Origin of the sequence: Mucilaginibacter pankratovii, assembly GCF_014773265.1 — a bacterium.
Classification (GTDB): domain Bacteria; phylum Bacteroidota; class Bacteroidia; order Sphingobacteriales; family Sphingobacteriaceae; genus Mucilaginibacter; species Mucilaginibacter pankratovii.
The window spans coordinates 115,344-173,014 of record NZ_JACWMY010000010.1 but is presented as its reverse complement, the minus strand read 5'-3'; the positions used below and the strand labels follow the sequence as shown (position 1 = coordinate 173,014).

General features: G+C 45.1%; 56 protein-coding genes and 2 riboswitches (2 of these 58 cut by a window edge). Of the genes, 24 read left to right on the top strand and 32 right to left on the bottom strand.

What is annotated here, in order from left to right; translation table 11 throughout:
• Positions 1-667, top strand: partial view of a cysteine desulfurase family protein gene (locus IDJ77_RS19300; protein ID WP_191190628.1) — the 3' portion only. 470 nt of this gene lie to the left of the window's left edge; only the last 667 of its 1,137 coding nucleotides appear in the window; its start codon lies beyond the left edge, outside the window; the stop codon is at positions 665-667.
• A 26-nt stretch (positions 668-693) separates the two neighbouring features.
• On the opposite strand, the gene IDJ77_RS19295 is transcribed toward IDJ77_RS19300, so the two are convergent.
• From IDJ77_RS19295 to IDJ77_RS19285, 3 genes are all read right to left on the bottom strand, one after another.
• Entirely contained in the window at positions 694-2,091 is a 1,398-nt protein-coding gene (locus IDJ77_RS19295) for an MBL fold metallo-hydrolase (protein WP_191190627.1), read from the bottom strand.
• A gap of 180 nt (positions 2,092-2,271) precedes the next feature.
• Positions 2,272-4,098 (bottom strand): ABC transporter ATP-binding protein, encoded by a 1,827-nt coding sequence (locus IDJ77_RS19290; protein WP_191190626.1) that lies wholly within the window; start codon positions 4,096-4,098, stop codon positions 2,272-2,274.
• Between the two features lie 117 nt (positions 4,099-4,215).
• Positions 4,216-4,992 carry an SAM hydrolase/SAM-dependent halogenase family protein gene (locus tag IDJ77_RS19285; RefSeq protein WP_191190625.1) on the bottom strand — a complete coding sequence of 259 codons (777 nt, stop codon included), beginning with the start codon at positions 4,990-4,992 and terminating at the stop codon, positions 4,216-4,218.
• Positions 4,993-5,093: 101 nt separating this feature from the next.
• Here IDJ77_RS19285 and IDJ77_RS19280 point away from each other — a divergent pair, with 101 nt between their 5' ends.
• The 4 genes from IDJ77_RS19280 to IDJ77_RS19265 all read left to right on the top strand — a co-directional run bounded on the left by IDJ77_RS19280 (position 5,094) and on the right by IDJ77_RS19265 (position 8,505).
• On the top strand, positions 5,094-6,059 hold the full coding sequence (locus tag IDJ77_RS19280; protein ID WP_191190624.1) for a PhoH family protein: 966 nt from the start codon (positions 5,094-5,096) through the stop codon (positions 6,057-6,059).
• Positions 6,060-6,194: 135 nt separating this feature from the next.
• Positions 6,195-7,139: a phosphoribosylaminoimidazolesuccinocarboxamide synthase gene (locus tag IDJ77_RS19275; RefSeq protein WP_191190623.1), complete on the top strand. Its 945-nt coding sequence runs from the start codon at positions 6,195-6,197 to the stop codon at positions 7,137-7,139.
• 54 nt (positions 7,140-7,193) lie between these two features.
• A complete protein-coding gene (locus IDJ77_RS19270; RefSeq protein WP_191190622.1) occupies positions 7,194-7,571 on the top strand; it encodes an STAS domain-containing protein in 378 nt (125 codons plus the stop codon).
• A 16-nt stretch (positions 7,572-7,587) separates the two neighbouring features.
• Complete coding sequence (locus IDJ77_RS19265) at positions 7,588-8,505, top strand: ribonuclease Z (RefSeq protein ID WP_191190621.1); 918 nt, start codon at positions 7,588-7,590, stop codon at positions 8,503-8,505.
• Between the two features lie 67 nt (positions 8,506-8,572).
• On the opposite strand, the gene IDJ77_RS19260 is transcribed toward IDJ77_RS19265, so the two are convergent.
• Together IDJ77_RS19260 and IDJ77_RS19255 are read right to left on the bottom strand one after the other, a co-directional pair.
• Positions 8,573-9,517 carry an MlaD family protein gene (locus IDJ77_RS19260; RefSeq protein WP_191190620.1) on the bottom strand — a complete coding sequence of 315 codons (945 nt, stop codon included), beginning with the start codon at positions 9,515-9,517 and terminating at the stop codon, positions 8,573-8,575.
• A gap of 30 nt (positions 9,518-9,547) precedes the next feature.
• A complete protein-coding gene (locus tag IDJ77_RS19255) occupies positions 9,548-10,468 on the bottom strand; it encodes an N-acetylmuramoyl-L-alanine amidase family protein (RefSeq protein ID WP_191190619.1) in 921 nt (306 codons plus the stop codon).
• 52 nt (positions 10,469-10,520) lie between these two features.
• On the opposite strand from IDJ77_RS19255, the gene IDJ77_RS19250 reads away from it, so the two are divergent.
• Genes IDJ77_RS19250 through IDJ77_RS19240 form a run of 3 tightly spaced genes read left to right on the top strand, consistent with a single transcriptional unit; the run spans position 10,521 to position 16,135 of the window.
• Positions 10,521-13,247 carry a putative LPS assembly protein LptD gene (locus tag IDJ77_RS19250; RefSeq protein ID WP_191190618.1) on the top strand — a complete coding sequence of 909 codons (2,727 nt, stop codon included), beginning with the start codon at positions 10,521-10,523 and terminating at the stop codon, positions 13,245-13,247.
• A gap of 1 nt (position 13,248) precedes the next feature.
• The gene (locus IDJ77_RS19245) at positions 13,249-14,496 is read left to right on the top strand and encodes a competence/damage-inducible protein A (RefSeq protein WP_191190617.1); all 1,248 of its coding nucleotides are present in this window, start codon (positions 13,249-13,251) and stop codon (positions 14,494-14,496) included.
• Between the two features lie 43 nt (positions 14,497-14,539).
• Entirely contained in the window at positions 14,540-16,135 is a 1,596-nt protein-coding gene (locus tag IDJ77_RS19240; RefSeq protein WP_191190616.1) for a dihydrolipoamide acetyltransferase family protein, read from the top strand.
• Positions 16,136-16,215: 80 nt separating this feature from the next.
• On the opposite strand, the gene IDJ77_RS19235 is transcribed toward IDJ77_RS19240, so the two are convergent.
• The 5 genes from IDJ77_RS19235 to IDJ77_RS19215 form a co-directional block, all read right to left on the bottom strand.
• Positions 16,216-17,442, bottom strand: a complete 1,227-nt coding sequence (locus IDJ77_RS19235) for a homoserine dehydrogenase (protein WP_191190615.1) — start codon at positions 17,440-17,442, stop codon at positions 16,216-16,218.
• Positions 17,442-18,497, bottom strand: a complete 1,056-nt coding sequence (locus tag IDJ77_RS19230) for a homoserine O-acetyltransferase family protein (RefSeq protein ID WP_191190614.1) — start codon at positions 18,495-18,497, stop codon at positions 17,442-17,444. The genes IDJ77_RS19235 and IDJ77_RS19230 overlap by 1 nt, the downstream gene beginning before the upstream one ends.
• A gap of 81 nt (positions 18,498-18,578) precedes the next feature.
• Positions 18,579-19,892 (bottom strand): O-acetylhomoserine aminocarboxypropyltransferase/cysteine synthase family protein, encoded by a 1,314-nt coding sequence (locus tag IDJ77_RS19225; RefSeq protein ID WP_191190613.1) that lies wholly within the window; start codon positions 19,890-19,892, stop codon positions 18,579-18,581.
• Positions 19,893-20,126: 234 nt separating this feature from the next.
• Positions 20,127-20,238, bottom strand: a riboswitch (SAM riboswitch).
• Positions 20,239-20,631: 393 nt separating this feature from the next.
• The gene (gene tnpA / locus IDJ77_RS19220) at positions 20,632-21,093 is read right to left on the bottom strand and encodes an IS200/IS605 family transposase (RefSeq protein ID WP_191190612.1); all 462 of its coding nucleotides are present in this window, start codon (positions 21,091-21,093) and stop codon (positions 20,632-20,634) included.
• Positions 21,094-21,236: 143 nt separating this feature from the next.
• Positions 21,237-21,464 (bottom strand): hypothetical protein, encoded by a 228-nt coding sequence (locus tag IDJ77_RS19215; RefSeq protein WP_191190611.1) that lies wholly within the window; start codon positions 21,462-21,464, stop codon positions 21,237-21,239.
• A 319-nt stretch (positions 21,465-21,783) separates the two neighbouring features.
• Positions 21,784-21,981, top strand: a riboswitch (cobalamin riboswitch).
• Between the two features lie 102 nt (positions 21,982-22,083).
• Here IDJ77_RS19215 and IDJ77_RS19210 point away from each other — a divergent pair.
• From IDJ77_RS19210 to IDJ77_RS19195, 4 genes are all read left to right on the top strand, one after another.
• Positions 22,084-24,042: a TonB-dependent receptor plug domain-containing protein gene (locus tag IDJ77_RS19210; protein ID WP_191190610.1), complete on the top strand. Its 1,959-nt coding sequence runs from the start codon at positions 22,084-22,086 to the stop codon at positions 24,040-24,042.
• A gap of 50 nt (positions 24,043-24,092) precedes the next feature.
• The gene (locus IDJ77_RS19205) at positions 24,093-24,659 is read left to right on the top strand and encodes a DUF6580 family putative transport protein (RefSeq protein WP_191190609.1); all 567 of its coding nucleotides are present in this window, start codon (positions 24,093-24,095) and stop codon (positions 24,657-24,659) included.
• A gap of 142 nt (positions 24,660-24,801) precedes the next feature.
• Positions 24,802-25,488 carry an SIR2 family NAD-dependent protein deacylase gene (locus IDJ77_RS19200; RefSeq protein WP_191190608.1) on the top strand — a complete coding sequence of 229 codons (687 nt, stop codon included), beginning with the start codon at positions 24,802-24,804 and terminating at the stop codon, positions 25,486-25,488.
• 49 nt (positions 25,489-25,537) lie between these two features.
• On the top strand, positions 25,538-26,251 hold the full coding sequence (locus IDJ77_RS19195) for a Dph6-related ATP pyrophosphatase (protein ID WP_191190607.1): 714 nt from the start codon (positions 25,538-25,540) through the stop codon (positions 26,249-26,251).
• Positions 26,252-26,469: 218 nt separating this feature from the next.
• Here IDJ77_RS19195 and IDJ77_RS19190 read toward each other — a convergent pair whose 3' ends face one another.
• Both IDJ77_RS19190 and IDJ77_RS19185 read right to left on the bottom strand, forming a co-directional pair.
• Positions 26,470-26,718: a hypothetical protein gene (locus tag IDJ77_RS19190; protein ID WP_191190606.1), complete on the bottom strand. Its 249-nt coding sequence runs from the start codon at positions 26,716-26,718 to the stop codon at positions 26,470-26,472.
• 101 nt (positions 26,719-26,819) lie between these two features.
• Positions 26,820-27,524 (bottom strand): DUF3291 domain-containing protein, encoded by a 705-nt coding sequence (locus IDJ77_RS19185; RefSeq protein WP_191190605.1) that lies wholly within the window; start codon positions 27,522-27,524, stop codon positions 26,820-26,822.
• A gap of 73 nt (positions 27,525-27,597) precedes the next feature.
• On the opposite strand from IDJ77_RS19185, the gene IDJ77_RS19180 reads away from it, so the two are divergent.
• The 7 genes from IDJ77_RS19180 to IDJ77_RS19150 all read left to right on the top strand — a co-directional run bounded on the left by IDJ77_RS19180 (position 27,598) and on the right by IDJ77_RS19150 (position 33,175).
• On the top strand, positions 27,598-28,074 hold the full coding sequence (locus IDJ77_RS19180) for a GAF domain-containing protein (RefSeq protein WP_191190604.1): 477 nt from the start codon (positions 27,598-27,600) through the stop codon (positions 28,072-28,074).
• A complete protein-coding gene (locus IDJ77_RS19175) occupies positions 28,074-28,730 on the top strand; it encodes an alpha/beta fold hydrolase (protein ID WP_191190603.1) in 657 nt (218 codons plus the stop codon). The genes IDJ77_RS19180 and IDJ77_RS19175 overlap by 1 nt, the downstream gene beginning before the upstream one ends.
• Positions 28,727-29,329 (top strand): DNA-3-methyladenine glycosylase, encoded by a 603-nt coding sequence (locus IDJ77_RS19170; protein WP_191190602.1) that lies wholly within the window; start codon positions 28,727-28,729, stop codon positions 29,327-29,329. Before IDJ77_RS19175 ends, IDJ77_RS19170 begins: the two co-directional genes overlap by 4 nt.
• A gap of 41 nt (positions 29,330-29,370) precedes the next feature.
• The gene (locus IDJ77_RS19165) at positions 29,371-29,868 is read left to right on the top strand and encodes a pyridoxamine 5'-phosphate oxidase family protein (RefSeq protein WP_191190601.1); all 498 of its coding nucleotides are present in this window, start codon (positions 29,371-29,373) and stop codon (positions 29,866-29,868) included.
• A gap of 246 nt (positions 29,869-30,114) precedes the next feature.
• The gene (gene kynU, locus IDJ77_RS19160; protein WP_191190600.1) at positions 30,115-31,401 is read left to right on the top strand and encodes a kynureninase; all 1,287 of its coding nucleotides are present in this window, start codon (positions 30,115-30,117) and stop codon (positions 31,399-31,401) included.
• A gap of 6 nt (positions 31,402-31,407) precedes the next feature.
• A complete protein-coding gene (locus IDJ77_RS19155) occupies positions 31,408-32,265 on the top strand; it encodes a bestrophin family protein (RefSeq protein WP_191190599.1) in 858 nt (285 codons plus the stop codon).
• Positions 32,266-32,272: 7 nt separating this feature from the next.
• Positions 32,273-33,175, top strand: a complete 903-nt coding sequence (locus tag IDJ77_RS19150) for a histone deacetylase family protein (protein WP_191190598.1) — start codon at positions 32,273-32,275, stop codon at positions 33,173-33,175.
• Here the strand turns inward: IDJ77_RS19150 and IDJ77_RS19145 are convergent.
• From IDJ77_RS19145 to IDJ77_RS19130, 4 genes are all read right to left on the bottom strand, one after another.
• Entirely contained in the window at positions 33,172-34,539 is a 1,368-nt protein-coding gene (locus tag IDJ77_RS19145) for an MATE family efflux transporter (protein ID WP_191190597.1), read from the bottom strand. The two genes, IDJ77_RS19150 and IDJ77_RS19145, sit on opposite strands and share 4 nt — an antisense overlap.
• Positions 34,540-34,659: 120 nt before the next feature.
• The gene (locus IDJ77_RS19140; protein WP_191190596.1) at positions 34,660-35,283 is read right to left on the bottom strand and encodes an AlbA family DNA-binding domain-containing protein; all 624 of its coding nucleotides are present in this window, start codon (positions 35,281-35,283) and stop codon (positions 34,660-34,662) included.
• A 10-nt stretch (positions 35,284-35,293) separates the two neighbouring features.
• Entirely contained in the window at positions 35,294-35,746 is a 453-nt protein-coding gene (locus IDJ77_RS19135) for a GNAT family N-acetyltransferase (protein ID WP_191190595.1), read from the bottom strand.
• A 4-nt stretch (positions 35,747-35,750) separates the two neighbouring features.
• The gene (locus IDJ77_RS19130) at positions 35,751-36,230 is read right to left on the bottom strand and encodes a PaaI family thioesterase (protein WP_191190594.1); all 480 of its coding nucleotides are present in this window, start codon (positions 36,228-36,230) and stop codon (positions 35,751-35,753) included.
• Between the two features lie 172 nt (positions 36,231-36,402).
• On the opposite strand from IDJ77_RS19130, the gene IDJ77_RS19125 reads away from it, so the two are divergent.
• Entirely contained in the window at positions 36,403-36,609 is a 207-nt protein-coding gene (locus tag IDJ77_RS19125; protein ID WP_191190593.1) for a coproporphyrinogen III oxidase, read from the top strand.
• 148 nt (positions 36,610-36,757) lie between these two features.
• Here the strand turns inward: IDJ77_RS19125 and IDJ77_RS19120 are convergent, their stop codons facing one another.
• From IDJ77_RS19120 to IDJ77_RS19050, 15 genes are all read right to left on the bottom strand, one after another.
• Complete coding sequence (locus IDJ77_RS19120) at positions 36,758-37,312, bottom strand: inclusion body family protein (RefSeq protein WP_191190592.1); 555 nt, start codon at positions 37,310-37,312, stop codon at positions 36,758-36,760.
• 540 nt (positions 37,313-37,852) lie between these two features.
• A complete protein-coding gene (locus IDJ77_RS19115; protein ID WP_191190591.1) occupies positions 37,853-38,647 on the bottom strand; it encodes an SDR family NAD(P)-dependent oxidoreductase in 795 nt (264 codons plus the stop codon).
• 235 nt (positions 38,648-38,882) lie between these two features.
• Positions 38,883-40,133, bottom strand: a complete 1,251-nt coding sequence (locus IDJ77_RS19110) for a tetratricopeptide repeat protein (protein ID WP_191190590.1) — start codon at positions 40,131-40,133, stop codon at positions 38,883-38,885.
• A gap of 61 nt (positions 40,134-40,194) precedes the next feature.
• The gene (locus tag IDJ77_RS19105; protein ID WP_191190589.1) at positions 40,195-41,304 is read right to left on the bottom strand and encodes a tetratricopeptide repeat protein; all 1,110 of its coding nucleotides are present in this window, start codon (positions 41,302-41,304) and stop codon (positions 40,195-40,197) included.
• 5 nt (positions 41,305-41,309) lie between these two features.
• Positions 41,310-43,937, bottom strand: a complete 2,628-nt coding sequence (gene gyrA / locus IDJ77_RS19100; RefSeq protein WP_191190588.1) for a DNA gyrase subunit A — start codon at positions 43,935-43,937, stop codon at positions 41,310-41,312.
• 173 nt (positions 43,938-44,110) lie between these two features.
• Positions 44,111-44,515 carry a hypothetical protein gene (locus IDJ77_RS19095; RefSeq protein ID WP_191190587.1) on the bottom strand — a complete coding sequence of 135 codons (405 nt, stop codon included), beginning with the start codon at positions 44,513-44,515 and terminating at the stop codon, positions 44,111-44,113.
• A gap of 274 nt (positions 44,516-44,789) precedes the next feature.
• A complete protein-coding gene (hemF, locus tag IDJ77_RS19090; protein WP_191190586.1) occupies positions 44,790-45,698 on the bottom strand; it encodes an oxygen-dependent coproporphyrinogen oxidase in 909 nt (302 codons plus the stop codon).
• 98 nt (positions 45,699-45,796) lie between these two features.
• Entirely contained in the window at positions 45,797-47,041 is a 1,245-nt protein-coding gene (locus IDJ77_RS19085; RefSeq protein ID WP_191190585.1) for an MFS transporter, read from the bottom strand.
• 119 nt (positions 47,042-47,160) lie between these two features.
• Positions 47,161-47,358, bottom strand: a complete 198-nt coding sequence (locus IDJ77_RS19080) for a cold-shock protein (protein WP_128533758.1) — start codon at positions 47,356-47,358, stop codon at positions 47,161-47,163.
• 244 nt (positions 47,359-47,602) lie between these two features.
• Complete coding sequence (locus tag IDJ77_RS19075; protein WP_191190584.1) at positions 47,603-48,079, bottom strand: hypothetical protein; 477 nt, start codon at positions 48,077-48,079, stop codon at positions 47,603-47,605.
• Between the two features lie 283 nt (positions 48,080-48,362).
• Positions 48,363-49,172, bottom strand: a complete 810-nt coding sequence (locus tag IDJ77_RS19070) for an SDR family oxidoreductase (RefSeq protein WP_191190583.1) — start codon at positions 49,170-49,172, stop codon at positions 48,363-48,365.
• 315 nt (positions 49,173-49,487) lie between these two features.
• Entirely contained in the window at positions 49,488-50,231 is a 744-nt protein-coding gene (locus IDJ77_RS19065; RefSeq protein WP_191190582.1) for a menaquinone biosynthetic enzyme MqnA/MqnD family protein, read from the bottom strand.
• Entirely contained in the window at positions 50,203-50,865 is a 663-nt protein-coding gene (locus IDJ77_RS19060; protein WP_191190581.1) for a histidine phosphatase family protein, read from the bottom strand. Before IDJ77_RS19060 ends, IDJ77_RS19065 begins: the two co-directional genes overlap by 29 nt.
• A 90-nt stretch (positions 50,866-50,955) precedes the next feature.
• Positions 50,956-52,149, bottom strand: coding sequence for an aminofutalosine synthase MqnE (mqnE, locus tag IDJ77_RS19055; protein WP_191190580.1), 1,194 nt, complete (start codon positions 52,147-52,149; stop codon positions 50,956-50,958).
• 126 nt (positions 52,150-52,275) lie between these two features.
• Entirely contained in the window at positions 52,276-52,800 is a 525-nt protein-coding gene (locus IDJ77_RS19050; RefSeq protein WP_191190579.1) for a hypothetical protein, read from the bottom strand.
• Between the two features lie 104 nt (positions 52,801-52,904).
• Here IDJ77_RS19050 and IDJ77_RS19045 point away from each other — a divergent pair, with 104 nt between their 5' ends.
• The 4 genes from IDJ77_RS19045 to IDJ77_RS19030 all read left to right on the top strand — a co-directional run bounded on the left by IDJ77_RS19045 (position 52,905) and on the right by IDJ77_RS19030 (position 57,156).
• Positions 52,905-54,020: a trans-sulfuration enzyme family protein gene (locus tag IDJ77_RS19045; RefSeq protein WP_191190578.1), complete on the top strand. Its 1,116-nt coding sequence runs from the start codon at positions 52,905-52,907 to the stop codon at positions 54,018-54,020.
• Between the two features lie 424 nt (positions 54,021-54,444).
• Positions 54,445-54,876 (top strand): DUF1801 domain-containing protein, encoded by a 432-nt coding sequence (locus IDJ77_RS19040; RefSeq protein WP_191190577.1) that lies wholly within the window; start codon positions 54,445-54,447, stop codon positions 54,874-54,876.
• A gap of 32 nt (positions 54,877-54,908) precedes the next feature.
• Positions 54,909-56,192, top strand: coding sequence for a serine hydrolase (locus tag IDJ77_RS19035; protein ID WP_191190576.1), 1,284 nt, complete (start codon positions 54,909-54,911; stop codon positions 56,190-56,192).
• Positions 56,193-56,262: 70 nt separating this feature from the next.
• Positions 56,263-57,156 (top strand): SRPBCC family protein, encoded by an 894-nt coding sequence (locus IDJ77_RS19030; protein ID WP_191190575.1) that lies wholly within the window; start codon positions 56,263-56,265, stop codon positions 57,154-57,156.
• 205 nt (positions 57,157-57,361) lie between these two features.
• Here the strand turns inward: IDJ77_RS19030 and IDJ77_RS19025 are convergent, their stop codons facing one another.
• Positions 57,362-57,671 carry the 3' portion of a cellulase family glycosylhydrolase gene (locus IDJ77_RS19025; RefSeq protein WP_191190574.1) on the bottom strand. Its footprint extends 734 nt past the window's final position, so the window shows 310 of its 1,044 coding nt (coding positions 735-1,044); the start codon falls outside the window, past its right edge — the gene reads right to left on this strand; the stop codon is at positions 57,362-57,364.

Sequence of the window (57,671 nt, the reverse complement as noted above, 5' to 3'; positions counted from 1 at the left end):
CATTGAACTGATAGGCGAGATCTGTAAAAGCAGGGGCGCACTTTTCCACTCAGACACCGTACAGACCATGGGCCATTACCGGCACGATCTGTCGAAACTAAAAACACATTTTATAGCAGCATCTGCACATAAATTTCATGGGCCAAAAGGCGTGGGCTTTTTATACTGCCGCGATGGCGTACAGTTATCACAATTATTGCACGGCGGGGCGCAGGAACGAAAACTACGCGCTGGTACCGAAAACATCCACGGCATCATTGGCCTGGCAAAGGCGCTGGAAGTAGCCTATAGCGATATCGACGGGCACCGGGTTTATATCCAAAGCTTAAAAAACAGGATGATAGCTAAATTGCAGGAGCAAATAGGAGATGTGCAGTTTAACGGTAACTCGGCCATTGCCGATAAGAGCCTGTACACCGTGCTAAATGCAAGCCTGCCCGTTAGTTATGCAACCGGAGATTTGCTTACTTACCTCGATCAGCATAACATCTCCGTGTCCGGCGGCAGTGCCTGCTCAACCGGTTCGGTATCACATGTGTTGAAAGCTATCGGCGCAGATACCTCCCGAAACAATATCCGTTTCTCGTTCAGTAAATTTAATACTGCTGAAGAAATTGATTATACCGTAGAAAGATTATCGGCTTTATACAAAGCTGTAGCTGCATAAGAATATTGCAATAAGTATAAGTTGCGCTACAACTCGTAAACCACACCCTTCTCGGGTATTGTTACCTGATAACCTTCGGGCCCCAAAGCATCGGCTAATGCCTGCATACTCACGGCTTCGCCATGCACCAGGAACACGCCTTTCAGCTTGTTTACATCTTGCTGCATGATATTATTCAGCAAGTCCTCATGGTCGCCGTGGGCGCTTAATACGTCCGTTTTTTTGATGGTGGCGTAAACGGCCAGGTCGCGGTCTTTAATGTGGACGATAGGGTCGCCACGCAGCAGGCGGTACCCTAAAGTACCTTTGGCGCAGTAACCGATGAAAAGAATGGTACAGTAATAATTCTGGATATTATAAAAAAGGTGATCTTGTATCCGCCCGCCCTCCAGCATCCCCGCCGAAGAGATGATGATACAGGGCTCGTAATAGTTAGAAACCTGGCGGCTGTCTTTCAGCGTTTCTACATACGTAAGGTTATCAAATTCAAATTCATCGCCCTGGCGGTTATAAAACTCCTGCGCCTCGGGGTTTACCAGGCTATGGTGCTTGCGGAAGATGTCGGTAGCGCGTGTTGCCATCGGGCTATCTACAAATATGGCCACCGGCGGCAACAGACCGGTGCTGAAGATCTTGTTTAAAGCGAATACCAGCGACTGCGTGCGCCCGATGCTAAATGCCGGGATAATGAGCCGGCCCTGCTCTTTGATGCAAACCTTTTCGATAGTTTCCACCAGCGTTTCTTCTACCGATTTACCTTTTGTGTGCGTACGGCCACCGTAGGTAGCCTCGCTCACTATGTAATCTACCTGCGGCAGGGGCTCCGGGTCGTTCAATACCGGGTAGTTTTTACGGCCGATATCGCCGGTAAATGCAATTGATTTCTCTACGCCGTCTTCCACTACTTTAAAAACAGCAGCGGCAGCACCCAATAAATGTCCTGCCTGGATAAAAGTAAGTTCAATATCGCCATTGATGCGGAACGGGCGGTTGAAACCAATGGTTACAAAGCGCTCCACCGTGTCCATTACGTGTTTTTGCAGATAAAGCGGCTGCGGGCCGCTGTTGCCATGCTTATGGCGTTTACGGTTGCGCCTGCCCTTATCGGCTTTGCTTAAAAATATGTTTACCGAATCTATTAAGAGAAGTTCTGTAAGATCGGCAGTAGGGGGCGTGCAAAGAATTTGACCCTTAAAGCCCATGCGCACCAGCGTTGGCAGGTTGCCCGAGTGGTCGATATGCGCGTGGGTGAGCACCACCACATCAATTTGCTCAGGATCGAAGCCAAAATCTTCGTTCACCTGCAAATTGTGATCCTTTTCGTAATCCAGCCCGCAATCTATCAGTATTTTATATTGGCCAACCTGCAGTAAATGCATACTGCCGGTTACCTGCCGGGCCGCCCCGTGTATGGTTAATTTCATCTTTTAGTTCAGTGGTTCATTAGTTCAATTGTTCATTGGTGCGTGGTTGGTTACATTGCAAATGAATCTTTAGAACTAAGAACGGTTATGTTAATCGCAAAATAGATAATTGTTTATGATAGTTGACGTCGGTTTACTAAGTTCACCGGCTTTCCACCAATGAACTAATGAACCAGTGAACTACTGAACCTCATATTGTAACTGGCTCAGGTACCTATAAAGGCCTTGCTCGTTGGCTACCAGTTCCTGGTGAGTGCCGTTCTCTATAATGTTACCTTTTTCCAGCACGATGATCTTATCAGCTTCGCGGATGGTAGAGAGGCGGTGGGCAATGATAATAGAGGTGCGCCCTTTCATCAATTCTTCCAATGCTTCCTGCACCAAACGCTCCGATTCAGAGTCTAAAGACGAGGTTGCCTCATCGAGGATCAATATAGCAGGATTTTTTAACAATGCGCGTGCAATTGCAATACGCTGCCTTTGTCCGCCCGAAAGTTTTACGCCGCGCTCGCCCACCACAGTTTCATAAGCCTCGGGGAATGAGGTAATAAACTGATCGGCGTTGGCACGTTTGGCGGCCTGTATAATTTCTTCTTTAGAGGCGTTAAGCTTACCGTAGGCTATATTCTCCATAATGGTACCACCAAACAGCAATACATCCTGCGGTACAATGGCCACCTGGTTACGGATATCCGTTAACGCAAAATCATCTGCCGGGCGGCCATCAAATAAAATGGTGCCGCTTTGCGGATGGTAAAACTGCAGTATCAATGCCGCCATGGTAGATTTACCCGAGCCGCTTGGGCCCACAATGGCAACCTTTTGACCCGCTGCTGCGTCGAAGGAAATACCATTCAAAACCGTTAATTCCGAACGGGAAGGGTAGGCGAAAACTACATCAGAGAAGGAGAGGTTGCCCTGGATTCTTTCGTTGATGGTGTTATTGTCATCGATGATGGAGATATCTTCGCCATGCTCACCAAGGATTTCCAGCACGCGTTCGGTAGCGCCTACGGCCTTTTGGATGTTGGCGTAGAGGTCCGGGAAACTGCCCATTGCCGCACCCACAAATATGGTGTACATAATAAAGCTGGTCAGGTCGCCCACATTCATTTCATGGTGGCTAACCATAACAGAACCGTACCAGATTACCCCCACAAAGGCACCAAACAAACAAAACACGATGAATGATGCAAATATGCCGCGGAATTTGGCGCCGCGTACGGCTATCTTCACAACATCCTGTAAAATATTATTGTAGCGGCCGGCCTCAAAGGCTTCGTTAACAAAAGCTTTTACATTGGCTATGCCTTGTAAAGTTTCTTCTACAATGGTGTTCGATTCGGCCAGTTTATCCTGTGCCTGTTTGGAGAGCTTACGGATAAAACGCCCGAAAACAACAGCGAAGGCTACCATAAAAGGCAACACAGCCAATACAGTTAAGGTAAGTTTTACGGATACGATGGCCAGCAAGATTACACCGCCCACCATAATAATTACCTGCCTTATTATTTCGGCAAAGGTTGTGGTAAGGGTATCCTGTATTTGTGAAAGGTCGGAACTGATGCGGCTGTTTAATTCCCCAACGCGGCGATTGGCGAAGAAATTCATCGGCAGGGTGATCAGCTTAAAATAGGTATCGCGGCGGATATCGGCCAGCGATTTCTCAGCCACCTGCACAAACCATACTACCCTGAAAAATGATACAAAAGCCTGGGCAAAAAGTAATATAAAACCGCCTACACCAATAGCGGTAAGGCTTAGCGGAATGAATTTAAATTTTTGGGTGCCTTGAGCGGCATCTATCAGCGCCCCCAAAATAGCAGGGAAGGCAAGCCCCACCAAACTCGATATAAAAAGAAAAAACAGCCCGGCTATAAACTTTGCGCGGTAAGGTTTTATGTAGCTGAGCAGCTTACCCACATTTTGCAGACTTTGCTTATTTATCTTCGCTTTTGGTAATTCTGCCTCTGCTTTGGCGCCACTATTCAATCGTCCTCTTGCCATGTATCAGTTTATGATTATCAACCTGCAAAACTAAGGGTTTATAGTTCGATTTATACTATAGGAATAAAAATTGACGCAAGGGTGAAAAGAGGGGAGCAACGAGCTCACTATTGCATACTAATGAAAATCAATGATCACGCTATCTCCTACATTCAACCCTAACAATCCACTGGCGTTGCCTTTGTTAATGGCTATCTCCAGGTGGTCGCTGATGCCGAAGAGGCAGAGTTTTTCGCCTTCGGGTACTTCGTTGTAGTGCCAGCTGAGGTGGGTGATGGTTTCGTTGCGTTTAAAGTAGAGTACAAAACGGCGCCCCTGCTGTACGCGGTTAAAAAACTCCTTGGTTACATTGGTGATCACATTCTGAAACGAATCGATATAGATCACAGCGCCACGGATCAAATTATTGTCGATTACCGGGTGCAGGTTAGATTTGTTTTCCACATTGCTAACCGGTAACCCTATTTTAGCCAGTGTACCACCCTTGGCCAAATGGCAGGCCGCCTTCACAAAAATATCCGCCAGCGGGAAGTGCAGGAATTTAAGGTCCTGCATAATATTTATCTCCACAATTTCCTGTGGTTCAGCATCAAACATCAGCGAGAAGATGCCGTTATCGGCACCTACAAAAAAATGGTTCTTATAGCGCACGGCAAGGTAGCGGGTGGCGTTATTGTAAACGGTATCTATACCTATTAAATGCACCGTATCATCCGGAAAGTAGTAGAAGCTGTTTTTGAGTATAAAGGCCGCTTGCTGCACATTAAAAGCAGCCACATTGTTAGTAATATCTACAATATTTACTGTTGGCAGTAACTTTAAAATACTACCTTTAAGGGCGGCCTGATAAATATCTTTATCGCCCAGGTCAGTAGTTAAAGTTATAATTGCCATTAATTTTATAATATTTATTACTAATCTTGTGTGAGCATTTAAAGGTGCAAATATTAAATTTTTAATTCATAAAAATCTGCAACTGAAAAAATCAATTAGTATTGAACGAGCTAAAACTATCAATTGAACAAGTAAACCCCGCCGTTTTATGGGGCCCGAATAACGATCATTTCGAGATCATTAAGAAGCAATATCCTAAGCTTAAAATAGTTGCACGCGGCAGTGAAGTTAAAGTTTTGGGTGATGAGCAGGAGTTAACCGCCTTCCAGGAAAAATTTGATCGTTTGGTGCAGCACCTCGAAAAATACGAAAGCCTTAACGCGAACGATGTAGAGCGGATCCTGGGCACTAAGCCTAAACCTGCATCCTCAACCGGTGAACCTGCCGCAGCAGATAAATTTGCCAGCGGCGAGGTATTGGTTTTTGGGCCTAACGGCGTAATGGTACGTGCGCGCACCACCAACCAGCACCGCATGGTAGATGGAATTGGCAAAAACGATATCCTGTTTGCCATCGGCCCAGCAGGTACCGGTAAAACTTATACCGCTGTTGCGCTGGCCGTACGTGCGCTCAAAAACAAAGAAATTAAACGCATTATCCTTACCCGCCCGGCGGTTGAAGCAGGGGAGAACCTGGGCTTTTTACCGGGCGACCTGAAGGAGAAGATAGACCCGTACCTGCGCCCGCTATACGATGCGCTTGACGATATGATCCCGGCCGAGAAGCTGAAACTTTACCTGGAGAACCGCACCATAGAAATTGCCCCATTGGCATTTATGCGCGGCCGTACGCTTGATAATTGCTTTGTAATATTGGATGAGGCGCAAAATGCCACCGATATGCAATTGAAGATGTTTTTGACGCGTATGGGGCCATCGGCCAAATTTATTGTAACCGGCGACGTAACCCAGATAGACTTACCGAAAAAACAGCAATCGGGCCTGTACACGGCACTCCGCATCCTCACCGACATCAAAGGTATCGACATTGTTTACCTGAGCGGAGAAGACGTTGTAAGGCACAAACTGGTACGCCGCATTTTGGAGGCTTACGGGGATATACAATAAGAATATAGATAATGGTTCATAGTTCATAGCACTTTGAGTTTATGATAATTATGTTCCATAGGTAAATCGTTAACAGGTGCAGTCATCTCCGATTTCGGCTATGATCTATGAACCATCAACTATGAACCCATTCACATGGACGCTATAAAAGAAACACATTTCAATTTCCCATCGCAAACCGCCTACTATAAAGGCAAGGTGCGCGATGTATATACCATTGCCGATAAGTATTTGGCTATGGTGGTTACCGACAGGATCTCCGCTTTCGATGTGGTACTGCCGGAGCCAATTCCGTTTAAGGGGCAGGTGCTTAACCAAATCGCTGCTAAATTTTTAAAGGCTACTGCTGACATTGTACCCAACTGGGTACTTAGCGTTCCCGATCCAAGCGTTACCATCGGCCGCATCTGCGAGCCCTTTAAGGTAGAAATGGTGATCCGCGGTTATTTAGCCGGCCATGCCGCGCGTGAGTATACCTTAGGCAAACGCCAGGTTTGCGGTGTAAGCTTACCCGACGGATTAAAAGAGAACGATATACTACCGGAACCAATTATCACTCCAACTACCAAAGCATCGGTAGGGCATGATGAGGACATTTCGCGCGAAGATATTTTGGCTAAAGGCATCGTTAGCGAAGCAGACTACGTTCAGTTAGAAAATTACACCCGCAAGCTTTTTGCCCGCGGTACCGAGATAGCGGCAGGGCAGGGGCTGATACTGGTTGATACCAAATACGAGTTTGGTAAAGTTGGCGATACCATTTACCTGATAGACGAGATCCACACCCCCGATTCGTCGCGTTATTTTTACAGCGACGGCTATGCCGAACGTCAGGAAAACGATGAGCCGCAAAAACAGCTTTCTAAAGAATTTGTGCGGAAATGGCTGATTGAGAATGGCTTTCAGGGCAAAGATGGACAAACAGTGCCCGAAATGACGAGGGAAATCGTTTTATCCATATCCGACAGGTATATTGAGCTATACCAGCAAATTACCGGCGAAGCATTTGTAAAACCCGGCGATGAAGATGTTTTGCAGCGGGTAGAGCGTAACATCAATACCGCCCTGGCCGAACTGTAATTTTTTTAATTAAACATAAAATAAGTTATATCTTAGCTTTTTAATACTTCAAAAATGAAATATACGGTTGATAAGCACGAGAAATACATCCTTATTAAGCTTAACGAATCAAAACTGAACTCACTGATAACCCCTCAGCTTAAATCAGAACTTATTCTGATCAACACCGAAGGGCAGCGGAACATCGTTCTCGATCTTTCGCAGGTGAAGTTTGCCGATTCATCTGGCTTAAGCAGCTTATTGGTTGGCCACCGCCTTTGTAAAAATGCAAACGGGTCGTTTATTTTAGCTGGCCTTAACGATGCAGTTGCACGTTTGGTTACCATTTCGCAATTAGATAATGTACTTTCCATTGTTCCCTCTTGCGAAGAGGCCATCGACCTTATTTTTATGGAAGAGATAGAAAAAGAACTGAAGAGAGAAATGAGATAATTTCGGGGCACCCGGTATGAAATTCGAAGTAACAATACTGGGCAGCAGCTCTGCAACACCCATATTTAACCGCAACCCAACAGCACAGGTACTCAACATTAACGAAAAGTTATACCTGGTTGATTGCGCCGAAGGAACGCAGCAACAAATGCTGCGTTTCGACATTAAGGCCAGTCGCATCGACTATATTTTTATTAGCCACCTGCACGGCGACCATTACCTGGGCCTGGTAGGTTTATTATCTTCCCTGCATCTTAATGGCCGTAAAAAAGCCTTAAAGGTGTTTTGTCCCGCGCCTTTAAAAGAGATCATTGATCTGCAGCTGAAATACTCCGAAACAACTTTGCACTATCCCGTAGAGTTTATTTTTACTTCGGATGAAAAGCCGGAAGTGATATTGGATAACCAGGATATTATTGTAGAGACTATCCCGCTGGATCATCGCATCCCCACTACCGGTTTTTTATTTAAACAGAAAAAGCGTTTGCGCAAACTCATTAAAGAAAAACTGGAAAAACTGGAGATCCCGGTACCTTATTACACAGCACTAAAAAGAGGGCGCGATTACGAGGCACCGGATGGCACCATCTACAAAAACGACACGCTTACCATTGATTCGGAAGAGCCAAAAACTTACGCTTACTGTTCTGACACGCTATACACCGAAAAGTATTTTGAGCAGATCAACTCGGCATCGTTATTATACCACGAGTCTACCTTTTTGAACGATATGCTGGATAGGGCTTTAATAACCCACCATACAACGGCATTGCAGGCAGGCGAGGTGGCATTAAAAACAAACGCTGCTAAACTTATCATCGGCCATTTCTCTGCGCGCTATAAAACTCTGAACGAGTTATTAGACGAAGCCCAAAGCGTGTTCCCAAATACGGAGCTCGCGGTGGAGGGGAAAACGTTTGTGATATCGGAATAGGGCGGTGAGTGGTGAGCAGTTAATGGGAAAGATTCCTATCAACGACTCACCACTTACTAAGCACCAATTAATTTCCTTTTTTACCGAATATGGAGAAGTGCACATAACGGCTTGGATGTGCCTTGAGGTCTATCATCAGGTTATCCAGGTTTTTAGATGCGTTATTTAAATTATCGTACATCTTCCTGTCGTTAAGCAATAAGCCCAACGAGCCATCGGTACTGTTTACTTTTGCCATAGTTGCCTGCAAATCAGATACGGCTTTATTGGCATTATTTAAAGTTTCCTTGATATTGGAGTTAGCCAAATCACCACTGAATTTTTGGAAATTTCCGGCAATGCCATCCAGCCTTGCGGTGCTTACCTTTAAGTTACCCGAGGTAGCTTCGGCATTAGCCATTATCCGGTCGATATGCCCGCTTTGCGCGCCCACCAATGCATCTAATTTTTTAGTGGTACTCTCAAGCGTTTGCAAGGAATTTGCAATACTGGCAAAGCTCCTGTCAACATTTTTCTGAAAATTCGGATTCAAAATTTTATTGATCGCACCCATGGCAGAGTCAACCTTGTTTATCAGCACTTCGGCTTTACGCTGTATAGGCTGCAGGCTTTCGGCCAAACTACCCTGGATATCGGCACGCAGGGTATCTTCGTCCTGGGCCAGGTTGGGGCTGTTACCCAATTCAAATACAATGGCTTTTCCGCCCAGCAGGTCGGTACTTTCTAATTTAGCCAGCGTGTTTTCGGGTACTTTATATTGCGAGTTTACTTTAAACTCCACGGTAGTGCGCCCATCCTCGTGCAGCTGCATTTTTGATACGCGGCCTATCTGGAAACCATTAACAAGCACTGGTTTGGATACAGTTAAACCCTCAACACTGCGGTAAACGGCATAAAATTTATTGGAACCCGAAAAAACATCGTTCCCTTTTAAAAAGCTATAGGCGAGTATAAGTATAGTGATAGAGACAGCGGTTAGTGCCCCAATTTTGGTTTCGTTTGATATTTTCAAGGTAGGGTAGGTATGTGTTTATGATATATGTTAGTTTGTTGTAACTCCTTCAATTTGGTTTTTGTAGCTCTTTATAGCCCGCACTATCGAATCAACAATTTCATTTTGCCCGTCTTCGGAGTTTAAATATTCCTCCTCGTCGGGGTTGTTAATGTAACCCGTTTCTACCAGTACCGATGGCATTGCGCTGTGGCAAAGTACATAAATACCTTGTTCGCGTAATCCTTCGCTGCGGCGCCCGTCATTCCCAACAAGCTCATCGTTAATAAAGTTTGCGATATTCACGCTTTGTTTACGAAATTTTCGCTTGTACTCGTTTGTAAGGATAATAACGGTTGGGTCGTTAGGGTCCAGCGCGTCGCCGTTGATGTCCGAGTCGTCCTCCACCTGGTTACTTTTAATGGCATTTTCTTCCTCGCGCGAGCGGTGTAAACCGTAAATAAGCATCAGCACGCCTTTACCAGAACGATCGGGAACCCTAACAGAACGGTAAACGGGTTTACGCTTTTTGGTGCCTACGCGTTCGCGTACTACCCTGTCTGATAAGGAATTGCAGTGGATAGATATAAACAGGTTCCCTTTGGCCTGGTTGGCTATTTCCGCCCGCCTTTCAAAAGACACGTCATCGGCCGTTGTACGGGTTAAAACAGCCTTTACACCATTAACATCTTTTTCAATTGCTTTTTGCAATTTTAGTGCAATAGCAAGCGTTACATTCCTTTCCGAAGAAAAAGATCCATCTGCACCACGCGAATAATGCCCCGGAGGCGAGCCCTCGGCTTTTACACCGTGCCCTGCATCTATAATGATAGTTTTGAGTTTGAAACTATTTATTAGGGTATCTTTTTTTGTGGAAGCTTCTAACTTAAATGAAAACAACGATAAGCATATAAATAATGCCGCCGAAACCGAAATCAATTTTTTCAACCTGTTCAATATTTTATTTTTCATTATGTTTGAACGCTGTTAACTGTACCTGCAAAAATACTATTCATAATCAATTTTGAAATTAGTTAGCCTTTTTTTTCTGTTTGCAATTATCTTAATAGCAAGTGTGGCGGCGTCTGCAAATAGCGCGCATGGCAAAACTTCTGCTAAAGATACCATTATAAAACTTGATTCTGTACGAGACCGAAAGCTGCTTAAGCTAAAAAAGCCCGTAAAAGGAGCAAAAAATGACAATGGCGTAGGTTATTCTACCGCGAAGCGGGACACTACGCCGAAAGGATCGGGCTTAAAATCTCTTATCAGGGCTACCGCGGAAGACTCCTCTTATACCGATAGGGTGAACAAAATGTCGTACCTGTATGGTAACGCCAAAGTTGTTTATGAAGATTTTGAACTGAACGCCGAATACATCCGTATCGACGAAAAAAACCATTTGATCTTCGCCCGTGGCATTCTAGATCCCAAAAAACGATACGGCCCGGGCAGGCCCATTTCCAAATCAAAGGATGAAAAACCGGTGAAGTCCGACTCGCTGATGTTTAATTACGATACCAAAAAAGGTAAGATATGGAACCCGGCAACCGAGCAGGATGGCAACTACATTTCGGGCGGTTTAGCCAAAGTACTGCCGCACGATGAAGTGGCATATCGCAACGTTATCTTCAGTACCTGCGCGCTGCCATTCCCCGATACGCATTTTGGTATTGTAATTACCAAAGGTATAGGGCAAAAAAGCCGCATCATATCCGGCCCGGCCTATCTCGAAGTGGAGGGCGTGCCGTTACCGTTCGCAATCCCCTTCGGTTTTTTTCCAAAGCCAAACACGCGAACATCGGGCGTTATTTTGCCAACTTTTGGTGAAGACCAGCGCCTGGGCTTTTATTTGCGCAACCTTGGCTATTATGTGGGGATCAATGATAATATTGACGTAACCTTCATGACATCTCTGTACTCCAAGGGCTCTTACGAACTAAGCGCCAACTCGCGTTATCTAAAAAGATATAAATATGGAGGTAATCTAACACTGAGTTACGGCTCGCACAATTACGGGCTGGTAGGTGACCCCGCGCGTAAGGATTTCAACATCACCTGGTCGCACTCGCAGGACCCCAACGCGCACCCGGGTACCACTTTCAGCGCATCGGTAAACGCGGGTACTTCAAGTTTTTATCAAAACAGCCCGGGGCAGAATAATTACAACCTGGAAGCCCTTACACAAAACAACCTTCGCTCCAGCATCAACTACGGCAAAACCTGGCCGGGTACGCCTTTCAACTTAAACGTAAGTTTGGGCCACTCGCAGGATCTTACCAAAAAAACGGTAACCCTGGAACTCCCTACCTTCAGCTTTAACATGGCTACCATTAGTCCTTTTGACCCAAAGGACCGCGTTGGCGAACAGAAATGGTATCAAAAACTAAACGTGGGCTATAGCCTTGTTGGTACCAACAAGATAAATAACGTGCCCGAATCTGAATTATTTACAAAGACTACGCTCACCAAAAGGCTGCAAAATGGTTTTCAGCATACTATCCCTGTTTCGCTCAACTTAAATGTTTTAAAATATTTTCAGTTTAGCACAGGTGGTAATTACGTAGAGCGGTGGTATTTCCAAAGCATCCGCAAAAGCTTCGACAGGGGAAGTATAAACGGCTCGCTTACGCCAATTACCGATACTATACCAGGCTTTACCCGCGCCGGCGAATACAGCTTAAACGCGGGCGTATCAACCAAAGTTTACAGCACCATACAGTTTAAGAAAGGCAATTTAAAGGCAATTCGTACCACCACAACGCCACAGCTGAGCTTTAGCTACCGGCCAGATTTTGGCGATCCAAGCTATGGCTATTACCGCACGGCTGTAAGTACCGCAAGTGTGCCTTACCCGTACACTTCTCAACGATATTCTATTTTCGAGCAATCGGTATACGGCGGGCCATCTTCGGGTAAACAGGCCGGTATCGGCTTCTCGCTGGATAACACCATCGAAGCTAAAGTAAAACCAAAAAGCACCGATACATCCGGCATAGACAGGAAGATACCGATATTACAGGGGCTTTCGATTTCTACGTTTTATAACTTCGCAGCCGACTCGCTAAAATTATCAAACATTAGCGTATCAGGGCACACGTCGATATTAAATCAGAAGATAAACATCAACTTTAGTGGAACATTCGACCCTTATAGCACACTCGTACGCGACTCCATCTCCAACGGCAACGTACAAAACTATATCCGCCGGATAAACCGCCTCAGCATACGCGATGGCAAATTCCCTATGCTACAAAACTTCAATCTCTCCATGAGCGCGAGTTTAAACCCTTCAACCTTCCGGCCAAAGCAGCAGCAAAACGCTAATGGTGCCATAGCCAACATGAACCCGGATCAGGCGCAACGGCTGGCCCTCATCAATAGCGACCCAAGTGCTTATGTTGATTTTAACGTACCCTGGAATTTATCCGTCAACTATAGTTTCAACTATCAAAATAACATTATCAGCAGCAATGCAAGCAATACGTTAATGCTTAGCGGCGACGTGAGCATTACACAAAAGTGGAAGATACAGTACAATACTACGTACGATCTGCGGGCAGCGAAACTTAGCAGTGCAACCTCGTTTGCTATCTATCGCGACCTGCACTGTTGGGATCTGTCTATCCAGTGGTTGCCGTTTGGGTACTATAAATCGTACAACGTTACGCTGAAAGTAAAGGCCTCGATATTACAGGATCTGAAACTGAGCAAGCGTAACGATTATACCAACAATCAATCTTTTCAATAAAATGCTGGCAGAAATTATAACCATAGGCGACGAGATACTGATAGGGCAGATAGTGGATACCAACTCCGCCTGGATGGCCGAAAAACTGAACCATGCCGGCATCCGTGTAAAACAGATCTCATCGGTATCTGATAATCGCGAGCATATCCTCGCCGCCCTTGCCGAAGCTGCCGCCCGTGCCGATATTATTTTGATAACCGGCGGGCTTGGCCCAACCAAGGACGACATCACCAAGAAAACCCTGGCCGAATATTTTAACGTGGGTATGGTTTTAAATGATGCCGCGCTGGAGAATGTAGCTAACATATTTAAAAAATACAACCGCCCCTTATTAGAAGTAAACCGCAAGCAGGCAGAAGTGCCCGCAAACTGCGAAGTGATATTGAACAAGAACGGCACAGCGCCCGGGATGTGGTTCAACAGCGGCGGGAGGATCTATGTATCGATGCCGGGGGTACCCTTCGAGATGAAATATATGGTAGAGGAGGAGGTGATACCCAAATTGCAGGCTCAGCTGAAATTGCCGGTTATCATCCATAAAACAATCCTTACCGTGGGCGAAGGGGAATCCTTCCTTGCCGAAAAAATAGCGGATATTGAAGATTCGCTCCCAACCCATATAAAGCTTGCTTACCTGCCAAAATTGGGGCAGGTGCGCCTACGCTTAAGTGCCGACGGCGATGACGCTGCCTTATTACAAAAAGAAATAGACCTGCATGCAGCCAAAATTATAGAGCGTGTAAGGCACGCCGTAGTTGCCGAAGAGGATATCCCCTTAGAAAAAGTGGTGCTGAATTTAATGGCAAAACAGGGCCTCACTTTATCTGTTGCCGAAAGCTGTACAGGTGGCTATATTTCTCATTTAATAACCCAGCATGCGGGCTCCTCGCAGGTGTTTTTCGGCGGGGTGTTATCTTACGCCAACCAGTTAAAACAAAGCGTTTTGGGGGTAAAAACCGACACTTTAAATGATAATGGCGCGGTGAGCGAGCAAACCGTGAGAGAAATGGTTGAGGGGGCCCTGCTCAATTTTAAAACGGATTACGCCTTGGCCGTAACCGGAATTGCCGGCCCGGACGGGGGCACACCCGAAAAGCCGGTAGGTACCGTATGGATTGCGGCGGCAAATGCAAATAAAACGGTTGTAAAGAAATTCACATTTGGTAACAAACGGCTGCAAAACATCGAAAGGAGTGCCGTATGGGCATTTTTTATGTTGATTACTTTACTCAAAGAATACAAAAAGTAAACGCCAAAATCTATAATTTTGACCAAACCAACGATACTTGTGTATGGCCAAATACCAATTGTTACTGCCGAAGATGGGGGAAAGTGTTGCGGAGGCGACCGTGATCAAATGGACCAAAGGTCTGGGTGATCACATTGAGATAGATGAGGCAGTGATGGAAATTGCAACCGACAAGGTGGATTCTGAAGTCCCCTCACCGGTAGCTGGTAAATTAATAGAACAACTTTACAAAGAAGACGACGTAGTGCAGGTAGGTGCTGTTATCGCGGTTATAGAAACCGAACCCGATAAAGCAGAAGAACCCGCGCCAACTCCGGCACCGGTAGCCGAGACAATTCCACAACCTGTTGCTTATACTGCGCCAGTTGCACCACCAATACCGCAACCCACATCAGAAAATGTGGCACCGCCTGCTCCGCAAAATGTTGCGCCTGCACCACCGGTTGCCGCGGCTCCTGCGCAGGAGATCCCCGGCATCAGCCAGTTAGAGCAAAGGCCGGCAATAACAGTTAGCAACGTTAAATTCGATAACCGTTTTTATTCACCGTTGGTTAAAAGCATAGCTATACAGGAAGGCATAGGAAATGATGAACTGGATCACATCCCGGGCACCGGCGCTGATGGCCGCTTAACCAAAGACGATCTTTTAGATTACATACAGCACAGGCCGGCAAAAGCTACTGCAGCACCTGCGCAGCCGGTAGCGCCACCAAAACCTGTTGCCGAGCCCGAAATTCACCGGGATCCGGTGATAACGTATACCGCTGCCATACCGCCGCCGTATACCCCGCCGCCTGCGCCTGTGGAGCAACTTGCACCGGCTGTTGCCGAAGAACCGGCAGTGGAATCCGCCACTTCATCTGCTCAACCCGAAACGCCAAAGACTGAAGCGCCGAAACCTGCTGCAAAACCTGCCGCATCGGTATCCGGCGGGGATGAAATTATCGAGATGGATCGTATGCGCAGGCTGATAGCCGACCATATGGTTTACAGCAAGCACACTTCGCCGCATGTGACCTCTTTTGTGGAGGCCGATGTTACCGAACTGGTGAACTGGCGCGAAAAAGTAAAAGGCCCGTTTGAAAAACGCGAAGGGCAGAAGCTAACCTTCACCCCGATATTCATCGAGGCGGTTATCAAAGCGATTATCGCACTGCCGATGATCAACGTATCGGTTGTGGGTACGCAGATCATCAAGAAGAAGAATATCAACATTAGCATGGCAACCGCCCTGCCAAATGGTAACCTGATAGTACCGGTAATAAAACGCGCCGATGAGCTGAGCCTGCTGGGCATTGCCAAAGCCGTGAACGACCTGGCGCACCGCGCCCGGATTGGTAAGTTGCTGCCCGATGATGTAAAGGATGGTACGTTCACTATTACCAACGTAGGTTCGTTTGGGAATGTGATGGGTACGCCTATTATCAATCAGCCACAGGTGGCTATATTAGCCGTTGGCACCATCAAGAAAAAGCCTGCCGTAGTAGAAACCCCTCAGGGTGATGCTATTGCCATCAGGCACATGATGTTCCTTTCCTTATCTTACGACCATAGGGTGGTAGATGGCGCATTAGGCGGAACATTTGTACGCAAGGTAGCCGACTACCTCGAAAACTGGGATATAAGCCGAAATATATAGTTAATTAAATGTGAATTCTACAAAAAACAAAAGGCCCGTAAAGGGCCTTCTGTTTTACCTGAAGAATCTACTAAAAAACTTCAGGCGGCAGGTATTTTTGCCGGGGCTAAACTGACCCCTGTTAGCTGATCGGCAAATGCTACGAATGCCTTGTTATCTGATATACGTTGTTGGTTGTCTATCAGTTTTTGTAAATTGATCTTTCCGATAACAAACTTATAACTACCTGAGTAATAACGTTCTTTTATCGACTCAAATTCTAATGCTTCTACCAATACCTCATCTTCATAACGCAGGTAAATGTTTAGCTCAATGTTGTTGGTGAAGTGCAGATCTCTAACCGCTTTAGCTTTTTTATACTCATAGCCATAGTCGTAACGCAGCGCTGCAATATCTGATAGTACCGCCGAACCGGTAGGGTGGCCGCCCGCGCCTTTTCCAAAGAAAAACTGCTGATCGGCAAAGGCGGCCTGTACGGTTACGCCGTTGTATTCGTACTCTACGTTGTATAAAAACTCGCTTTCGGTTACAAATTTTGGCAATACAAACATCGCTACGTTACGGGCATCCAGCTCCTTGGCAACGGGTACCAGTTTTATCTTCAGGTTTTTTTCGCGGGCGTATTGCAGGTCGTTTGCGCTGAGGTTTTGGATGCCGATATTCAGTACCTTTTCCGGTTCCACAATAACGCCGTAAGCGTGTGCCGCCGCTATAATCAGCTTAAATTTGGCATCATAACCGCCAACGTCCATAGTGGGGTCGGTTTCGGCAAAGCCCAGATCCTGCGCCTGCTTAAGGGCGCTATCGTAATCTAAACCCTCTAAGAAACCTTTAGACAGGATATAGTTGGATGAGCCGTTGAAGATCCCGCTGATAGAGTGCAGCAATTCGTTATCGTAATATTCCTCCAGGTTGCGGATGATGGGGATGCTACCACAAACAGCGCCTTCGTATAATAGCGAAGTGCCGTGTTTCTCCTGCAGTTCAATCAATTCGCGCAGGTAAATGGCGATCATTTTTTTACTGGCCGATACCACATTTTTACCGGATGCCAGGGCGCGAGATACAATTTCAAACGCGGCTTCGGTATCATTTATCAGTTCAACAACGGTGTTTATCTCGGGGTTATTTAGTATCTCATCCCGGTCGGTGGTAAACAGTTCCTGCGGCAGAGTGCGCAGTTTACCGGGGTTTTTGATGGCTATTTTCTTTATTTCGAGGTTGAGGTTTTTGGTGCGGATAATATCGTACAGTCCCTGGCCTACCACTCCAAAACCGAAGAGGCCAATGTTTAGTTTCTTACTCATTAAGCAGTTTTTTGCAATTCTATAATTTTTCCTTTCACGTCGGTTTTAAAAAACGAAGTGACAATATTTGTGAGATCTTGTGTTTCAATTAAAAAGCCATCGTGCCCGTAAAACGAATCCAGCTCGGCGAAGGCGGATTTTGGGATATGCCTGAATAAATACTGCTGCTCCTCCACAGGGAACAATACATCAGATTTAATGCCGATAACCAGCGTGCGGGCCTTCACCAGGCTTAATGCCTTATCAACCCCGCCACGGCCGCGGCCCACATTGTGCGAATCCATCGCCTTGGTTAAATACCAGTAGCTATAGGCATTATACCTGTTTACCAGTTTTTGCCCCTGGTAACTTTGGTAACTGGATGCTTTAAAGTTATCGGTAAGCGCGTGATCATCCTCCTGCTGGGTAATATCATAGGTTTTATAGCTACGGTAGGATAGGAGCGCTATGCTTCGTGCCGCTTTAAGGCCCTTGCTGCCGCCATCGGGCGCGTTGGTGTAAAAAGTCCGGTCGGCTGTAATAGCCAGGCGCTGCGACTCGTTAAAGGCTATCCCCCAGGGCGAATGGCGGGCATTGGTAGCTATCAGTATCAAATTTTTGATACGCTGCGGTTCGATGATGCTCCATTCCAAAGCCTGCTGGCCACCCAGTGAGCCACCTAACAGGATCTCGATGTGCGCTATCTCTAAATGGTCGGCCAATAGTTTATGTGCTTTTACAATATCACGAATGGTAAACTCGGGAAAAGCAAGATAGTAAGGCTGCCCGGTGCTTGGGTTGATACTTAACGGACTAACCGTACCATACGGCGAACCCAAAATATTGGCGCAGATAACAAAATGCTCCTCGGGGTTAAAGTGGTCGTTCGCTCCAAAAAAACCTTTCCACCAATCAAAAACATCCGAATTTGCTGTGAGTGCATGGCATACCCAAACCACGTTATCGCGGTTTTTGTTAATGCTGCCATAAGTATTGTAGCCTATTTGCAGATCTTTTATTTTACTGCCGTTTTCCAGCTCGAATGTACCTGTGTATGTAAAACTTTGTAAACTCATTTCTGTACTTTTCGTTAATAGGGAGCAGTTGGCTAAAACAACTATTCCCTCATAACATCACTTTAAAAACTAAAAAACACCTTATGCTAATTCCAACTCGGCCACTTTGGCAAACGCTTGGGCAAAATCAGCTTTAATATCGTCAATATGTTCAATGCCAACCGCAACGCGCAGCTGGGCAGGTGCTACACCGGCAGACAGCTGCTCGGCATCGCTTAGTTGCTGGTGAGTAGTTGCCGATGGCTGAATGATGAGTGTTTTTGCATCACCAACATTAGCCAGATGGCTCACCAGTTTCAGGTTATCTATCACTGCCGAAGCCAGTTCCTTACCGCCCTTCAATTCGAAAGAAAGTACCGCGCCGAAACCATTTTTTAAATACTTTTTGGCGAGGGTATGCTGTGGCGATGACTCTAAACCAGGATAGTTCACTTTAGCCACCTGCGGATGTTGCTCCAGCCATTTGGCAAGCTCTAAAGCGTTATCTACATGGCGCTGTACACGCAGGGAAAGTGTTTCCAGTCCCTGTATATTCAGCCATGAATTAAATGGTGATTGCGACGGGCCGAAATCGCGAAGCCCTTCTACACGTGCGCGGATAATAAATTGAATATTACCGAAGGGGCCGTTAACGCCAAACACATCGGCAAAAACCAAACCGTGGTAACCTTCGGATGGTTCGGTAAATTGCGGGTATTTGCCGTTGCCCCAGTTATAGTTGCCACCATCTATAATAGCACCGCCAATGCTGGTGCCATGTCCGTTGATCCACTTAGTAGTTGATTCTACCACCACATGCGCGCCATGTTGCAGGGGGCGAAACAGATAGCCACCCGCAGCAAAAGTGTTATCTACTATCAGCGGCAGATCGTGCTTATTGGCCAGCGCCGCTAATTTTTCAAAATCGGGGATGTTAAAGCCGGGGTTACCAATGGTTTCCACGTAAATGGCTTTTGTTTTTTCGTCGATAAGCGGTTCAATATTTTCGGCGGTATCGTCCTTTGCGAAACGTACATCAATCCCCAGGCGTTTAAAGGCTACTTTAAACTGGTTATAAGTACCACCGTACAAAAATGGCGAGGTAACAAAGTTATCGCCTACCTGCAAAATATTATTTAAGGCGATGAATTGCGCCGCCTGGCCGGATGCTGTGGCCAAAGCGGCTACACCACCTTCCAACGCCGCGATGCGTTTTTCAAACACATCGGTAGTGGGGTTCATCAGGCGGGTATATATATTGCCAAATTCTTTCAGGGCAAACAGGTTTGCACCGTGTTCGGCACTATTAAAAACGTAAGAGGTTGTTTGGTATAAAGGCACGGCGCGTGCCCCTGTAGTTGGGTCAACTTCCTGGCCGGCATGTAGTTGTAAGGTTTCGAATTTTAAGCTTGACATAATCTGTAGATTTAAGGGTTTTTGAATGAAAAATGTATAATTACGACAGGATAATACTATCCTTTAGGGTATCACGCGTGCTTCCGGAAAATTAAAAGGGGGAACGTGTTACAGGATCAACAGCAGCAACACATACAAATACAGCCAATAATTTGGTTGTATGCAGAAGTTTGTCCCGATTGGGATTGCTGGGTGTTTTGTTGAGCTACGTAAGTTGTACTTTTCATGATTAAAAATTTATATCCCCCGGGTATACTTTTTCCGGGACAGGAATTGGCACCTTCTCCATTTTGGAGGGTTGCCAGCGGGTTTTCGAGCCTGATCTCTCGCCGCTTCTTTATAAACCAAAATCCTTTTGAGGGGAATTGATTAAGGTATTACTACCGATTAACGAGCGCAAATATATGTGAATGCGATTTTAATATCCAAATTATATTTTAATTTTATTGTCATATATAGTTAGCGTTCACTCAATGGCAACACAGTTCGTTGCCCTCGAGCTTGGTATCACCAATCGTTCCTATGGAACGACATGTTTTATTTTGTCTATTTTCTACCAATGCGTGTTCCTTAGGAACACGCATTGGACTTAAATATTAATATTGAAGTTGCGCACTACGCACTATCAAAGTATCAAGAAAATAAATGTTCCATCGGAACATCTCGTTGGTAGAAAATCAAAAGAAATGCTTAAGCGTTCCATCGGAACGCCTGGTGTAATCACGATTAAATCAAGCGCCTATTCCAATTCTTTGAAGATGTATTTTTCATCCCAATCTATTTCAAAGGCGGTTAAAAAATCATGGTACTCTTCTAAAAATGTTTTCCTTTTGTGATGTTGTTCTTGATTTTTAATGTATCGAACAACATGGTCTAGCTGGCTTTTACCGTATGAAAAAGCACCATAGCCTTCTTGCCAGGCGAAAGGAAAGGAACAAAACTTTTGAGCTTTTATCCACTTTGTACTTTCGGTTTTTACATTCTGCACTAACGAGGATATCGATTGATGTGGCCTCATGCCTATAAAAATATGAATATGGTCGGGCATGCTGTTTATTTGCAACATTTTATGTTCGTTTTGCTGGAAGATGCCTGTAATGTATTGATGCAGTCGTTCTTTCCAATCGTCATCAATAAGTGCACCCCGGTATTTCACGGCAAAAACAAATTGGATATGAAGTTGGGTGTAACTGTTAGGCATGCCGGTTAATCATATTTGCGAACCACCAATCGTTCCTATGGAACGAACTAATGTAATTATTTTTTTCTACCAACCAGGCATCCCGATGGGATGCGAAGATGTTTTAATTCACCAATTGTTTGTTAAGAAATAGAGAGAAATTACTACTCGTCATAATTATTGGCTTCGTCGCGATTAAATTTAAAGCCGCTTAAATCTGTTAGAGAGCGAACTGTTAAATCTTGTATTTGGGCAAGCATTTGCGCCTTTGTCAGCGCATTTTTCTCTCCATCAATTTCAAAAGCAATAACTTCCACTCTTTTACCTACCGTATCTGTTGGAAGAAGTAGGGTAACAATTGAATCAGCCTGGTCAATAATCTCGCGTATCATAATATTAAAGTTAGAGAGTAAATCCTTAATTGCAAAATTTGTGTTTTGCGTCATCTATTTATGGAAAAATTCAATGAAAGTTGCCAATCAAACTGTTTTGCCCTGTTTTTAGGTCACTCACGCTTTTAATATTTAAAATATTGATAATAAAGTTATTATAACAATTATTTAAACAGCAGGGATGTCCCAAAGTGTTTCACTGATTTTTGTTAAAATACTGGCAATCAATGACAAGCAAAAATAGGGTGTCCCGCATTTAAAGTGGGACACTTATGGGCATAAATCCCCGGAACATATTTGCATATGGCAAATGTTGTTGTACTTTTACGCCGCTTAAGGTTCCTGATGTTAAAAATCGGGATTAAAAGGGAATACAGTGTAAATCTGTAACTGTCCCGCAGCTGTAAGCTCTATCAACCGAGGCCCAATCTTAAAGTCACTGTCCCGACACCGTCGGGGTGGGAAGACAGGGCAGAGGGGAGCAAGTCAGAATACCTGCCTCAGCATTATATTATTCATAGCTTTCGGGGATTGAAGCTTGAATGTGAATGCTCTTCTATACAGTGTATTTCCATTCTGTTCATTTCTTGTATGCTGTGGGGTTTACACTCACAACAACATGAAAAAAAATTACGTAATTGTTGCTGCAGGCCTGGGGCTTGTACAACTGGCGCTGCACAGTACTGCAGCCCTCGCCCAGGACACAACCAGGGTACTTAACGGCGTTGTAGTTACCGCTACCCGTTCACCAAAAAAACAAAGCGAAATAGGCCGGGTGGTTACCATCATCTCCGCCCAGCAGATCGAACGCTCGCAGGGCAGAAGCTTACCGCAGCTATTGAACACCATTCCGGGTATCACCTTTTCAGGCGCGCAGAACGCTCCTGGTATCGGCACGTCAGTTTTCCTGCGCGGTGCATCATCGGGTAACACGTTGATATTGATAGATGGTTTCCCTGCCAACAACGCAGCGTCCATCGATGGTAGTTACGACCTGAATGCCTTCCCTTTAGATCAGATAGACCATATCGAGGTGTTGAAGGGCAGCGGCTCTACCTTATACGGCTCAGACGCGGTTGCAGGTGTGATCAACATTATCACCAAACATCCGCAAAGCCAGGGGCTAAAAGGCAATCTGCAGTTTGTTGGCGGCAGCTACGGCACGTTTAAAGAGGCCGCGGGATTGAACGGTAAACTGAATAAAACCGGCATAGCTATCAACCTGTCTAATTCCGATTCGAAAGGCTTCGCTGCAGCAACGGATGCTCCGGGTACCGGCAACTTTACCAAGGACGGCTTTCACCAGCGTTCGGCCAGTGTAAATGTCGACCAGCAGATCACCAACAAATTTGCGCTGAACGGTAACCTGCAGGTAAGCCGCAACAATGGCAACCTGCCCTATGGCGCTTTTGCCGACGATAAGAACTTCGATTATAAAAACACTTTTGTGTTTGGTGGCTTGGGCGCAAAAATTAAACTGCCAAAAGGTTTGCTGAATTTTAACGTGAGCCAGAACACCGTACATAATAACTTTATCAATCTGCCGCCCGATAATGGCGGAACCCACCAGGAAACCAAAAACATCGGCCGTATTACCAACGCCGAGGCCGTTTTAAATTACAACCTCGGTAAATATTTTGATATTACCAGTGGCGCCGGCTACAAATACAGCAACACCAGCCAGTACAGTTTATTTGAGCAGCCGGGATATACCCCCGGCCCAAGCGTTATAGGAGCAGGGCTGGCGCATAACAGCATCGGCAGCGTTTATACTTCCTTGTTCTTTAAATCAGATATCTTCCACATGGAGCTGGGCGGCAGGTACAATCGCCACAGCGAGTTTGGTAACAAATTCACTTATACCATCAATCCTTCAGTGTTGCTGGCAGATCAGTTTAAGATCTTCGGTACGGTTGCCTCAGCATTCAAAGCGCCATCGCTTTACCAACTGGTATCGCAATATGGCAATAGTGAATTAAAACCGGAATATACCAACAGCTACGAAGTCGGGTTTGATTGGGAAGTGGTGAAAAACACGATGTCGTTCACTACCTCGTTTTACAAACGAAATGCTAAGGATGTAATTTACTTTTTCTCAGAATCGGTGCCGCCGTACAGCTCTTTCTACAAAAACGGGACTTTACAAAAAGATAAAGGCTTCGAAACAGAGCTGAAGTACCACGATAAAAAGCTGAGTGCATCTGCATGGTATGCCTACGTAACCGGTAAGCTTACAAATGAGAACGGTGTACAAACCAATAACTTATACCGCAGGCCGAAAAGCACTTTCGGTGCCGGCATATCGTACCAGGCAACTAATGATTTTTCTTTTGGTGTAAATTACAAACATACCGGCAACAGCAGCGACCTAACTTTCGACCCAATCACTTACGCACCTGTAGCGGTTGTTTTAAAACAATACAACCTGGTAGATCTGCACCTGCAATACAGCGCCACAAAAGAGCTTAGCTTCTTTGGCGATGTATACAACCTGCTGGATACAAAGTATGTGGATTGGCTGGGTTATAACACCCGTCGCGCAAACTTTATGCTGGGGGCAAACTACCGGTTTAAATAGTTTTCGTTTTTACAATGGATAATCAATAAATTTGCTTCATATATAAAACTATGTCACTACAAAAGATCAATACGCGGTTTATAATACTTGTTTTAATGGTGCTGGGTGCTATTGCTATGCGAATTGTTAATACGCAAGTACCTGCCCTAAGTAATTTTACCCCGGTAGGTGCTGTAGCCTTATTTGGGGGCGTTTACTTTGCCCGTAAATGGGAAGCTTATGCGGTACCTCTGTTAGCTCTTTTTATAAGCGACCTGGTAATTAACTACATCTATACTTCCACACTTACGTTTTTCGCAAGTTCATTATGGATGTACGGTTGTTTTATCTTGATGGCATTTGTTGGTACTTTAATAAAAAAGGTAAATGTTACCAATCTGGTAACAGCTTCTGTGGTTGCCGTTTTAATTCACTGGCTTGTTATGGACCTGCCGGTTGTTTATGGCATTCCCAGCACCTGGGGTAACTATACCATGCTATTAATGAAAGCCATCTATCCGTTTGAAACTAATATGCTAATTGCGGATGCCATTTATGGTACTATCCTTTTCGGCGCGTTCGAACTGGCCAAAAGCAAATACACCGTTTTACAAAGCAAAAAACAACTGGCCCTTTAGCCGTTTTATATCGATATAAAAAAGGCGGTTTTGTTTGCTCAAAACCGCCTTTTTTGTGAAATTTACTGTCGAAAATTTACCTGTTTTTGCTTTTTTTTGAATAAAAACGGGTCTTTTTTTGCGCCTTTTAGCCTCTTGAATTATGAAAAGAATCGTCATCCTTACCGGCGCGGGCATCAGTGCCGAAAGCGGCCTGAAAACCTTTCGCGACAGCGACGGCTTATGGGAGGGTTACAACATCGAAGATGTTGCCACCCCCGAAGCCTGGGCACGCAACCCGCAGATGGTTCAACAGTTTTACAACGAGCGCCGCAAATCTGTTTTAGAGGCCAGCCCCAACGCCGCCCATTTTGCGCTGGCCAGGCTGGAGGAAAAATACCACGTTACCATCATTACCCAAAATATCGACGACCTGCACGAGCGTGCGGGCTCCACCAACGTGGTGCACCTGCATGGCATTATTACCCGTTCGCAATCGAGCACCAATCCGCGGTTGACTTACCCTATAGACGGTTGGGAAATTAAAATGGGCGATAAATGCAAGCTGGGTTCCCAGTTAAGGGCGCATGTGGTTTGGTTTGGCGAGGCCGTACCGATGATAGAAACCGCCGCGCAAATTTGTGCCGACGCAGAAATTTTCATTTTGGTTGGAACCTCCCTTGCCGTTTATCCTGCGGCAGGGCTCATCAACTACGTACCGCGCGATGTAACACGTTATATCATCGATCCTAATATTCCGGTATCATCCGGTGGCCGTGTGGTGGAGATGCCCTTTAAAGCAACGGTAGGGGTTCCCATGCTGGTAGATGAGTTGATGGCCGAGAACTAAACAAACGCAACAGAAACTTTTACTCACTACTTTCCATTCACTGCTCACCATGAAATGCATTTTCAACTGGAGCGGCGGTAAAGACAGCGCCCTGGCGCTTTACCATTGCCTGCAAAACCCTAACCTGGATATCCGCTACCTGGTTACCACCATTAACGACGAAGCCGACAGGATCTCCATGCATGGCGTACGTACCGAACTTTTGATAGCGCAAGCCGCCAGCATCGGTATTCCTTTATACCAGATCCGCCTGCCCGAAATGCCGGATATGGCGACCTATGATAACATCATGCACGGGCACCTGGCGCACTTTAAAAGCGAGGGAATAACGCACTCCATCTTCGGAGATATTTTTTTAGAGGACCTAAAAAACTACCGCGATGCCCGCCTGGTGGAGGTGGGCATGACCGGCATCTACCCGCTTTGGAAACGCGATACCCAGGAATTGATAGACGAGTTTTTAAGTCTTGGTTTTGGCACTGTGATCGCCTGTGTACAGGAACGGTTGGAAGCGATAGTTGGCCTGGAAATAGGGGAAGAACTCATCGGCAATTTACCGGCAGATGTTGACGTTTGCGGCGAGAACGGTGAATTCCACACCTTCGCTTACAAGGGGCCGATCTTCAAAAAGGAAATAAAGTTTACAACAGGAGTGAAGGTTTTTAAAGAATACAAAACACCTAAAAATGCCGATGACGCTTGCGGATCCGTGGACACCCAAAAAAGTTCGGGCTTTTGGTTTATCGACCTGATTCCGGCTTAACCTCCCATTTATTTGGCATTTAGAGTACCCAAATTAAATTAATTGATATATTATAAGTATTATGATTATCAAATATTTATGAAGATATCATAAATAGATATATAAGATATATGGTGATTTCAGGGTTAGAAACGCCCTGTTTTGCCAAATAAAATTCTGATATAGGACCATTTAATAAATTAGTATCTATATATCAAGTAGTTATATACATTAGCCAACTAATAATTATACCTATAGTAAGCTTCCTTATAATCTTTGCTCATATCGGCAAAACGGGCGGAAACGGTTTTTAAAAACGCCTCGTCGAGTATTTCAAAAACGCTGTTTACGCCTTCGGTCAGGTCCATCTCAGGGATCTTGTAACTTTGCTCAAAGCTGCCTTTCTCTATCTTCACGATGAACTTCTGGTTCATGTTAAGGATAGAGATCTTAAATTCGGGGTGGGGTAGTTCTGCTATTATTCTCATGTTGAATTAATGATAATTGATAAAATTTAAATGTCGAATATCGAACGCCCAATTTCATAATAATGAAGTTTTAACCTTCGGGATTCGGCGTTCGAAATTCATCATTCGATATTAAACTTCTTCATCAACGGGTCCTTTCCATTAATGGTACCACTGCTTTCGATAATGGCAAAACGCGCGAAAAGCTCCTCGCTGTACCAGCCTTCGCTGCGTGTTTTTTTGATCACCTCGGCATGTTGTTTACTGCCGTAGGCGAAAGCCTTCATGTGCTCCATGCTTTCCCAAACTGAGAAGGTTGCCTGCCGGTAAACCGGCGCTTCGCCCACGCCGATGGAGGTGATATAGCCGGGTGCTGTGGCCATTAACCCGGCAACCTCGTCTACGTGGCTCCAGAAGTTTTTAAGCCTGCTCATTTTGATAGTAGCCCGGGTAAGTACCGCCATGGGGCCATCTGCTATTTTCAGATCCGGCTTGCCGAAAGGTTCTCGGCCATCCCATTTGCCGTGGCTTTGCATAGGCTGGCAAAGTACTGTCCATTGTTCGCTGCCCAATAGCTTCCACCATTTGCTTACGACGGAGGTTTGTTGAAACCGCTCATAATCCTCGCGATTTTCCCAAACGGCCAGCAGGCCCCATTGCTGCCAGTCGGGCTGCAGGTCGAAAGTGCCGTTGCGGCCACTGCCCAGCAGTTTCCAAAAGGTACAACCCTGCTGCAGCCACATAGGCAGGCGGTGCAGAGCCATGGCCAGTAAGGCGAAAGGTACGAGCGCTTTGCGGTAGCGTATAATGGTGAGGCTAACGATCATCTACTGCGAAATAAAATATTAAATATGATATTCGGCTTATTTAGTTTTACACGTTCATCACTACTTTTACACCATGGCAGAAGACCTCAAAATAACTACGTCCGCAGATAAGGCCGAACAATATACCTCGCTCATCCCACAAATTGAAGCCCTGATTTTTGGCGAACCCGAACTGGTGGCCAACCTGGCCAACGTTTGCGCCGCGCTAAAAGAGCAGTTTAAATGGTTTTGGGTAGGCTTTTACCTGGTGAAGGATAATGAACTGGTACTGGGTCCGTTCCAGGGGCCGGTTGCCTGTACCAGGATAGGCTTGGGTAAAGGTGTTTGCGGCGCGGCATGGCAGCAGGCGCAAACGCTTGTCGTTCCTGATGTGGAAGAATTCCCCGGGCATATTGCCTGCAGCTCTTTATCCCGCTCGGAAATTGTGCTGCCTTTGTTTCATAATGGGGAGGTAGTAGGGGTGCTGGATGTAGACAGTTCCGAACTGGCCGAGTTTGACGAAACCGATGCAAAGTATTTAGCCGAAATAGTAAAGCTCATCAAATTTTAATGACTAAGGTTTTCCTGATCCCCGGCCTGGGTGCCGATACCCGGCTGTATAAGAACATTATTTTGCCGGCAGGGTTTGAGCGCATACCGGCGGATTGGATAGCGCCAGATGCCGCTGATACTTTAACCACTTACGCGCAAAAGCTTGTAAAACAATACAATATACAACCCGGCGATATTGCCATTGGCGATTCACTTGGCGGCATGATCGCTGTCGAAATAGCTAAGCAGGTGAAGTTGCAAAAGGTGATCCTGATATCAAGCATCAAAACGGCCGACGAGGCGCCGTGGTATTTTAGACTATTTCAGCGGGTGCCGGTTTATAAACCTATCCCGGCCAGCATCATGACTAAAGTTGGCTTTATGGTGAAACCGGTATTTGGCGGTATGGCACCCGAAGACCTGGCGACGTTTCAAAGTATGCTTACAAATTCGTCGCCGGTGTTTTTAAAATGGGCCATGCACGCGGTGTTGTATTTCAATAATTTGGAGCCGGTTGCCAACCTGTACCACATCATCGGCGATAAAGACCAGGTGTTCCCCTGGAAAAAGATCAAAAACCCTACAGCCATTATCAAAGGTGGCACGCATATTATGGTGTTCGACAGGGCAGATGAGATCAATAAATTATTGGCCGATATCCTGTTGCAGCCATGAAATTACCCGAAGAATATTACCTGAGCAGTGATGTGGTAGCGCTCAGTCGCGACCTGATAGGCAAATACCTGTTCACCTGTATAGATGGTGAAACTACCGGTGGTTATATTGTTGAAACAGAAGCCTATAATGGCATTATCGACAAAGCCTCCCATTCCTATGGCAACCGTATAACGCCGCGCACCAAAACCATGTTCGAGCAGGGCGGTATAGCTTATGTTTACCTTTGCTACGGCATCCACGAGATGTTTAATATCGTAACTTCCGTTGCCGGGCAACCACATGCTATCCTTATCCGGGCCATTGTGCCAACGGATGGAATCGACATCATCATGTATCGCCGCAATATGGAAACGCTAAAACCCAACATCACCAAAGGGCCCGGCTCAGTGGCAAAAGCGCTGGGCATCTCTCGCAAAATAAATGCTATTAGTTTGCAAAGCGATACCATTTGGGTGGAAGACAGGGGACTAAGTTTCCCGGATGCCGAAGTGGTTGCAGGTCCCCGTATTGGCGTGGACTATGCCGGCGACGATGCATTGCTGCCATACCGCTTTTATGTAAAGGGAAATATTTTTGTAAGCAAGCCCAACAAATAATCCGGCACTTTGTTATTGCCTCATCTAATAACTGTATCGAGATGAGCGAGCAATCAAAAACCGAAAGCCTGAAATATTTTCGCGATGAGATCAACGAAGTGAAGACCGCGATGCTGACCACCTATAACTCCGAAAAGGGATTCAGCAGCAGGCCAATGGGTACAGCCGACGTGGATGCAGATGGCAACATCTGGTTCTTCACCAATGAATATTCTGCAAAGGCCAGCGAAATTTCGGTGGAAAATACCATATCCCTAACTTATTCCGACCCGAAGAACCATACCTATCTCAGTATCATCGGCGAGGCCGATTTTGTTGACGATAAAGCAAAAATGAAAGAACTCTGGAACCCATTTGTAAAGGCCTTCTTCCCCGAAGGCTTGGATGATCCTAAACTTACCCTGCTCAAAATTACCCCAACAGATGCCGAATATTGGGATAGTAACAGCAGTAGCATGGTGGTGCTTTTTAATGTACTTAAAGCTACTGTAACCGGCCAGCGCTTTGATGGCGGAAAGCATGGGAAAATAGCGCTATGACCACGAATTTAACCTCTCTCTTACCACTATGTCATCCCTAACGAGCGTAGTGATTTGCGCGCAGGGGCGAGGAGGGAACTTGTTGGATATGCACAGTTTCGCACATGTATGACTAACAAGATTTCTCACCCGCCAGTGCCCATTTCCCGCGCTTCAGGGTTCGAAATGACAAGTTTGATGATTTTCAATTCTTTAAATTCTACCCATACCTGAAATTCGTATCCATCTTTTCCTTATTATTGGCTGATGATTTTTCAACCCACTTTAGATTTCGCTTTACAGCAGGATGAGCAGGACGAACTAAAGCAATTTCGCGGCGAATTCCTTATTCCCAAACATCATGGGCAGGATGCCATATACCTTTGCGGTAATTCATTGGGGCTGCAGCCCCGCTCTGCTAAGCAGTATATTCAGCAGCAACTAAACGCCTGGGAGGATAACGCCGTGGAAGGCTGGTTTATGGGTGAGGACCCTTGGCTAAGCTATCATAAGCAACTGATACCAACCCTGGCCGGTATTTTAGGTGCCAAAACCGCCGAGGTTACCATCATGAATTCGCTTACAGTGAACCTTCACCTTTTGATGGTAAGTTTCTATAAACCAACCAGTAAACGTTATAAAATATTGATGGAGGCTGGTGCATTCCCGTCAGATCAGTACGCGGTAGAAAGCCAGGTAAAGTTTCATGGGTTTGAACCCGCCGATGCGGTGGTTGAAGTAAAACCGCGCGATGGTGAAGTAACTTTGCGTACCGAAGATATCCTGCAACAGATAAAAGATAACGCAGATGAACTGTCACTGGTGATGTTCAGCGGGATAAATTATTACACCGGACAATTCTTCAATTTGGAAGCCATTGCCAAAGCGGCCCATCAGGCCGGCGCTTACGTAGGGTTCGATCTTGCACATGCCGCGGGCAATGTCCCCGTAAAACTGCACGATTGGGATGCCGATTTTGCGTGCTGGTGTTCCTACAAATACATGAACTCGGGCCCGGGCGGTATCAGCGGCGCCTTTGTACACGAGAAACATTTTAATAATACCACGCTCGATAGGTTTGCAGGCTGGTGGGGCTACCGTCACGACAAACGCTTTTTGATGGCGCCCGGCTTTCAGCCAGAAGTTGGCGCAGAGGGCTGGAACGTGAGCACAGCGCCGATTTTATTACTTGCCCTGCACAAAGCCTCGCTGGATATTTTTGAACGCGCAGGCGGGCTGAAAAAGCTTCGTGCTAAAAGCGAAAAGCTTACAGCATACTTTGAATTTTTAATAAACGGCATTAATCAAAGCGCGGGCGATGATGTTTATCGCATCATCACACCGGGTAACGCTGCGGAGCGCGGCTGCCAGCTTTCGGTGGTTTGTAAAAATAATGCCCGGGCAATATTCAATTACCTTGCCGACAATGGTGTTATAGGCGATTGGCGGGAGCCGGATGTGATCCGCCTAAGCGCCGTACCGCTTTATAATACCTTCGCCGATGTTTATAATGCCTCAGAATACCTTTTTAAAGCCCTTACAACTGTTAAATAATACAAAATGATATACTATAACCCCAGACAGTGGTTCTCGCTTATATTCCGTTTTAGCAGGGCCGACACGCTGCGCGAGCTTTTCCCGCTGATGACCTGCGTAAGTATTTACGCAGGTGTCGTTACATTCTTCCTCATCGACTTTTTTCATTTCCCCGAAACAACTATTCTCAAAAAGATAATTTACATTCATCAAACCATCGGGTTTGTGTTTTCGTTATTGCTGGCCTTCCGTATCAATTCCGCATACGACCGCTGGTGGGAAGGGCGCAAGATCTGGGGCAGCCTTACCAACAATAGCCGTAACCTGGCCATCAAGCTCAGGCACCTAATCAGCGAAAAAGAGTTCGCGTTCTTCAGCTATACCATCCCGCTATATGCCCGTAGCCTACGCGACCATCTGCGTGATACATACTCGGGCGAGGAGCAAAACTTTGTAGCCATCAATCCGCACAAGCATGTGCCTAACCAGGTCGCATCCGAAATTATTAAACAGGTTTACCGGCTGAATAAAGAAGGACAAATAAACCCGGAGCAATTGGTGAGTATAACTGCCGAAATTACTTCATTTACAGATATTTGTGGCGCCTGTGAGCGCATTAAAAAAACACCGATACCGTTCTCTTACAGTGTGTTCATCAAAAAGTTTATCTTCACTTACATCATGACCTTGCCCTTCACCTGGGCTTTCGATCTTAAATATTTCATCATGCCTATCATCGGGTTTATCCTGTTTGTCTTCGCGAGTATCGAGTTGATAGCGGAAGAAATTGAGGACCCGTTCGGTTACGATGCCAACGATCTGCCGGTAGATAACATCTGCGAAAACATTGAGAAACATGTAGGTGAAATATTTGCTGCATAAACGGGGCATGCTCAAAATAGCTTACGATCCTATTTACGCGCACCCGTTACCGGCTGGGCACCGGTTTCCGATGCTGAAGTATGAGCTGATCCCCGCGCAATTAATACACGAGGGGACGATAACGGAGGCCAACCTGTTTTCGCCAACTGAACTGGATGAAGCAACCCTTTTGCTTACACATGATAAAGCTTATTGGGAACAACTCCGCGACCTCACCCTGCCGCCAAAGGAGCAACGCCGTACTGGCTTCCCGCTTTCGGCGCAGTTGGTAGAGCGCGAGATCCGCATAGCTAAAGGAACAGTGGATGGCTCCCACTATGCTTTGGAGCATAGCATTGCCTTTAACGTAGCCGGCGGAACCCATCATGCCGGCAGAAACTGGGGCGAAGGCTTTTGTATGCTGAACGACCAGGCGATTGCTGCTAATTATTTATTGGATAAAGGTTTAGCCAAGTCCATCTTAATAGTTGATTTAGATGTGCACCAGGGCAACGGCACCGCGCAGATCTTTGAGCATGAGGAACGGGTGTTCACCTTTTCGATGCATGGGGATAAGAACTTCCCGTTCAGGAAGGAGAGATCTGACCATGATATTCCTTTGGATGATGGGATTGGGGATGAGGAATACCTCGCTCTTTTAAAAAGCACCCTGCCGAAATTGATAGAAAAGATCAGGCCGGATTTCATCTTTTATTTATCTGGCGTAGATATTTTGGCATCGGATAAATTAGGGAAATTGTCGGTTAGCAGGGAGGGCTGCAAGGAGCGCGACCGTTTTGTGCTGGAACAATGCAAGCGCCGGGGCATTCCTGTTCAGGTGAGCATGGGCGGCGGCTACTCGCCGGATATAAAAGACATTGTGGAAGCGCATTGCAATACCTTCCGCATGGCCAATGAGCTTTACTTTTAATCTACTATCACTTTCAGCTTGTTTCTTTTGCTGATAGTTTGAAAACGGAGAAAGAGCATGATGGATGCCGATATTAAACCGCAAACCAATCCGTACCACACACCAAGTACACCTAAATCCAGGTAGATGCCCAGCAGGTACCCGATAGGCAAGCCGATAACCCAGTAGGACACGAAAGTAATAATGGTAGGGATATTTACATCACCTATACCGCGAAGTACACCTAAGCCGACAACCTGTGTTCCGTCGAATAATTGGAAGAAAGCTGCAACGATAAGTAGCTGTGATGCAATGGATAATACTTGTTCATCTGTAGTATAAATATACGGAAGAACGTGATTGAATAACGTAAATATAACTGCCGTGCAACTCATAAACACGATGACGATATGGTAATTGGAGATGGCGGAAAGCCGCAGGTTATGATGATCCCCGGAGCCAAAATAGTTACCGGAGCGGATGGCTGCTGCTGAAGAAATGCCGCTTGCCATCATATAAGTAATGGCTGCCAAACTGATGGCTACCTGGTGCGCCGCCTGAGGAACCGGGCCGATAACGCCGGTAAGAATAGCAGCCGCGCCAAAGGCACTTACCTCAAAAGTATATTGCAAAGCCACCGGAGCACCAATTTTAAGGATCTGTAAGCTGCGGATCCGGTCGACGCTGCGTAACGTAAAATCCTGCAGAAACTTGCGGAAAGTAGGGGAGCGAAGTACATAAATAGCCATTACTATGGCCATCACACAACGGTCTATCAACGTACTTAAACCTACACCGCGAATGCCCATTGGCGTGATGCCGAACATGCCTTTTACAAATATTACCCCCAGGCAAATGTTTAATACGTTACCCCAGATGGATACCATCATAGCCTGTTTGGTAAATCCAAGGCCTTCGGCAAATTGCTTAAAGGTGCTGAATACCATTAATGGGATAATTGACAAACTCAGTAAAAACAGGAAAGGCTTGGCTTGTTCCACCACAGCGGGCGACTGGTGCAATTGATCGATAAATGCCAGTACACCAAAATAGATAGTGCAAAACAAAACAATGCCGGTAATAACATTGAGCAATAAACTGTTGGAAAGTAGCTTACTGCACTCTTTATAATCGCCACGGCCATGGTTTTGGGCAATGAGCGGGGTAACCCCATAGCTGATACCGATACCTACTACCAATGGCACCAAAAACAAACTGCTTACTAATGATACGGCGGCCAGCGAGGTTGTTCCCGCGAAATGCCCCACAATAACCGAATCGGACACCTGCACCAGGGTATGCCCAAGCTGCGATATCACAACGGGGATAGCCAGTTTCAGGCTATCGGTGTAATAGGGTTTGTATTTTTGATAGATGGCTTTCATTATTTAAGGCTGGCAAAAATAATGATAATGTTGAAAGGGGAGGTGCCTATTTAAACTACCGGGCACGAAATTGACATAGGGTAAGAGTGGTCTCTCAATTCACAGCTCACCGCTCATCAATTACGATGCGGTATAAAATTCCTCCTTCTCGGTTGTGTGCACGCGAATAACGCCGGTAAGCACCAGGCTCACCAAAATACGTTGCGCCCGGCGGCGGCCTATGTTCAGCAAGTCGCAAAATTGTTTGATGTTGATGCGTTCGGTTTTATCAAGGTGCTCCAACAGGGCTTTTTCTTTGGAGGAATATTCTATCAGTACGCCCTCGTTGCTGGCGGATTGTTTGAGCACATCCACCACAATTTTGCTCGCCAGTACGCTTTTATCTTTTACGCGGATATACACCCACCATTTGCCATCTTCGGCAAGCGAATAATGTGGTTTCTCGGTACTCTCGGGGATATCAACCACCAGTACCAATTTATCGTCCCAGTAAATTTCTTCAAATATGGGCTCCAGCGCGGGGCGCGTATAAAAGTGGGCCGCCTTGGTGATCATGTAACGCTCTTCGTCTTCGGATTTCACGCCTTTTATGGTACCATCATCCAGCACGCCGATGAGCAGCCTGCCGCCCACGTTATTGGCGAAGGATACCATGGTTTTGGCTATCTTTTCGCAGCTGGTAATGGTTTTCTTAAAATCAAGCGATACGCCTTCCCCTTCAAAGATCTGTCTTTTTAAATTCATGTCAAGGTTTTTAATCCGCTTTGTAAGGCGTATGTATCTGCATCCAGTTTTCCGGATTATTTATCGGGCCGAACCCAAACTGGCTGTAAAGCCCCTGCGCATCGGCCGTTGCTAAGCTCCATCTGCGCAGCCCCTGCAACCCGGGGTGTGCCAGTATAGTTTGCATCATCCATTTCGACAAACCGATTCCCCGATGCGTATCCAGCACGTAAACATCGCATAAGTAGGCAAACGTTGCCTTATCAGTAATGATGCGCGCCAGCCCAACCTGTGCACCATTGTAGTACAATCCAAAGCACATGGAGTTTTCCAGTGCTATCCTTAACTTTTCAACGGGCATACCCTTTGCCCAATAGGTTGTAGTAAGATAGCCATATATCGCGTCAAAATCAAGTTTTGCTTTATCTAAAGAGATCTCGTAGCCCTTTTTCAGGAAGGCGGCGTCGTTCATAAAAACAGCCATGGCGTTATATTAATGTTTTAGGCAAGTCGAGGTCGCGCACGTATACTTCGTTCATCAGCGAGGCGCAAACTTCTCCGGCCTGGTTATAAATATCTATCGGGAACAGTTTTTCGTATTTCCCGGTTACTATTAACGTTTCTTTAGCGTCGGCAATATCGGCTTCGCTTAATTTCACCTCAAAAAACAGGTTGCTGATGGCTGGTTTTAAAAAATCAATTTTAGCTGATTTAGACCATACCGCCAAACGCCGTTTGCCATCTGAGTTTAATATTTGATGAAAAAGTATGGGGTAAAATGGGTCGGCTGCGGCAAATATTGTCCCGCCGAAAATGGAGCCATTATAGTTTTTGTTGAGCAGGCTTTTACGCACCTTTACCCGTACGCCTGTAAAACCTTTGTCGAAACCTACCACCCAGATGCGTTGAAAGAGGAGAGGAGGGTAGAAGCGCATTACCCATTTCAACGTATTTTCTGATACTACCATCACCGTTAAATATCAGGAAAATATTGGGCAAAACGCTGGTTTTATCACAAGAATGTTACTATTTATGGTGCGGAGTTTATACAACTTAAAGGAATTAATTAAAACAACTTGTGTAACAAGGGGTTTAATTAACAGTAAATATTAATAACGTCACTCAAAACTCATATCAATTATGAAAAAGCAAATTTTAAGTTTCGCGTTAGTCGCGACAATGATCGGCGCTATCGCCGCAGGTTGCAGTTCAACAAAAGATACCAGCTCAGGGTCTGACAGCACCAAAACAGATTCTACAGCTGTGATGAGCACACCAACACCTACAACCGATACCGCCAAAACCGACACAGCGAAAAGAGACACCACTAAAAAGGTTCCTCAATAATAGCCGGTTATATAAAGGTTAAAAGGGAGTAGAAAAATCATTTTCTACTCCCTTTTTTGTTACGTCGAAAGTAATTAAAGGGCTACTTTTTCATTGGCTTCCCATTACGATGAAGACCTTAACCAAGAAAAAAATAGCTTTTACATTATTATTGAGGGACCGTACAGGTGGGATCCCAATAGTAGTAACCATATAGGTTTTGGGTCTGCCCGTCGTTACCCAGTATGTATAAGGCGAAGAAAACGTAGAAGTTTTCGGTGCCCGATTTTTGCACGGTGGTATCCAGGCTTGTGAAGCTAAGCTGGGCCGGTACGGCCGGCAATCCGTTGGGGGTGGTTACATTTGGCATTACGGCCCTGTTCCTTTGAACCAGGTTAGGCGTAAATTGGTTAAATACGTTGTCGCCACTCCAATATTGGATGCCGTAAATAATCACCGCGTCATCAGAATTCTGATAGATAGAAGTGCCACGGAATCTCACCCTGTCGCCGGGGAAAGCCCTGAAATTAAGGTCGGCCGTTCCCTGGCCGCTGATAACGCCACGCGGATCGTAGGCGATCATAAACTGGCTGTTGTGATCAATTCCCGTAGGGTGGGCCGGGTCTTGGCTTGGGTTAGGGAAATGTGATTTGATATACTCGGTGTCGATAACGATGAGTACATCGATGTCCTGCGCTGAAGACATTGCAGATGCTGCTGTCATAATAATAAGGTTATAAAGGTGCTTACTCTTGGATCAGATTTTCGGCTTACTCTGTATTGTTGTAACAAAGATATTGCCTATAAAGCAATACAAAAGGGCGGATAAACCCTTTCGATTGCACTTTTATAGCTTTTAGGAATATTTTTAAATTATAGAATATGCATCGCAAACATCCTTATACCAATATAGCGACATCGTAATCATTAATAATCAATTTGTTATGATAGTCTACTGTTATTATCACTTTATCAGCGACATTTTACCGCCAATTACTAAGGCGTTGAGAATTATTCATCAATTTTAATTATTACTTAAGCAAGGGAGAGGGGTGGACCGGAAGAGGAATAGGTGGCAAAAGCATTGCTGACAGCGTTCCTGCTAAAAAATGGTGCACATGAAAAGGGGTTATATGCCTTTTTGGGAGAGGCATTATAGCTTATATAAGAAGTACGAAAGCAATAAATGGGTTTGCGTATAAGTTTTCGTAATGCGGTATTGATAGCGCCCGGAAAATTTCCGGGCACTATTTGTTGATGTAACTTAGAAAGCGGTTTTAATTACGCCGCCGTCAACTCGTAAGGTAGCGCCATTTGTAGCCGCCGCAAGCGGACTGGCGATATAAGCCACCATATTGGCAATTTCTTCTGTGGTTATAAAGCGTTTTAATAGCGACGTACCACGCATACTGGTGAAAAATTCTTTTTCCATCTCCGCATCAGTAAAGCCTTGTTCTTTAGCTACGGCTTTAATAAACTCGCTGGCACCTTCAGATGCAGTTGGACCGGGCAGCACCGTGTTTACCGTTACGCCGGTGTTTGCCGTAAGTTCGGCCAGGCCGCGGGCTACCGATATCTGGGCGGTTTTTGTTACGCCGTAATGGATCATTTCCGCCGGGATCTGCACACCTGATTCGCTGGAAATAAAGATAATGCGGCCCCAGTTCTTCGCAAGCATTTTATCAAAATATGCCCTTGATAAGCGTACGCCGCTCATTACGTTCACCTCAAAAAATTTAAACCATTCTTCATCCGGGATGCTTTTAAATTCTTTAGGATCGAATATGCCAATGTTGTTTACCAGGATATCAACCTCGGGCAATTCCTTTATCAGGTTGTTTATCTGGGCAACATCTGCAAAATCAGCCGCAATGCCTTTGATGTTTGGATTGCCCGTTTCCGCGATTATTTTGTCGACTGTGGCAGTTACACGATCAACACCACGGCCATTTACAATTACATGTGCGCCTTCGGCTGCCAACAATTTTGCTATAGCGTAACCAATGCCCGCAGTTGAACCAGTTACCAGCGCTATTTTATTTTTTATTTTAAGATCCATTGTTATGTGTTTTATTAATAAACAAGTTTAGAAAATTCTCTTTGTAAACGCATCGTATTAAGTTATTTATGTTGCAGGATTGACAGTGCAACGCTTAGATGACAGAACAATAATAATAATTTCTCATAATTAACATTATGTTAAGTAATAATTTAATTAAGTCCGTAAATCTGTAATAAACAAAAAACGCCACCTCTTCCGAGATGGCGTTTGATATGCTTTGAAATAAACTGCCTTATTCTTTAGCAGCGTCCATCAGCTTGGTATATTTATCAACGCTTGGCTGATCTTTTTTACCGCGGTAATAAGTTATCAGGTTAGCCAGCGCATCTCTCGATCCTGGTTTCAACTCCACAGCTTTTTGCAGAAATGGTTTTGCTGCATCAAACTGCGTAGCCGATTTTGCCATTAACGCATCATATTGTTTTTGCGCGGTTGCAGTAGCTGGTAAGTTATTAGCCGTGTTAAAGGATTCGATAGCTGGTGAAAGCAAAATGTAACCAAGATTTAAGTTCGCTTCAAAATAGTTAGGATCTATCTCCAATGCTTTTTTGTACATCTCTCCGGCTTTATCGTAGTTCTCGGTCTTTTTTGCTTTTAGCGCAGCTTTACCCGGAGCATCTTTAGTGGTCTTTACCTTTTCTGCAGCTGCATCGCCTGTTTGCGAATACACTAAACCAGCATAGTAGTAAAGCGCTTTATTTTTAGGATCGTTAGCTATAGCTGTAGTAATTTTAGATAAAACCTCTTGCGATTTGCCTGTTTGCAAAGCAATCTCGATCTCTTTTTTTCGCAGGGTTGAACTGTTTGGGTATTTAACTAAGCCTTCGCCTAAGGATTTTAACGCACCGGCGGTATCTTTACTTACAAGATACATGCCCGACAACTCATCATAGATCCGCTCGCCCGCAGAGTATTTGGTGGTTACCAGTTTGCTGTAATTTGCAATTGCAGCAGGGTAATTTTTTGAGTTATAAGCTGCAAGGCCGGTGTAGAATATCGCGGTGGTATCCTCAGGCAAAACACTACGATAATAATCAAAAGCTTTGTAAGCTACATCGTATTTGGCGCTTTGATAAGCCTTCACCCCTGCCGTTAATTGGTATTGCGCAAGGCTAAGATTGGCATCATCAATTAATTTTTTGTTCTCGCCTTTTGCGTCAGTTTCTTTGGCTTTTTTTAACGCTTCTTCAGCTGTGGCAAATAATGGTGCCGAGGTAGCTGCTACTGTGTCCATAATGGCAAGGCTTCCGTAAATTGCACCTTTAAGCGCGTACGTTTGCGGCAAGGTGCTGGTTTTTGCATCGGCTGCCGCTTTGTCTATCGATGTTTTGGCATTGGCAAGGCTGGTTACAGCCAATTGGCCCTGCCTTATGGTTTGATATTTTTCAAACTCGGTTTGCGCGTTGCTCAGCTCCTTTTTTTGTGCAAACGTTGTTGCAGAAGCAAAGGCCAGTAGGCCAGCCATTAAAAATTTAATTTTCATTTTAAATAGTTTTTGTATTTAAGTGTATGAACCTGCGGCCTCGGGGGGCGGCTATTCATGTTTAGTTGGTTACTTGCTGTAATCTGTTGTTCACCCTATCCAGTTGGGTTTGGTTGCCTGTTTTTTTGTAAGCCAGTTGTAAAAGCGCCAAACAGTTTTTATCACGCGGCGCCATTTCGTTGGCTTTTTCCAGCCATAGGATGGCACTTGTAATGTATTTACCATCGTTATCTTTTAGCGCGCTCTTTTTAAAATAAAGTAAACCGAGATTAAATACCGGTTCGTAAGCCGCACCATTAAGTTCAATGGCTCTAAGATATAAAGATTCTGCTTTATCGTACTGATTTAAATTATCGTAGCAATTTGCAGCTACAAAAGTAATATCAGCATTGTTTGCATTATTGTCTATCAAAGCCCCTATCAGTGGTTCTAACGATTTATAGTCCTTTTTGTTATTATAAATATTGGCCTCATCCTGCAGCAACTGCTTATCGGTCGGCAAAATCTTACGTGCCCGCTTTAAAATTTGCAGCGCCCTGGCTGTATCTCCAATTGATTTGTAGATGGATGATGCTGTTTGAAAATACTCCAGCTTAGTACTGTCGGTAGCTATTAAATTGCTGTAGTTTTTGGCGGCTTCCTGCAAATTGCCCTGTTTATTATTGGCATAAGCCATGTAGGCGTTTACCGGTTTAAAAGAAGGCGCGTAGGTTTTTGCTTTTTGAAAAGCAGCAGAAGCCTTGGCAAAATCGTTATTGGTGGTAGCTGCAAAACCTTTGCGGATATAAGCATTTGTAAGGCAGCGTCTGGAGTAATCAAGTTCAGGCTGAAACTTATAGGCCTTTTGCCTGGCGGAGAGTTTATCAAGTAAGGCGGATGTTTGATCGATAAACGTCTCGGGCTGGTTCATCTTGTTTAAAGTATCCGTGTTGAGGATACTCGAATAAACAATGAGGCGGTAAACGTTCTTTGTGAGGTCGCTTGAATCTGACTTGGTGACAATTAAGCTATCGGCTGATTTTTTTGCCCGGGCAAGGTATGCCAGGTCGTTTTTTTGCTTATAAAAAGCAAGGTTGTTTACCACTGCCTTTAGCGCTTCTGACTGTGCAGAAACTAAAGATGTAGTAAACAACCCTAAAACCAGTAATATTATCTTACGGTTATGCTGCATAAGTTTTATTCTGTTTTGTCGTCTGCTTCAGGCTCCTCTCCTGCTGCATCGGTATTATCAGTTGGTTCTGTACTTTCTGTTTCGGCTGCCGGTGCGGCGTCGGTTGATGCTGCGGTTTCGGTACCGTCTTCAGCAACAACTGCCGAATTATCCAGTTCCTCGTCCTCATCATGATCTACCTTGGCTACCGAAGCGATCTCGTCATTACCTTTCAATGTAATTAGTCTAACACCTTGTGTAGCGCGACCCATAGTACGCAGCTCGCTGATGGCGATACGAATGATGATACCCGATTTGTTGATGATCATCAGATCCTCTTTATCAGTAACACCTTTTATGGCAACAAGTTTTCCGGTTTTTTCGGTAACGTTTAGCGTTTTTACGCCTTTACCGCCACGGTTGGTAACACGGTAATCGTCGATATAGGTACGTTTACCGTAACCTTTTTCGGATACCACCAATACGGTAGTTTCTTTATCGTCGATAGCTATCATGCCAACCACTTCGTCATTATCGCTATCTAAGCTGATACCGCGTACGCCTGTAGCTGTACGCCCCATCGGCCTAACGGTAGATTCGTTGAAGCGGATAGCACGGCCGCTTTGCAGCGCCATAACAATTTCGCTGCTGCCGGTGGTTAATGTTGCTTCTAACAGCGAGTCGCCCTCGTTGATGTTGATAGCGTTGATACCATTTGCACGCGGGCGTGAATATGCCTCTAAAGATGTTTTTTTGATAACACCTTTTTTGGTACACATAATAATGAAGTTGTTCTCCAGGTAATCTTTATCCTTCAGCGATTTTAGCTTGATGTAAGCTTTAATGTTTTCCTCTTTAGGGATATTGATGATATTTTGGATAGCACGGCCTTTAGAAGTACGCGTTCCTTCCGGAATTTCGAATACACGTAACCAGAAACACTGCCCGCTCTCGGTAAAGAACAGCATGTAGTTATGGTTAGAGGCGATGAACAGGTGCTCAATAAAGTCGGCATCGCGGCTGTTACTGCCTAAGCTGCCTTTACCACCCCTGCCCTGCCTGCGGTATTCGGTAAGCGAAGTACGTTTGATGTATCCTTCGCGCGAGATGGTGATCACCACATCTTCATCTTCAATAAAGTCTTCGGTTTGCATCTCTGCCGATGAGTGTACCATTTCGGTTTTACGCTCATCGCCGTATTTAGCTTTGATGTCTAATAATTCGTCTTTGATGATCTGCATCCGCAGGCCTTCATCTGCAAGGATAGATTTTAAGTAATCGATGGTTTTCATCAAAGCATCGTATTCGTCTTTGATCTTATCACGCTCCAGGCCGGTTAAACGCCTTAAGGTCATATCCAAAATGGCGCGTGCCTGGATATCGCTTAAAGCGAAATTGGCCATTAAGCCTTCGCGTGCTTCGTCTGGTGTGGATGAGGCGCGAATAAGGCGGATAACCTCCTCAATATGATCGAGCGCTATCAGCAAACCTTCCAGGATATGCGCGCGTTTTTCGGCTTCTGCCAGTTCGTACTTGGTACGGCGGATAACCACCTCGTGCCTGTGCTCAACAAAATGATGGATCAGATCCCTCAGGTTCAGCATCATTGGCCTGCCATGTACCAGCGCAATATTATTCACGCTGAACGATGTTTGCAGGGCGGTGTACTTGTACAGGTTGTTTAGTACGATAGCGGCGTTAGCGTCGCGTTTTATTTCGTACACCACGCGGATCCCCTCGCGGTTACTTTCATCGCGGATAGCGGTGATACCTTCAATTTTCTTATCATTCACCAGTTCGGCGGTACGCTCAATCATCAGCGCTTTGTTCACCTGGTAAGGCACTTCGGTAACAATGATGCGTTCGCGTTCGCCATTGTAAGTTTCAATTTCGGCGCGCGAGCGAATAACAATACGGCCGCGGCCTGTTTCCAATGCCTGGCGCGGGCCTTCAAAACCGTAGATGATACCACCTGTAGGGAAATCGGGGCCTTTAACATAGGTCATCAGTTCCGATATCTCTATGTTGCGGTTATTTATCAGCGCAATGGTAGCGTCAACAATTTCTGATAGGTTATGCGGCGCCATGTTGGTGGCCATACCTACCGCAATACCGCTTGCACCGTTAACCAAAAGGTTAGGGAATTTGGCAGGTAAAACGGTTGGCTCGTGCAGCGAGTCGTCAAAGTTCAGCTGGAAATCGATGGTATCTTTGTTGATATCGGCCAGCATTTCCTCGGCAATTTTTTCGAGCCTTGCCTCGGTGTAACGCATTGCCGCGGGCTGGTCACCATCTATCGAACCATAGTTACCCTGGCCCTCCACAAATGGGTACCTCAGGCTCCAGTCCTGCGCCATACGCACCATGGCATCGTATACCGAAGTATCGCCATGCGGGTGATATTTACCCAGTACCTCACCTACTATACGTGCAGATTTTTTGTAAGGCTTGTTGTTGTACAAACCCAGATCGAGCATGCCATACAATACGCGCCTGTGTACCGGTTTTAAACCGTCGCGAACATCGGGAAGTGCCCGGGATACAATAACCGACATTGAATAATCAATGTAAGCCGATCGCATTTCCTCATCAATATTTATCGAAATTATTCTGTCTTCTTTTTGCGGATTATCGTTTTCTGTCTCTTCAGCCATTTGTTTTTCTTAGTGGAAAATATAATCAGTTTTTGCGTGTAAAATTGGTTTTTTTATACGACCTGCGAAGTTAAGAATTTATATGGCAACGGGCCAATTTTTTACTAACATTCGGCCCCTTTTTTAACGTTTTAGGGTTAAAAAACAGGTCAAAAATATGTTACAGAAAAGGTTTAGAGCTTTACCTTTTTCCAGTATTCCCGCACGGTTGTGCCATTGGGTAATTTGCCGGTAAACGTGAGCGTGTCGTGGCTGATGCTGTACACATAGGGCACCGTGATATTGAGGGTTTTAGAGGGTTCTCGGCTATAGGTTTGCGTTTCAAAACAAGTAGTGTCCTGCAGATTGTATTTACCCTGTTCGTAAACGATAGTATCCTGTCCCGGTTCTATAAAGGTGGCTTCGTACTCCTCGTCGTTATATCTGCGTTGCAATTTATACTCTTTGGAAGCGGACTCAACCTTGTTGTTGTAAACGCCGCCCGCGTAAATATAAGTACCTTCTAACGAGTGGACAGCGGACGCGCTGAGCAGTGCAAGTGGACAAATTAATAAAACAATTTTTCGTAGCGTTAACATTGTACAGTAAAAAGCATTGAACGAAAGGATATAAACAAAAGTATCAATGACAGAGTTATCAAAATTGCGTAGGAGTTTCTTGCCGAAAAAGCGTCGTCGAGATAAGCTCTGTATGCCCGAACAATCATCGCAATGCTAAAACCACCAAAAATAAGGCATGAAGCCATTAAAAGGTCAAATACGATCCCTTTATCCTTGAAAAATAATAACGCGGAGTATACTGCCACCGAGTAAAGGAGCAATGCCAGGCCATTGATGCGCAATTTTGGAACGTCTAAACCCAATTAATCCCCTTTTTAAGTAATGATAAGGTACGTTCTTCTTCGCTTCCCGGTTGAGCATGGTAATCATACACCCATTTGGCGGTTGGCGGCAGGCTCATCAGTATCGATTCGATACGGCCGTTAGTTTCCAGCCCGAAACGGGTGCCGGCATCGTACACCAGGTTAAATTCGGTATAACGGCTGCGGCGCTGGTATTGCCATTGCTGCTGCTCCGGCGTAAATTCTTTGTAGCGGCTGCGGTTCACCAGCTCGGTATAGGTTGGGATAAACGAGCGCCCCAGTACTTTAGAAAATTCGAAGATCATCTCCCAGTTCATTTCTTCGTTGGCAGTAAGCCTGTCGTAAAAAATGCCGCCTATTCCGCGGGTTTCGTCGCGGTGCTTAATAAAGAAGTAGTCATCGGCCCACACCTTAAAGCGATGGTAAAACTCATCGTTAAAATGGTCGCACACGTTCTTTATTTGCTGGTGGAAGAACCGGGCATCTTCATCTACCACATAATGCGGCGTAAGGTCTATGCCCCCGCCAAACCAGTGCATAGGCGTTTCGCCGGTTTCGGTTGGCATCTCAAAATACCGTATGTTCATGTGGATGATAGGCACCAGCGGGTGGTTGGGGTGTATCACAATGGAAATGCCGGTAGCAAAGAAATCTTCCTGTTCTACATTCAGTGCTTTCTTCATGGTGTGCGGCAGTTTGCCATGCACCGCGGAGAAATTAACGCCCCCTTTTTCAAATATATTTCCGTTTTGGATAATGCGGGTACGGCCACCGCCTCCCCCTTCGCGTTCCCAAAGTTCTTCTTCAAATTTGGCCAGCCCGTCGGTAGCCTCCAGGGCTGCACATATCTCGTCCTGTATTTCGCGGTAACCTGCAGCTATTTGTTCTTTACTAATCATTAATTTTAAATTATTGATTTAGTGAATTGGTGTTTCACAACAGCAAAACTAAACAAAGTATTGATTAAGCTAAACATGATCTTAATCACTAATTAATCTTAACTTATTCCGGCTTCTTCTTCAATGTAATTTAAATCCTTGCCAAAAGTCTCTTTTAACTGGCTTAACGAGAACAGCGCTATCACGGTTAAGATGACCATCATGATATATCCGCTGGTTATCATCCCATAATTGGCCTTTAACGCATTAAATGCCATAGTAATAGGGATAAGTGAACCACGCACAAAGTTGGGCACGGTGGTGGTTACCGTAGCGCGTATATTGGTGCCAAACTGTTCTGCAGCAATGGTTACAAAGGTTGCCCAATAGCCCACGGTGCAACCCATAAAGAAACAGATCCATACAAACTTATCGTGGGTGATTCCTTCCGACCGCAGATACACAAAGGCGCTAACAAGCGACAACAGTAGGAAAACCATCATGGTTAGCTTACGCGAGCGGGTTACCTGGGCCAGCAGGCCGGCAAATATATCGCCGATAGCGATGCCTATGTAGGTATAAAGCACTCCTTCGCCGGCGCTTAAAACTTCTTTAGATTTTAAAGCAACACCAAATTCGGGTGAAAAAGTTACCAGTACACCCACTACATACCATAGCGGCGCACCTATTAAAATGCAGTAAAGGTATTTTTTGAAGCGCTTAAAATCAGTAAAAAGCATCAGGAAATTACCTTTGGATACTTTACTTTCCTGTACGTTTTTAAACATGCCCGATTCGAAAGTGCCCACGCGAAGCAGCAATAATAAGATCCCCAATCCGCCGCCAACCATATAGGCGGTTTGCCAGCCGTACTTGGCCACAGCATAGGCCGCAGCAGCGCCAAATAAACCCACTACCGCTACGATCATGGTGCCGTAGCCGCGTTTTTCTTTACTTAAAGTTTCCGATACAAGGGTGATACCTGCCCCAAGTTCTCCCGCCAGGCCAATGCCGGCAATAAAGCGGATAAGCGCGTAAGAATTAACATCGTACGCGTAGGCGTTGGCAAAATTGGCTATGGAGTAAAGCAAGATGGAACCGAACAGTACTTTTATGCGCCCCAATTTATCCCCCATGATACCCCAAAGCAAACCACCCAGCAGTAAACCAAACATTTGTACATTGATGATGAACTGACCTTTGGAAAGCATATCTGCATCGGCAACGCCAATATCGTGCAGACTGGCCTTACGCACAATGGAGAACACCAACAGATCATATATATCAACAAAGTAACCCAATGAGGCCACAATTACCAGGAAAACAACATTTTTGGTAAGTTTTGCAGGAGCAGTATCAGTCATGACGGATCAGGAGTTATAATTGGTGTGGCTAATGTAGATAAAGCAGGCAATGTTGCCTAATTTTTTTACATAAAAAAACCCCTGTTTACACAGAGGTTTTATAATATAGTTGCTGTTGATTAAACTTTTTTAACATTTACGGCCTGTAAACCTTTTCTGCCTTCTTCAACATCGTATTCTACGCTATCGTTATCTTTAATGGCGTTTACACCGCCCTGTACATCCTTAAAGTGAACAAACAGATCTTTACCGTCGTCGGTAACAATAAAGCCGTAACCTTTTTGGGTGTTAAACCATTTTACTTTTCCAGTTTTCATAATAATTGGTATAATCGTATTAAAAAATTTGTTTAGCCGATCAGTAAGTAATTCAACTGAGTATAAAAATGGTTTAATAATCAATTATAGAATGTACAACTATCTTTTCAAATATATAAAATTATTAATAACCAAATAAAATTATTTATAGAGGTTAAAGAAATGTAAATAAAGGGTTAAAACCATAAAAGCCACCCTATTGGGTGGCCTTTATGGTTAAACAATTTTAAGGTTGTTTTAATAATTATTTTACGTCCTGGAAGAAGTAAACGCCTGCAGATGGGGTTACCCTTACTAAAAATTCTTTACCGTCTTTAGCCAGATCTACAAAGTAAACAGTGTTTTCAAAGGTATCGTCGCCGGTTTCTAATTTGATAACTTCTTTAGCGAAGTAACCTTCGTATTTAGTAGCGATTTCTTTCTTAGCTTTCTCAGGCAATGCTTTGAATTGTACATTCTGAGTTACACCGATCAACTCGCCGCGCAGGTTGTAGAAAGCAGACATTTTTACATCATCCAAAGTAAAAGTTACTTTTTGGAAGTTAGCGCTAACTTTCCAGGTAGCGTTTTCTGCTCTTGCGAAATCGTTGTTGAATTTAAGGATGGCAGCGTAAGAAACATTCTCGGTACCGTCATCAGTTTTTGTTGCGCTGGTTGCAGCATATATGTTAGTAGTAAACAAGCTGGCAGCGATTGCGATGGTTACAAATATCTTTTTCATGTTGTTTTTTATTTTGTATTGTTTTATATTTTAATTTACATAACAAAAGTACGGTACAGTTGAATATATTCAAAATTATTGCCAATTTTTATGAATATATCATAAGCAAAGCGCCAATAATATAAAAATGTAAAAAATATAGACGATACTTAGTGTGTAATTTACAATATGTCAATAAAAACATGATATACTTATTGTAAAAAGTACACTAAGTAAAATTTGAATGGAAAAACCCATTGTTTGTGACATTTTCCTGACAAAAGGAGGTATTTATAGCTAATTTTTAGCCATTATCGGCAAAGCCCGGGTATAAAGCCATGCCCCCATCCACAAAAATAGTGGTGCCGGTAATGTAATCCGCATCATCGGAAGCCAGCCAGGCGGCCAGTTTTCCAACATCGCCGGGCTGGCCTATACGGTTATAAGGGATGAGGTCTAATAACTTGTTCAGCGCCGCCGGAGTTTCCCAGGCAGGCTTATTTATAGGTGTTTGTATGGCGCCCGGGGCAATACCTACTACGCGGATCTGATGTGGTGCCAGTTCCTGCGCTATGCTTTTCATAAACATACTTACGCCTCCTTTGCTGGCCGCGTAGTTTACATGCCCCGCCCAGGGGATGATCTCGTGAACGCTGCTCATACAAATGATCTTGCCGGCGGCAGCGCTCCGCTTTTTAACCATTCCCCTTTTGATGAACTCTTTGGCGGCCTCGCGTGAGCACAGGAACTGCCCGGTAAGGTTAATGCTGATAACGGTGTTCCATTGTTCCAGCGTCATATCCACAAATTTCGAATCCTTTTGCAGGCCGGCGTTGTTCACCAGGATATCTACCGTACCGTACTTTTTAATAGCGGTGGCAAACATGGCTTTCACCTCATCTTCCTTACTCACATCGCATTGGTGGGCAAAGGCTTTACCACCGGTATCTTTAATAATTTTCACCACCTCATAGGCTGCATCATGGTTATGCGCAAAATTTACAAGCACTTTGGCGCCTGCCTCTGCTAAAGCGATAGCTACTGCCCTGCCGATACCGCTATCCCCGCCGGTTATAATGGCGGCTTGTCCTTTTAGTTTCTGTGGTGTTTTCATGCTGATATAGGAAAGGAAGTTAGGGCGATATGGTTTTTACTCTGCAGCAATTTATCAAATAATTTGTGATTGAAGCTCTGCTAACAATATAAAGGAACCGTTATATGGATATGCATTAAGGGGTATATAGGTTTTTTAACCAATAAGTAAATTAATGGATTTAACTGTGTTAACCTAATAAATTTAAATGCATTTATTATTAGCTATTTAAAAAGTTAACATTTGAAATTGTGTTAACTTTTGTAAACTTTTTAGTCATCAGTTGATGCGGTACTTTAATTTAAGAGAAATCTCAGCCTGGGTAACCGGATAATTTTACAACGCCTTTATATAATCCAAAAACAAGTATAACGCCTTCTTCTTATCCTCCGTCAGGTCAAAATCCAATTTGTGCATTAGGTAATCCTCCAGGTCGAAATCGGCGCGTTGGGGTAACTCTTTTAAAAGATCCTTGCGGTGTGCGAGGCCAAGGCGCAAGGCGTTATTAAATTCCGTTATAAAATCGGCGGGGATGGGCTTATTAGCAATCCAGGCGGCAAACACAAAAGGTAAGCCGGTGAATTTTAGCCATTCGGCGGACAGATCGTACACAAAAGGGTAATCATCTTTTTTACCGAAGGTGCGGTCGCCTATTTGTACAAAGGCGGTATTGGCATCGGTTGAGGCGGCATAGTCGGGCGCATCTTTAACCAGTTCAGGCTGTACCTGCCAAAAGTTTTTAAGCAGCACCCGGGCAAGGTTATTGGACGTGCGCGATTGCGGATCGAGCTGGATGGTTTTCACCTCCCTGATATCGCAATTACTAAAAATAAATACGGAGTTCACCGCGCCGACGGCGCCAATGCAATAGGCCGAAACGATCTCCCATTGTGGCAGACTAAGGGTAGCGGCCACGGGGATGAGGCCGATATCTGCTGTATCGTCTATAAGTTTTTGCGCGCAGTCGGACGGGATATCAAGGCTCAGTTCGATATCGTTGATGATATCTGAATGCTGTAAACCGTATAAAAAGGGCTTGGTGTTAGTATAGCTAACCGCGGATATTCTGATCTTTTTCACTTAGCTGTTCAGGAGTTTTTAGGTGGAGCGCGTTATTGAAATCTACGATCTCGAATTTGCTGCCATCATGCGTCAATTTATATAGTACCAAATTCTGGTGTGGGAAGGTATCCATTTCGGTAAGCGGTTTATCGGTAAGGATACACAAAAGCAGGCGCATGGCCCGGCCGTGCATACATATCAGTACGGTTTCTTCTTCGGGGTGGCTCATAATCACGTCCATGGCCTCTAACTGGCGTATCTTAACCTCGTTGGGGCTTTCGCCACCCTCGAATTTAACATCCAGGTTACCGGCAACCCAATTGCGCATTACTTCCAAAAAATCCGCTCTTAATTCGGGTGATGCCGCCTGCCCTTCGTGGATGCCCCAGGCCAGTTCATCTAACCCGGGTAGTTTTTCAAATGGAAGGCCGGTATCTATAAAAGGCTGGACACTCTGTTGCGTACGCTTTAAAGCGGATACGTAGATCTTATCGAAAGGCACATCTTTATAAGCTGCAAAGAATTGCCTCGCCTGCAGGCGCCCTTCATCATTTAGGTCAGTGTCTTTTCCGCGGCCCTGGATAATGCCTTGCTTATTAAGATCGGTTTGCCCGTGGCGGACAATATATAAAGTCTTCTTTGTATTGTTCATTAGTTCATTTATTCATTAGTTCATTGGGTTATCGGGTTAATAATTCTTCGGCATGCTACCAATGAACTAATGAACCGGTGAACCAATAAACTAATTTATCACCGGCAGTTTGTAATACTTCGGTTTTTCGGTTTCCTCAAACTGATAATCGTTGTAATCGGTAACTACGTTATAAAGCGTATCGCGCTCTATGGGGTAGCGGCCTGCATTTTTTATCAGGTCTACCAATTGTTTAGTACTCATAGCCGGGTGCTGTTCTTCGGCGCCTGCCATCGAATAGATCTTGGTGGTATCATCCAGTGTGCCATCAATATCATCCACCCCAAAGTTAAGCGACAATTGCGCCGTAGTGCGGCTGATCATGGCCCAGTAGGCTTTGATGTGATCGAAATTATCCAGGTAGATACGTGCGATAGCGTAGTTGCGCAGATCCTCTAATACGGTGGTTTCGGGTACGTTGCTCATCTGGTTATCCTGATTGCGAAATTTAAGCGGGATAAAGGTTTGGAAACCGCCCGTCCTATCCTGTAATTCGCGCAGGCGTTCCATATGATCAACCCGGTGCCAGTATTTTTCGATGTGGCCGTAAAGCATGGTAGCGTTAGATCGCATACCTATTTTGTGCCATTCTTCGTGTATGGCCAGCCATTGCTCGCCGGTACATTTATCTTTGGCAATCAGGTCGCGTACTTCCGGGTGGAAGATCTCCGCCCCTCCGCCGGGGATAGATTCTAAACCGGCATCCTTCATCAGTTGCATACCGGTGGCGTAATCAATCTTTGCTTTCTTAAATATATAGTGATATTCAACAGGCGTTAAAGCCTTTACGTGCAGATCTGGCCTGTGTTCTTTAATGCGGGTGAACAACTCGCTGTAAAATGCAACATCGTATTGCGGCAACACACCGCCCACAATATGCACCTCGGTAACCGGCTGCCCGTCGTACTTTTTTACGATATCCAGCATTTCTTCCATGGTGTACTCCCACCCTTCCGATCGCTGTTTAAGCAAGCGGGAATAAGAGCAAAATTTACAATCGTACACACAAAGATTGGTTGGCTCGATATGGAAATTGCGGTTGAAGTAGGTTTTATCGCCGTGTTTTTGTTCGCGTATGTAGTTGGCCAGTATGCCAAGATAGCCCAGTTCCGCCTTCTCGTAAAGCAAAACGCCTTCATCAAAAGTTATACGCTGTTTATCAAGTACCTTTTGCGCGATGGCTTTAAGTTCGGGTAAAAGCTGCGGGTTATTTAACAGTATCCTGAAATTTTCTGATACTTCCATTTTTAGACAAATAGTTTAGGCAAAGGTAGCAAAATACAGCAATTTTGTAAGCGCAGTATTTAGATACGAGTGTTTAAACGCCTAAAATGACGATGGGTTTACAAGCAGCACCCCAAGGCAAAAATGCTATTTTATCTCCTTAACGTATACCTTAATATCCTTTACATGGATGCCGGTGAGGCAATCGTCCTGGCAGCCTTTGGGGACATAACCAGCTAAAGAAATGAGGCCGTTATTATCAGCCTCAAAAAAGATATCATTTTTATTTTTATCCACCTTCAACCATTCGTTTTTTGCCCTGGCGTAAACTTGGTCGAGCGTAAGCATCTCAAAACCATCGGTATGCGTATTGAGCGTGCTGCCGCTCTCTGCCCAGCGTGCCAGGGTATCTACGCTATCGCGCACGGCAGTTGTTCGGGTTAGTAAAAAATCGCGGGCTATAACCCTGCCGTTCTGCACGGTAATCTTCGATTCGGCATAGGAGCCCGTCCACGAGCCATAGTAAGTAACGTAGCTATAAGAATTGGCGGAAGATTTTTTGAACGACAGCCATGCAGAGTAGCTATCCTCGTAATCGGGATTAACGGCATCTTTTTTACAGGCGGATAAACCCAGCGTAACAATAAGTAATAAGGCGGATAGGTATTTCATTCAATTAAAGCGATTTATAACATTACGACGCCGATTTTAAAAACGCTACAGCAAATGCCGAAAATTTCCTTTTATTTTGGGCGATACAAGCACCTTTATCAGTTATGAAAATTGAAACCATCGCTATCCATGCCGGCAACCATATCGACGGAACCTCCCGCGCCGTAGTACAACCCATTGTAACGGCCACTACCTTCGAGCGCGGCGAAGACGGCGGTTTCCCCGGCGGGCACACCTACAGCCGGGCATCAAACCCTAACCGTGCGTCCCTGGAGAATGTATTGGCAAAGCTGGAAGGCGGCGAAGAAGCGGCAGCATTTTCATCAGGGAACGCGGCTGGTATGTCGGTTTTTCAATCGCTGCAGCCGGGCAGCCACATTATAGCGCCGGATGATATGTATCACGGCCTGCGTAACCAGTTAAAGACACTTTTTGCAGGGATACTGGAGTTTGATTTTGTAGATGTGAACGATAGCGAGGTGCTTAAATCTCACATCAAACCCAACACCAAACTCATCTGGCTGGAAACACCATCCAACCCGCTTTTAAAGGTTACCGATATAAAAAAGGTAGTGGCTATAGCTGCAGAACATGATATAAAAGTGGTTTGCGATAATACTTTCGCCACACCGCTTTGTCAGCAGCCATTAGCTTTGGGTGCCGATATGGTGATGCACTCTACCACCAAATACTTTGGCGGGCACAGCGATCTGATGGGCGGCGCCTTAATTACCGCCAGAAAAAACGACTGGTGGGAAAAGATACGCAATGTGCAAACCATGGGTGGTGCCATTCCCTCGCCGACAGATTGCTACTACCTTACCCGCAGCATAAAAACCCTGCCTTACCGGATGCGCGGGCATGTAAAGAACGCACAGATGCTGGCCGAATATCTGGATAACCATGATAAAATAGAGAAAGTGTTATACCCGGGTCTGCAATCGCACCCGCAGCACCAGATAGCTAAAGAGCAAATGGCCGGCTTTGGCGCGGTACTATCCTTTATGTTAAAAGACGGCGAAGAAGAGGCCAAAAGGGTTGTAAACGCCTTACAGTTATTTACGCAAGCCACCAGCCTTGGCGGCGTGGAAAGCCTGGTAGAGCACCGCGCATCTGTAGAAGGCCCGGATACTAAAACACCGTTTAACTTATTGCGCGTTTCGGTTGGGTTGGAGCATATCGACGATCTGATTGCGGATATGGAGCAGGCGCTGGACTAATACGGGGTGTCCCACTTATAAAGTGGGACACTTGTTTTTTGCTTTATATTGATTACCAGTGTTTTACATATATTTAGTGAAACACTTTGGGACATCCCTGTTGTTTAAATAACCACTGCAATTTATTGTAGGTTAACGTATTAAACAAATATTAATCCATCGTAAAAAAGTTAGTGAAACACCTAAAGTGGGACACCAAAGCCCCTTACCCGTCCTAAAAAAAGTTTAAACTTTTGGTTGTTAATGCTGCTTTAGGTTTACACCCCGCGATATGGCAATTTCGCCAAATCTCATCAGGTGGCCGGTCTATCAGTGCCGATAAATTCAAAAAATTGCGGGATGCACTTGTTCTGTGTATATTTAACTTGTAAGAACCACTTGCCAGCAAGCAGGCTCGGGCAACCTTCATTTATTATCATTTATTATGGATATACAAGAACAGATCGCAGCGTATATTAACAGCCAGCCCGAACCGAAACGTACGGAGATGCAGGAATTGCACTTGCATATACTTCAAACATTACCGGGATGTAAACTCTGGTTTCTGGATGGTAGAAACAGTGAGAATAAAGTTGTTAGTAACCCTAATATAGGATATGGCTCCTACACCATAAAATATGCGGATGGCACAACCAGGGAGTTTTATCAAATTGGTTTGAGCGCAAACACAAGCGGGATCTCCGTCTATATCCTGGGCCTTGAGGATAAAGCATACTTAATTAACACCTACGGGAAAGATTTGGGTAAGGCGAGCGTTACCGGTTATTGCATTAAGTTTAAAAAATTAAAGGATATCAATCTCGATGTGCTCGAAACTGCAATTCGGGATGGGGTTGAGCTTACAAAGGACAAATAAATTTAAACTCAAAAATTGGCATAAGCTGTTATATGACTTGTAAAAACACGCTGCAACGCATCACATCTGCAAAATTTTTATTGTTGTGTCTCCTGTCCCTCGCGGGCGGTATCGCCTCGGCACAGCAAACCGATACCGTATTTTTAAAAAAGATCCTGACGGATCATCCCGAACTATTCAGCGGGATATTAAACCACCCTACCCAAAACGAGGTGCAGATATTGTACACACAGATAGACCGCGATAAAAACAACGTACCCCACTTTACCACTTACAGTTACCGGCTTAATGCCAACCGTTACTTTTACCCGGCAAGCACGGTAAAGCTGCCAACATCCATTTTCGCGCTGGAGAAAATAAATGAGCTGGGTCTTAAGAAACTGAAGAGCGCCGATATGATTACCGACAGTGCCTTCTTCGGCCAAAGCAAAGTGCTGACGGATACTTCATCGATAACCGGGCTGCCATCCATCACCAATTACATCAAAAAGATCCTGCTGGTGAGTGATAACGATGCTTATAACCGCCTGTATGAATTTATTGGTCGCGAGGAGATCAACAAAAAGCTAAAGAAATATGAGCTGAACAACACCCGTATCATTGGTCGGCTTGCTGTGGGCGATGGCGGCGAAAGTGCCCGCAATACCAACCCGGTTAATTTTTATGATGGTAAAAAATTGCTCTATAGCAAACCATTAATGCGCGATACATTGAATTACCCCATGACGCTGGAGAACATGGTACAGGGCAAAGGTTATCTCAATCGTAAGGACAGCCTCATTATGCAGCCATTTAGCTTTGCCAATTTAAACGTGTATACCATAGCTAACCAGCAAATGGTTTTACGCCGACTGCTCTTCCCCGAGACATTCCCGGCAGCACAACGCTTCAACCTTACACCGGATGATTATAAATTCATCTACAAATACATGAGCATGCTGCCTACCGAAAGCAGCAAGCCCGGCTACCCCACCCCCGAATTTTACCCCGCCTACTGTAAGTTTTTATACTACGGCAGCGATAGCCTTGCAACCATCAACCCCGATGTACGCATCTTTAACAAAATAGGCGATTCTTATGGTTATGATATCGATAATGCTTACATCGTCGATTTTAAGAATAAGGTAGAGTTTATGCTGAGCGCCGTAGTGCAATCTAACGAAGACGGTATCCTGAACGATAATAAATACGAATACAAAACCGTATGCCTCCCCTTTATGAAAAACCTGGGCCAGGTGATTATGCAATATGAGTTATCGCGTCCCAAAAAGCATTTGCCCGACTTATCAAAATTTAAATTTGTTTACACAAAGTGAATTTAATTTAATTAAAAGCAAACTTCACGCTATTGTAGCTGTTAAATAGGGAAACAACTATCTACCTAACATGACAACAGCAACTATAAACAGATATAAGGGCCCGGCAAAAAACCAGGGCGAGAGCATAAATTTATCGGCAGTCGAGCGTACAATCTCCATAGCGGGCGGTACTAAACTGGCGCTTTCCGGTTTAAAAGGCATTTTTAAAAGCCCGTTTTCCAGCATTATTAAAATTGGCGCGGGTGGTTACCTGCTTAGTCGGGGAATAACCGGGCATTGCCAGTTATACGCCGGTATGGGCCGCAATTCTACCGAGCCTGTTAATGTGAACATCCGTTCCTCGTATTTCATCAATAAACCAAGGGAAGAAGTTTATAATTTCTGGCGCAAGTTGGATAACCTGCCCCTGTTTATGAAACACCTTAAAAGTGTAGAACTGATAGACGATACCCGTTCGCACTGGGTGTTAAAACTACCATTAGGCGTACCCGCAGTTAGCTGGGACGCCGAAATTGTGCACGACGACCCGGGTTATATGATCGGCTGGAGTTCGCTCCCCAATTCACTGATAGATAATGCCGGCAAAGTGCGTTTCCAGGATAACCCGGATGGCCAGGGGACATTGGTGGATATCACTATCTCGTATCGCCCGCCTGCAGGCGGCTTTGGTGGCGGCATTGCGCACATCCTAAACCCGGTATTTAAAAACATGGTGGATAATGATGTGCGTAATTTTAAGCAGTATATGGATATTGAAGGCGGTAGTGCCCCTTACGCCGCATCTTTTGAAGAGCCGGAGGCTTATGTAATAGAAGGTATTATTATTGAGGAAGAAGAGCCAAATTATCAGGAAGCAGCGCAACAGGAGGAACAGCCGGTTGCTGAAAATACTGACACCCGGGCAAGCGACGAATTGGAGCGGCAAAGGCAATGGCCAAATGCGGAGGGGAATAATTATTAAACATAAACACCGCTGTCATTTCGAGGGAAGCGCAGCGACGAGAAATCTTCTACACGCAGCCGGCGACTAAGCAATCCAATATGCATATCCGCCTTTCACGTCGTATAAGATTTCTCCTCGCTATCGCTCGTTCGAAATGACAGAGGTGTATACAATAAAGGTCCTTCGAAATTCGGAGGACCTTTATTGTTAGCTTAAAAATTCTTTATAACCCCCATCCATATCTTATCCGCGAAACCCCGGAAGCATTCGTGGTGGTCATGGTGATGCTGGTGCCCGAGCCGCCGCGTCTTTGGATGCTGTACGTATCATCATCACGCAAACCGGGCCAGTAAACGCTGGCAACACCGTCGTTCCTGAACACGTTGCAGGAGCCCACGATGTAAGCCACCTCGTTGTCAGATTGCGAGCCGTTGTAATTCTTACCAGTTGTCATGGTAGCACCGTATTCTGTAACAACCGTGCGGTTTTTATAGCTACCCATCCTGCTGCGCCAATCAGATTCCCAGCCGGCA

What these genes read in the sequence shown, in the direction of transcription:
- IDJ77_RS19125 (WP_191190593.1), top strand. Translation starts at nt 36,403, where the DNA reads ATGAAAAAGCAAATTTTAAGTTTCGCGTTAGTCGCGACAATGATCGGC.
- IDJ77_RS19285 (WP_191190625.1), bottom strand. Translation starts at nt 4,992, where the DNA reads ATGGCAATTATAACTTTAACTACTGACCTGGGCGATAAAGATATTTAT.
- IDJ77_RS19030 (WP_191190575.1), top strand. Translation starts at nt 56,263, where the DNA reads ATGACAACAGCAACTATAAACAGATATAAGGGCCCGGCAAAAAACCAG.
- IDJ77_RS19035 (WP_191190576.1), top strand. Translation starts at nt 54,909, where the DNA reads ATGACTTGTAAAAACACGCTGCAACGCATCACATCTGCAAAATTTTTA.
- IDJ77_RS19175 (WP_191190603.1), top strand. Translation starts at nt 28,074, where the DNA reads ATGACTAAGGTTTTCCTGATCCCCGGCCTGGGTGCCGATACCCGGCTG.
- IDJ77_RS19240 (WP_191190616.1), top strand. Translation starts at nt 14,540, where the DNA reads ATGGCCAAATACCAATTGTTACTGCCGAAGATGGGGGAAAGTGTTGCG.
- IDJ77_RS19050 (WP_191190579.1), bottom strand. Translation starts at nt 52,800, where the DNA reads ATGAAATACCTATCCGCCTTATTACTTATTGTTACGCTGGGTTTATCC.
- IDJ77_RS19155 (WP_191190599.1), top strand. Translation starts at nt 31,408, where the DNA reads ATGATATACTATAACCCCAGACAGTGGTTCTCGCTTATATTCCGTTTT.
- IDJ77_RS19110 (WP_191190590.1), bottom strand. Translation starts at nt 40,133, where the DNA reads ATGAAAATTAAATTTTTAATGGCTGGCCTACTGGCCTTTGCTTCTGCA.
- hemF (WP_191190586.1), bottom strand. Translation starts at nt 45,698, where the DNA reads ATGATTAGTAAAGAACAAATAGCTGCAGGTTACCGCGAAATACAGGAC.
- IDJ77_RS19145 (WP_191190597.1), bottom strand. Translation starts at nt 34,539, where the DNA reads ATGAAAGCCATCTATCAAAAATACAAACCCTATTACACCGATAGCCTG.
- IDJ77_RS19200 (WP_191190608.1), top strand. Translation starts at nt 24,802, where the DNA reads ATGAAAAGAATCGTCATCCTTACCGGCGCGGGCATCAGTGCCGAAAGC.
- mqnE (WP_191190580.1), bottom strand. Translation starts at nt 52,149, where the DNA reads ATGGAAGTATCAGAAAATTTCAGGATACTGTTAAATAACCCGCAGCTT.
- IDJ77_RS19265 (WP_191190621.1), top strand. Translation starts at nt 7,588, where the DNA reads ATGAAATTCGAAGTAACAATACTGGGCAGCAGCTCTGCAACACCCATA.
- IDJ77_RS19150 (WP_191190598.1), top strand. Translation starts at nt 32,273, where the DNA reads ATGCTCAAAATAGCTTACGATCCTATTTACGCGCACCCGTTACCGGCT.
- IDJ77_RS19120 (WP_191190592.1), bottom strand. Translation starts at nt 37,312, where the DNA reads ATGACAGCAGCATCTGCAATGTCTTCAGCGCAGGACATCGATGTACTC.
- IDJ77_RS19105 (WP_191190589.1), bottom strand. Translation starts at nt 41,304, where the DNA reads ATGCAGCATAACCGTAAGATAATATTACTGGTTTTAGGGTTGTTTACT.
- kynU (WP_191190600.1), top strand. Translation starts at nt 30,115, where the DNA reads ATGATTTTTCAACCCACTTTAGATTTCGCTTTACAGCAGGATGAGCAG.
- IDJ77_RS19215 (WP_191190611.1), bottom strand. Translation starts at nt 21,464, where the DNA reads ATGATACGCGAGATTATTGACCAGGCTGATTCAATTGTTACCCTACTT.
- IDJ77_RS19115 (WP_191190591.1), bottom strand. Translation starts at nt 38,647, where the DNA reads ATGGATCTTAAAATAAAAAATAAAATAGCGCTGGTAACTGGTTCAACT.
- IDJ77_RS19275 (WP_191190623.1), top strand. Translation starts at nt 6,195, where the DNA reads ATGGACGCTATAAAAGAAACACATTTCAATTTCCCATCGCAAACCGCC.
- IDJ77_RS19060 (WP_191190581.1), bottom strand. Translation starts at nt 50,865, where the DNA reads ATGAACAATACAAAGAAGACTTTATATATTGTCCGCCACGGGCAAACC.
- IDJ77_RS19040 (WP_191190577.1), top strand. Translation starts at nt 54,445, where the DNA reads ATGGATATACAAGAACAGATCGCAGCGTATATTAACAGCCAGCCCGAA.
- IDJ77_RS19140 (WP_191190596.1), bottom strand. Translation starts at nt 35,283, where the DNA reads ATGAATTTAAAAAGACAGATCTTTGAAGGGGAAGGCGTATCGCTTGAT.
- IDJ77_RS19165 (WP_191190601.1), top strand. Translation starts at nt 29,371, where the DNA reads ATGAGCGAGCAATCAAAAACCGAAAGCCTGAAATATTTTCGCGATGAG.
- IDJ77_RS19195 (WP_191190607.1), top strand. Translation starts at nt 25,538, where the DNA reads ATGAAATGCATTTTCAACTGGAGCGGCGGTAAAGACAGCGCCCTGGCG.
- IDJ77_RS19270 (WP_191190622.1), top strand. Translation starts at nt 7,194, where the DNA reads ATGAAATATACGGTTGATAAGCACGAGAAATACATCCTTATTAAGCTT.
- IDJ77_RS19205 (WP_191190609.1), top strand. Translation starts at nt 24,093, where the DNA reads ATGTCACTACAAAAGATCAATACGCGGTTTATAATACTTGTTTTAATG.
- IDJ77_RS19235 (WP_191190615.1), bottom strand. Translation starts at nt 17,442, where the DNA reads ATGAGTAAGAAACTAAACATTGGCCTCTTCGGTTTTGGAGTGGTAGGC.
- IDJ77_RS19190 (WP_191190606.1), bottom strand. Translation starts at nt 26,718, where the DNA reads ATGAGAATAATAGCAGAACTACCCCACCCCGAATTTAAGATCTCTATC.
- IDJ77_RS19295 (WP_191190627.1), bottom strand. Translation starts at nt 2,091, where the DNA reads ATGAAATTAACCATACACGGGGCGGCCCGGCAGGTAACCGGCAGTATG.
- IDJ77_RS19045 (WP_191190578.1), top strand. Translation starts at nt 52,905, where the DNA reads ATGAAAATTGAAACCATCGCTATCCATGCCGGCAACCATATCGACGGA.
- IDJ77_RS19170 (WP_191190602.1), top strand. Translation starts at nt 28,727, where the DNA reads ATGAAATTACCCGAAGAATATTACCTGAGCAGTGATGTGGTAGCGCTC.
- IDJ77_RS19230 (WP_191190614.1), bottom strand. Translation starts at nt 18,497, where the DNA reads ATGAGTTTACAAAGTTTTACATACACAGGTACATTCGAGCTGGAAAAC.
- tnpA (WP_191190612.1), bottom strand. Translation starts at nt 21,093, where the DNA reads ATGCCTAACAGTTACACCCAACTTCATATCCAATTTGTTTTTGCCGTG.
- IDJ77_RS19085 (WP_191190585.1), bottom strand. Translation starts at nt 47,041, where the DNA reads ATGACTGATACTGCTCCTGCAAAACTTACCAAAAATGTTGTTTTCCTG.
- IDJ77_RS19290 (WP_191190626.1), bottom strand. Translation starts at nt 4,098, where the DNA reads ATGGCAAGAGGACGATTGAATAGTGGCGCCAAAGCAGAGGCAGAATTA.
- IDJ77_RS19185 (WP_191190605.1), bottom strand. Translation starts at nt 27,524, where the DNA reads ATGATCGTTAGCCTCACCATTATACGCTACCGCAAAGCGCTCGTACCT.
- IDJ77_RS19245 (WP_191190617.1), top strand. Translation starts at nt 13,249, where the DNA reads ATGCTGGCAGAAATTATAACCATAGGCGACGAGATACTGATAGGGCAG.
- IDJ77_RS19255 (WP_191190619.1), bottom strand. Translation starts at nt 10,468, where the DNA reads ATGAAAAATAAAATATTGAACAGGTTGAAAAAATTGATTTCGGTTTCG.
- IDJ77_RS19075 (WP_191190584.1), bottom strand. Translation starts at nt 48,079, where the DNA reads ATGAAAAAGATATTTGTAACCATCGCAATCGCTGCCAGCTTGTTTACT.
- IDJ77_RS19130 (WP_191190594.1), bottom strand. Translation starts at nt 36,230, where the DNA reads ATGGTAGTATCAGAAAATACGTTGAAATGGGTAATGCGCTTCTACCCT.
- IDJ77_RS19225 (WP_191190613.1), bottom strand. Translation starts at nt 19,892, where the DNA reads ATGTCAAGCTTAAAATTCGAAACCTTACAACTACATGCCGGCCAGGAA.
- IDJ77_RS19080 (WP_128533758.1), bottom strand. Translation starts at nt 47,358, where the DNA reads ATGAAAACTGGAAAAGTAAAATGGTTTAACACCCAAAAAGGTTACGGC.
- IDJ77_RS19070 (WP_191190583.1), bottom strand. Translation starts at nt 49,172, where the DNA reads ATGAAAACACCACAGAAACTAAAAGGACAAGCCGCCATTATAACCGGC.
- IDJ77_RS19135 (WP_191190595.1), bottom strand. Translation starts at nt 35,746, where the DNA reads ATGGCTGTTTTTATGAACGACGCCGCCTTCCTGAAAAAGGGCTACGAG.
- gyrA (WP_191190588.1), bottom strand. Translation starts at nt 43,937, where the DNA reads ATGGCTGAAGAGACAGAAAACGATAATCCGCAAAAAGAAGACAGAATA.
- IDJ77_RS19180 (WP_191190604.1), top strand. Translation starts at nt 27,598, where the DNA reads ATGGCAGAAGACCTCAAAATAACTACGTCCGCAGATAAGGCCGAACAA.
- IDJ77_RS19210 (WP_191190610.1), top strand. Translation starts at nt 22,084, where the DNA reads ATGAAAAAAAATTACGTAATTGTTGCTGCAGGCCTGGGGCTTGTACAA.
- IDJ77_RS19095 (WP_191190587.1), bottom strand. Translation starts at nt 44,515, where the DNA reads ATGTTAACGCTACGAAAAATTGTTTTATTAATTTGTCCACTTGCACTG.